Raw genomic sequence first — 49504 nt, forward strand, 5'->3', positions numbered from 1 at the left:
TCTTGTTCATCGGGCCCGCAGTTTCGATCCACGCTTCCTCCCCACGGTCGGTCGCCCTTCCGCAGTTGCGCTTCTCTTCGTTCGCCGTGACCAGCTTACGGTGGGACTTCCACCCACAAGAATGCGCCCATGCTGGGCGCACAAACAAAACGCCCACGACGAGCGCGGGCGTTCCAGTTTGTGTGTATCAATCAATCAGGCGGCGCGACGGCTGTAGGATGATGCGCCGTGGGATGCTGCCTGCAGGTTGAACTGGGCAAGGAGTTGCATCAGCTTTGCTGCTTCCTGCGCCAGCCCATGGCTCGCTGCCGTCTGCTCCTCGACCATTGCGGCGTTCTGCTGCGTGCCCTGGTCCATCGTGTTGACGGCCGTATTGATCTCGGCAAGCCCCGTCGACTGCTCACGGGTTGCCGTGACGATTGCGTCGACGTGACGGCTGATCTCCTGAACCTGACCGACGATTGCTTCCAACGCCTTGCCGGTGTCGCCGACGAGCGTGACGCCCGAGCGAACCTGTGAGTTCGAGGCGGTGATCAGGCTTTCGATTTCCTTCGCGGCATGGGCAGAACGCTGTGCCAGCTCGCGCACTTCCTGGGCGACGACAGCAAAGCCCTTGCCGGCTTCGCCTGCGCGTGCCGCCTCGACACCGGCATTCAGCGCCAGCAGGTTGGTCTGGAAGGCAATGTCGTCGATGACACTGATGATATTGGCAATCTTCTGCGACGACTGCTCGATCTCGGTCATTGCCGAGACCGCCTTGCGGACGATGTTGCCGGACTCTTCGGCGCCGTTGCGGGTTCGAGTGACCAGCGTGCCGGCTTCCTCGGCACGGCGCGCTGTGTCCTTGACGGTCGTCGTAATCTCTTCGAGCGCGGCTGCCGTTTCTTCGATGGAGGCAGCCTGCTGTTCAGTGCGGCGGGCAAGCCCGTCCGCGGCGGTGCGGATTTCTCCGGCGCCCGCGTCGATCGCATGAGCGTTGTCACCGACCTCCTGAAGAACAGCCCGCAACTTGGCCACGGAGGAATTGAAATCACTGCGCAGCCGGTCGAGGTGGTCGGCAAAAGGCGTCTCGATCGTCCGCGTGAGATCGCCTTCCGAGAGAGCGCCCAGCGCTTCGGCAAGCGCATCGACGGCATGTTGGATCTCGCTGGCTTCACGTGCCTTCGAGGCTTCGTTACGGGAACGCTCCTGCTGAGCCTGCTCGCGGGTGTGCTCGGCGCTCCGTTCGAGGTCGAGGCGTGCGAAAGAGTTGTCGCGGAAGATCGCTACGGCAGCCGCCATGTCGCCGATCTCATCCTTGCGCCCGGCGTAAGGGATGGCCGCGTCGAGATCCCCGTCCGCCAGACGGGCCATGCGGGTGGCGATCGTCGAGATCGACTGAGAAATGCGCGTCCAGGCAAGGAAGGCCGCAGCAACGGCGACGGCAAGCGCGACGACGAGGCCACCGACGATGGACGAGATGCCTGCGTTATAGTTACCGGTCGCGGCAGCGAGAGCGGCATCGGTCGACTGCCGATCCTTTGCCAACATTCCGTCGACGAGCGTCTGAATGTTGTTGGCGGACATGGAAAGTTCGCCGCGATAGAGGCTGTTGGCCTGGCTGCGCTTGTTGTCGAGCGCCAGCGCAATGATCTTGTCGGCAAGCGCAGCGTCGTTGGTGAGCGCCTTCTGCAGCCGGCCGAAATTCTGGCTCATGTAATCGCTCTTCGGCTGCTTGTCGAAGGCGCCAATGGCAGTGGCAAGGCGCTGGCGGCGGGCCTTGAGTGTCGTCTCCGCGTTGCGGAAGTCCGTCTTACCTGTTGCAAGGAGGTAGTCGGCGTAGCTGCGACGAACGTCGTTCAGCGTCGTGACGATCGCGTGGAGCCGTTCGGTGTTCGGAATGTTCTGCGCCCCGATCTGCCGGGTGTTGGCCTCCAGATTGATCAACGAGAAGGCCGCGATCGCACCCTGCACCAGGGCAATGACGACAAGGGACAGAAAAAGAAGCGGAAGAAGCGTCTTGATCTTCAATTTGGACATAGAGCGGCCTCAGTGCGGCTGAACGATGTGCTTCAGTCAATCTCCTGTTGATCGCCTGGGGGAACACTCGTTTTAATGGTGTGGGGAGAACGGTACGGACAGCGTCCATCCTGCATCATGCATTGCACGCCACTAAAGCCCAAGATCCGTAAGATTTGATTAAAAGTACTATTTTTTAATCACCGCTGGTCGCGCCCTCCAACGAGAACGCCCGCGACGAGCGCGAGCGTCCGGTCTTCGCAGGATTACATCAGGCCGCGCGACGGCTGACCGCAGCGTGGGATGCTGCTTGCAGGTTGAACTGGCTCAGCAACTGCATCAGCTTTGCCGCCTCCTGCGCCAGCCCATGGCTCGCTGCCGTCTGCTCCTCGACCATGGCGGCATTCTGCTGCGTGCCCTGGTCCATCGTGTTTACAGCAGTGTTAATCTCGGCAAGCCCCGTCGACTGTTCGCGGGTCGCCGTGACGATCGCATCGACATGACGGCTGATCTCCTGAACCTGACCGACAATCGCGTCCAACGCCTTGCCGGTGTCGCCGACGAGCGTGACGCCCGAGCGAACCTGACTATTCGAAGCAGTGATCAGGCTTTCGATTTCCTTCGCAGCCTGGGCCGAGCGCTGCGCCAGTTCACGCACTTCCTGGGCGACGACCGCAAAGCCCTTGCCGGCTTCGCCGGCGCGTGCCGCCTCGACGCCGGCATTCAGCGCCAGCAGGTTGGTCTGGAAGGCGATGTCGTCGATCACCCCGATGATGTTGGCGATCCTCTGCGAGGACTGCTCGATCTCGGTCATTGCCGAAACCGCCTTGCGCACGATGTTGCCGGACTCTTCGGCGCCGTTGCGGGTGCGCGAGACGAGATTGCCGGCCTCCTCAGCGCGACGTGCCGTGTCCTTGACCGTCGTGGTGATCTCCTCGAGCGCTGCAGCCGTTTCCTCGACCGAGGCTGCCTGCTGCTCGGTGCGGCGGGCAAGGCCGTCTGCGGCCGTGCGGATTTCGCTCGCACCGCCATCAATGGCGTGCGCGTTGTTGCCCACGGCATGCAGAGCACCGTGGAGCTTGGTGACGGCGTTGTTGAAGTCATTACGTAGGCGGTCGAGATGCGGGGCAAACGGCGCGTCGATGCGATGCGCAAGGTTGCCATCCGACAGCGCGCCGAGGGCACTGGCAAGCGCATCGACGGCATGACGGATTTCGGTTGCCTCGCGGTTTTTCTGCTGCTCGCGCTCATGACGCTCACGCTCGGTAAGGGCACGGCCGATTTCGGCTTCACCCTCAAGGCGCTCTCGATCAACCGCGTTCTTCTTGAAGACAGCCACAGCCTCGGCCATCGAGCCGATCTGGTCGCGGCGCTGCTCGCCAGGAATGGAGACCGACAGATCGCCGGCGGCAAGCTTTTGCATCGCGGCGGTCATATCGGTGACGGGACGGATCACCAGGCCATGCAGCAGCCAGGCCATGGCGCAGATCATCAGGCCGACGGCGAGGATCGTGGCAATGGTTGCGGCAATGCGGAATTCGTTCAGCGAAGCGAAGGCGGCGTCGCTGTCCACGACGAAGCCGAGGTACCATTCGACCGACGGCAAACCTGCAACCGGCATGAAGCTGACGAGGACATCCTTGCCGGCAAACTCAGTCGGAACGAGCCCGGCCTTGATCGCCGGTGTCTCAGCCGGGAAAGCGTCGGCAAGCGTCTTTGTCACCAGCTTTGCATCCGGGTGGATCAGGATCTGCCCGCTCTTGTTGACGAGGAAGGCCGTGCCTTTGCCGCCGAGATCGATCTCCTTGATCATGTCGACCATGGTCTTCAGCGAGAAGTCGCTGCCGGTCACGCCGGCCAGCTTGCCGCCGTGGCTGACGGGAACGGCCGAGCTGATGATGAGATCGCCGCTCGACGCATCGACATAGGGCTCGGTCATGACGCTGGCGTTGGCCTTGACGGCATCCTGATACCAGGGGCGCTTGCGCGGATCATAGCCGTCCGGCATCGGCAGCTTCGGCCACATGGTGAAGACACCCTGCTCGTCGCCAAAATAGGTGCTGACGAACTGGCTGGTCAGAACATCGTTCTGGAGCACGGCTTCGACGCCCTTCTGATCGGCGGCGCGGCCGATGGCGTTCGCGACCATGGCGGTCAGCGTCACACGACCATTCATCCAGTTGGCCAGGCTGCTTGCAGCCTGCTCACCGGACGAGCTGATGTTGGCTTCGATCGCGGCAGTCGCGGTGCTCCGTTCGACGGAATTGATGTAGTAGGAAAAGGCGGCAAAGGCCACAAGAACAACGGCAGACGCGGCAACGAGGATGCGCGTCATCAAATTCGTCTTCTTTTTCAAGGATTTTCCTTTCGTGAGTGGTCCGCGCCGTACTTGACGAAGCGCGGGCTACTCGATGCGCAGGCTATGGGCAAAACGGGACAAAGCGCCTCATGCGCCCGGACGACTGCGCCATCAGCGCGCCGTCATACCCCTAATATTAGAGGGGTATTTAAAACTGGCTTAAAATTTGACGAAACTCGACTATTCCCACGTCAGCGGCGCATGAAGGCTTCGAAGGCGGCTTTCGCTTCGGCGCTGTGTAGGCGGTCGAAGAAGTGACGCGCCTCGTCATCGATGCGCGCAATGACTTCTTCCCGATCGCCCCGGATCAGGTTGCGCGCGATCTTCAGCGCTTCTGGCGGCTTGGCGGCAAGCTTGGCAGCGGTTGCGAGCGTTGTCCTTTCGACCTCATCGGGCGCACAGACTTTCCAGACAAGTCCCGCCTCCCGTGCTTCCTCGCCGGAGAAGCCCTCACCGAGAGCCAACATCGCAAAGGCGCGCTGGTGTCCCATGATCCGCGGCGCAAGCAGGCTGGACGCCGCTTCCGGAACGAGGGCGAGGTCGACGAACGGCGTGCGGAACTGGCTGCGCGCTGAGGCGATTGTCAGGTCGCAATGCATGTGCATTGTGGTTCCGATCCCGATCGCCAGCCCGTCGACACCGGACACGATCGGCTTTTCGGAGCGAACCATGGCGTAGAGGAATTCGACGATCTCGCGAGGCATGGCACCGCCCATCGCCGCTGCGAGGAAATCTCCGAGGTCATTGCCCGCGGAAAAGCAACCTTCGGTGCCGAGAAAAGCCGTCGCCTTGATCGCCGCATCGCCATTGGCGGCAATCAACGCCTCCGCCATTTTCCGATACATGGCGCGGGTGATGGCATTCTTCTTTTCCGGCCTGTTGAAACGGATGATCTGGATGCCGGGGTGTGCCGCATCCTGCTCGACGATGACCTGCTCTGTCATGATGGTTCCTCAGGCGAGAACTATTTTGGCAGCCGCAAGGCTTGCGGCGCCGTTGATGACGCTGTCCTTCAGCGCCGTCACTTCCGAAAGAAGATTTTCCGCGGCAAAACGGCAGAGTGCGATGCGCCCTTCGGCACCTCCCGCCGGTGCCTGCGCGAGCCCGCCCTTGGCGAGATAGCAGCCGGTCAGGACAAGGCCGAAGAGCCGCTGATACGGTGTCGCGCCGGCCAGCGCCTCTGCCACCTTAGCATCGCGAACCTGCGCCAGCAGCCAGTCCGTCGCCTCGCCGAGGTCGGTTATTGCGGAATCGAGGCGATTTGAGGTCGCGCCGAAGCCGCCGAGGTTGGAATGGCGGACCTGGTCGGCGATCTGTTTCAGCTCGGCGATGAAACCGTGCACCTGGTCGCCGTCCGAAAGCGTCAATTTGCGGGTGACGAGATCGATCGCCTGGATACCGTTCGTGCCCTCATAGATCGGCGCAATGCGCGCATCACGCAGATAGCGCGCGGCTCCCGTCTCCTCGATGAAGCCCATGCCGCCATGCACCTGAATGCCTGATGAGGCGACGTCGACGCCGACATCGGTGGAAAAGGACTTGGCGATCGGCGTCAGCAGTGCTGCGCGCTCCTGCCAATGCTGCTTTCGATCCGCCGCGCGATGCGACATGTCGATGGCATGGGCACAGGTATAGGAAATTGCGCGGGCGCCTTGCGTCAACGCCTTCATCGTCAGGAGCGTGCGGGTAACATCCGGATGGTCGATGATCGGGCTCATGCCGCCACCCGCCCAGTTCGGCGCCTTGCCCTGAACCCGCTCTCTCGCATAGGCGACTGCCTTTTGCGTCGCCGCCTCGGCGATCGCGACGCCCTGCATGCCGACGGCAAGGCGGGCATTGTTCATCATCGTGAACATGCAGGCGAGGCCCTTGTTCTCCTCGCCGACCAGCCAGCCGATTGCCCCCTTCTCCTCGCCGAACTTGCCGTCGCCATAGATCATGGTGCAGGTCGGCGAGCCGTGGATACCGAGCTTGTGCTCCAGCGAGTGCGCGAAGAGATCGTTGCGGGCGCCAAGCGATCCGTCCGCATTGACGAGGAATTTCGGCACGAGGAACAGCGAGATGCCACGCGTTCCGGCCGGTGCGTCCGGGAGGCGAGCGAGGACCAGGTGAATGATGTTGTCGGCGGCGTCGTGTTCGCCCCAGGTGATGAAGATCTTCTGGCCGAAGATGCGGTAGGTGCCGTCGTCCCGGCGTTCGGCGCGGGTCTTGAGCACGCCGAGGTCGGAGCCGGCATGCGGCTCCGTCAGGTTCATCGTGCCGGTCCACTCACCCGAGACGAGCTTTGCGAGGTAGGTATTCTTGAGTTCGCCGGACGCATGGCTGTTGATCGCTTCGATCGCACCCATGGTCAGCGTCGGGCAGAGCGCGAACGCCATCGATCCGGAATTCCACATTTCCAGGGCGGCGACGTTCAGCATATGCGGCAGCGCCTGCCCACCGAAGTCTTCTGGTGCGGTCAGGCCATTCCAGCCGCCGGCGATCCAGTTCTTGTAGAGATCGCGCCAACCATCGGGCGTTACTACCCCGCCGTCGACGAGGCGCGAACCCTGACGGTCGCCAACCTCGGCGAGCGGCGCAACTTCATCCGTGGCGAATCGTCCCGCTTCATGAAGGATGGCGTCGACGAGATCATCACCAAGGTCACCGAGCAAACCAGCTTCGATTGCATCGCCCAGGCCGGCAACATGCTTCAGCGTAAACGCAATCTCTTCGACCGGCGCCTTGTACATCAGTGATCTCCTCGCATCGCTGGCCGCCGATTGAACAGCCCTCCAGCCTCTCCAAGGGCAGAGCTAATTGATTTTTACGTAAACGTCAATTTCAAACTTCCAGCGACAAGCTGCCACGGAGTTACACATGTCATGAATTATTACGCACTTGCACAAACAACCGTCATAGAGAATCTCTAAGGACACTCACCGCCATCGCAAGAGGACCGGCGCATCAATGGATACTTTGCCCGCCAACATCCACGGACTCGTGTGGGCCTACCGCTTTCCGCCGGAAGGCGGCAAGGCAATCCGTCTCCCAAACAGCGCGCCGCAGGCCGAGTTGACCGACGGCGGCGGCTTCTATTGGCTGCATCTCAATCTCGCCGATGCCAGGGTGCCCGGCCTGCTCGACAGTATCGTTGGCTTGAACGACGATGCCAAGGCAGCCTTGACCACCCGTGACACGCATGCCGCGATAACGGTCGACGAACAGCTGCTCTACGGCACGCTTGTTGATTGCCAGCGCGAATTCGATCGTGAAACCGCCGATCTTGGTTGGCTGCATTTTGCGATCTCCGACCGCTTTATCATTACCACGCGGCTGCAGCCGCTACGCAGCATCGAGCGCGCCCGCGCGCTAGTGGAGAAGAACCCGGCAAAATTCGAACGGCCCGTCGACCTGTTCGAGATCCTGGTGATCGAGTTCCAGCGGACACTGATCTCCATCGTCATGGAAATGACCGAGGAGCTCAACGTTATCGAGGATTTCGTCTACGACAACTCGCCACGCGACGAACGCCGGCGGCTGGCGCCGGTCCGACGTACGGTCGTCCGGCTGCACCGGCACCTGAGAACTGTGCTGGCCCTGATGCGTCGCGCTGCCGCCTCGCATGACGATGAAATGCCCTTCGGCTTCGATGATGTCGCGGGACGGCTGACGAGCCGCCTCGAAACCGTCGATCACGACATTTACGCGCTGCAGGACCGCGCGCGGCTGCTGCATGAAGAAATCGACTCGAAGGCGTCCTCGGAGACGAACCGGCACCTCTACATTCTGTCGATCATGACGGCCTTCCTGCTGCCGCCAACCCTGGTGACGGGCTTCTTCGGCATGAACACGGCCAATCTACCTTTTGCCGAAGGAAGCGGCGGCACGGAATATGCCGTGGCGATCATTATCGCCTCCATCGTGCTCGCATGGTGGCTGCTGAAGCGCGTCCGCATCCTCTGAACGCAAAAGGCCCGGCATTGCTGCCGAGCCCTGAAACCGAAAGCTTGCTTCACTCAGTAGTACGGCGAAACGCACTGCTGGCGCGGGCCGTTGTACGGCTGGAACGTGTTGTCGTAGACCCGATAGGAACGGTAACGCGCCTGGCACCAGGCCACGTGACCCGAGCCGAGCGAAGCAGCCGGCGGAGGAGCCACATAGGTCGGCTGCGATGCAATAGCACCACCAATTATCGCACCAGCGCCGAAGGCGGCCAGCGGGAACCAGTAGCCGTCATAGTAGCGGTAGCCACTGCGATAGTAGGGATAGCCGCGATAGCCACCGTACCAACCCGGGCGATAGGCTGGGCGATAAGCCGGGCGGTACCCCGGATAATAGCCAGGGAGATAGCCTGGATAGTAGCCCGGCCGGTATCCGGGACGAAAACCGGGGCGGCAATACGGGCCACGGCAATACTGGACGTTCTGGACGTCACCAGATTTTTCGACCTGCGGCAGAGCCGGCATCTGCGTCGCCTGCGAGGGCGCATAGCCACTTGCCAGCGTGACAAAGGAAACGGCGGCAATCGCTATCTTCTTAAAAAACCCAGTCATGGAAGCTCCATTTCCAGTTGGAATACGCGCGCACGAGAATGCCAAGGCACTGAAAACGTTCCAATGACCAGTTTTCATGCTGTCGGTGCGACTTTCTGTTTTTAAGCGATCGCGGATTAACTGGACATTAACCGCCTATCACCACGCTCATTCCATGAAGCAATCCTGGAGAAATCTTCTGCTTCGCTTGATGGTTCCGGCGCTTGTCGCGGGACCTCCGATTATGGCTGTGGCGGCTGACACCCTACCCTGGAACAACCCCAACAACGCGCTCGTCATCGACGCGTACGAACTCAATACGATCGATTGGGATTCCCTGCTTTCGGACAAGCGCATTGCCGCCTTCATTTCGAAAGCTTCCGACGGACTTCCAGAGAGCTTCTCCTGCACCGGCGATCATGCCGGGGACACGGTTGCGCATTGCAAGACCATGTGGCGCAAATATGCGGTGAGCCGCGAGCTCTTTCAGACGCGGCGATTGGTTGCCCGGGCGGCCGGCCTCCTCTGGGGCTCCTATCACCTCGCCCGTCCCGGCAACCCGGTCGACCAGGCCAACCATTTCCTCGAATACGCCGATCCCAAGGACGACGAGATGATGATCCTCGATCTCGAGGGCATCGATCCGCAGAAATTCATGTCGCTGGAGGACGCACAGATATTTGCAGGCCATATCAGGGCAAGGACCGGACGCTACCCGGTTCTCTATACCAATCACAACACCGCCCGATATATTGCCGCATATCGCAACGACTATCCGGTGCTGGCGCGGCTACCGATCTGGTATGCGCGATACAGGCCCGACGTGAAGGGCGTGTTCCCGATGGGAAACTGGGACAACTACCTGATGTGGCAGTTCTCGTCGGGACAGAACTGCAGCAAGCGCCGCTGCCCTTACCGCGTTCCAGGCACATTGACGGATATCGATGTCAACGTCGCGCCCATGAGCCGCGCCGAACTCGCAAAGGTGTGGGCGCGGGGCAACCTCTTGCCGGCGCGCGAACCGGACCCGCCGCTCATTCTTGCCAAGATCGAGATGGAGCCGCGCGGAATGCCTGCCCAAGGCCCGGCAACCGCACAGCTTCCGCCGGATCCTATCGTCACATCCTCGATACCGCAGAGCGACGTCGTGCGCGCGCGTCGAGACTTCTGAGAAACGTGCGCACAAAAAAGACCCCGTCTCGAAGAGACGAGGTCACTTGGGAGGGAGTCTTTTGGATTAGGCGACGACGGAGAGCTTCGCCTGATCGCCCTGCAGGCGGTTGACCATGAAGTTCGAGTACCATTCGAGGAACTGCATGACGCCGCCTTCATGCGCCATCGAATAAGGTCCAGGCTCGTAGGCCGGCGAGTGAATACCGAAGGCATTCTCTTCGACGATGCGACGGTCCTGATCGTTGGTTTCGGTCCACACATGCGTGAGCTCGGCCAGATCGTAGTCGACACCCTCGACGGCATCCTTGTGCACGAGCCACTTCGTCGTGACGGCCGTTTCATTGGCACTGAGCGGCAGCACGCGGAAAGAAATCGCATGGTCGCCGAGAATGTGGTTCCACGTCGTCGGGTAGTGGAACAGCAGCATCGTGCCGATGCGATCAAGCGTCACGTCGTCCGAAAGAGGCCTCTCGACGGCGCGCCTGCCGGACATGGTGTAGCTCTCTGCGTCCTCGATCAACGGCATGCGGGCGGTGCGGAACTGACCGTCGGGGGAAATCTGGAACTTGCTCGGCAAGCCAGCCGCCTCGCAGCGTGCCCAGTGACCCGCAATCTCGGGATCGTCGGCACCGCCGTCCGTGCCGGTGACGCTCGGCGCTTCCGGGTAGGTGCGGCAGAGTTCGGGGTGGTTGGCCGCGCAGTGATAGCATTCGCGGTTGTTTTCCCAGACGAGCTTCCAGTTGCCCTTCTCGATGATCGTGCTCTGGAAGGCGACCTTCGCCTCGCTCAAACGATGCGGCAGCATATAGGGCGCGACCATGTCGCGGATCGGCTGGAAATCCGGTGCATTCTGCGCGAGACAGATGAAGATGTAGCCGCCGAAGCTCTCGCAATGGACCGGCTTCAGGCCGTAACCGCTCTTGTCGAAATCATCGCCCATGTGGCGGGCAAAGGCGAGCTTGCCATCGAGGTCGTAGGTCCACTGATGATAGGGGCAGACGAGGCGAACCGAGGAGCCGTGCTCCTTGGTGCAGACGCGCGAGCCGCGATGGCGACAGCTGTTGTGGAAGGCGCGAATGACGTTGTCACGGCCACGGACGATGACAACGGGATAGTCGCCGATCTGGACCGTGAAATAAGCGCCCGGCTTCGGCAGCTCGCAATCATGGCCCATGAACAACCAGTCGCGATAATAGATCATCTCCATATCGAGCTTGAAATAATCCTCGTCGACATAGAAGGGCCGCTCGAGACTGAAGCCTTCCCTGCGGGTCTTGAGTTGCCGCAATACGTTGCTGCGAATATCCATCTGCATATCCTCGTATAATGGGCCGCCGCTTGATCGAAGGCGAGAGCCGCCGGAAGCTTCGCTCCCTCTCCGTCAGGAGACTTTCTTGATAGACATTTAAACACCGCTGGCGCGCGGCGTTTGGTTGTAAAGCGACATCGGCTTCGAAAATGACGACAGGCGGCAAAGGAGTGCGGAATCGAACGCGGTTCCAGCCTAAAAATGCTTCATTCTCGGCCAGCAAGGCCAATTACGACATTGCCGCAACCCAATTCACACTTGGGCTCTCGGCACAACCTTGCCACAGCTATCGTATTTGCGACATGGCGGCGGTGGCCAATATCCACCAACCCGCGCATGACGGCCGAATTTAATCTGCCATTAAGCATGATTGCCTATCCTTTCCACATCAATCATCCATGTGGATATCTCTCATGGCGAAGCTTCGCTATTTCGACGCCACTAACAGCAATTCCCGCAACGCGGTACCGGTCACCTCGCATTCTGAATTTCTGCGCACCGGAAAGATCACGCGCACCCGGGCCCACTGGCTCGCCGAGGAGCGGCGCTACCTCACACATGACGAAGTCGCAGAGAAGACGGGCCGCAAGCTGGAGACAGCCGGCGCCAAGACGCATCGACATATCAACGGATTTCACCGTTCGATCCAGCTTCCGAAGCTGCTCTTCCACCGCACGCTGCAGGACAGCCCGCATTTAGGCTATTGCCACGTGACTGCGTCGCGGACGAAATTCGCCCGCTTCGAAGAAGTCAGCTGGGCGTTCTACATCGCGAATTTCTACGCCGACATCGGCGACAACGACAATTTCTTCCACAAGATCGATCTGAAGTATTCGCGCATGTATTTCGCGGTGGCGATCAAGCCCGGCGAACATACGCCGGAGAAGATGACGATCGACCGCTCGGTCAGGGGCAACGGGGTGCTTTTCCGCACCGACGATCCGCAAATCGCCATCAAGAACGTATTGCTGCTCGGCGCGCGCAACGAGCAGCTGCGCGAGATCATTCGCCAGCTCTGATCGCGATCATTCGCCAGCTCTGATCGGCATCATCGGCCCGCTTCGATATTGATCCGATCGCCGGGAAGGCATAAGGACTGCCGGACAGCAATCCGGACAGCGCATGGCACGATCGATCGACATCACGAAGGACAGGCAGCAGGCTATCGAAGCCGGTTGCGCAGTGCTTGGCGAGGGCTTCCCGATCGCGATCCCGACGGAGACCGTCTATGGGCTCGCTGCCGATGCGACCAATCCGGTCGCAATTGCCCACATCTACGAGACCAAGGGCCGCCCCCGCTTCAACCCGCTTATCTGCCACATGGCCGACCTTGCCATGGCTGAGAAGCACGCGGAGTTCGACCCCGTTTCACGCGCGCTGGCCGAAGCATTCTGGCCGGGGCCCCTCACGCTCGTCCTGCCGTTGAAGCCAGAGAGTGCCATTCATTCGCTGGCGACCGCAGGGCTTGATACCGTTGGCATCCGCGTGCCGAAGGGTTTCGCGGGAGAGCTGATCCGCGCCTTTGGGCGGCCGCTCGCCGCGCCCAGCGCCAACACGTCAGGCAAGATCAGCGCGACGAGCGCTGCCCATGTCGACGCCGACCTCGGCGAGCGCATCAGACTGATCCTCGATGCCGGTGCAAGCACCGTTGGCGTCGAGTCCACGATCGTCAAGGTCGAGGATGGCAAGCTCAGGCTCTTGCGGCCGGGCGGGCTGCCTGCCTCGGAGATCGAGCGCGTGGCCGGTCAAAAGCTGGTGCGAGCCCGGAAGGCGTCCGCGGCCATCGAGGCTCCGGGGATGCTGGCATCCCACTACGCGCCCGGCGCAACCGTCCGGCTGGACGCAACGCATGTCGATTCCCACGAGGCGCTGATTGCCTTCGGCAAGACGGCCGTTGCCGGTGCCGATGACGCCAGGATCGTCCTCAATCTCAGCCGGGACGGCGATCTCGCGGAAGCCGCGGCGAACCTCTTCGACTATATGAAGAAAGCCGACGCCAGCGGCGCGCAGACGATCGCCTTTGCAGCCATTCCCGACGAGGGTCTCGGCGAGGCAATCAACGATCGGCTCCGCCGCGCAGCCGCGCCACGTGAGTAAGCAAGAAGGATCATGTTTCGATGAGCAGCGTTTCCCCCGAACTTCTCGACCGTTTCGCCGCCATCATCGGTGAGAAGCATGCGCTTAAGAGCGAAGCCGATCTCGCGCCGCATCTGATTGAAAACCGTGGCCTTTACCACGGCTCGTCCCCTCTTCTCCTGAAGCCCGGTTCGGTCGAAGAAGTGTCGTCGATCCTGAAGCTCGCAACCGAGACCGGAACCGCGGTCGTGCCGCAAACGGGCAACACGGGTCTCGTCGGTGGCCAGACGCCGCGCGAAGGCAAGTCCGACATCATCATCTCGCTCGAACGCATGAACAAGGTTCGTGATGTCGATCCCGTCGCCAATGTCCTCGTCGCCGATGGCGGGGCGATCCTCGCGGACGTGCAGAAGGCGGCAGAGGCATACGGCAGGCTGTTTCCTCTCTCGCTTGGCTCCGAAGGTTCGTGCCGCATCGGCGGCAATCTGTCGACGAATGCCGGTGGCACGGCGGTGCTTGCCTATGGGAACATGCGCCAGCTCTGCCTCGGCCTCGAGGTCGTGCTGCCGACCGGCGAAATCTGGAACGGCCTGCGCCGCCTGAAGAAGGATAACACCGGCTACGACCTTCGCGACCTCTTCATCGGCGCGGAAGGCACGCTCGGCATCATCACCGGCGCCGTGCTCAAGCTCTTTCCGCAGCCTCTCGGAAAGCAGGTCGCTTTTGCCGGCCTTAACTCGGTCGAGGATGCCCTTGCCTTTTTCAACCTTGCGTCCAGCCTTTGCGGCACCTCGCTTACCGGCTTCGAACTGATGCCGCGCTTCGGCGTCGAGATTACCGCACGCAACATCGAGGGGGTACGCGATCCACTGGAATCGGCGCATCCCTGGTATGTCCTTGTCGATATTTCCACGTCCGATTCAGCCGAAACCGCCGAGCGCATGATGACGGCGCTGCTTGAGCAGGGCTTCGAGGCGGGGTTGGTTCAAGACGCAACAATCGCCACTTCGGTCGCGCAACAGCAGGCGCTCTGGCACATGCGCGAGAGCATGTCGGACGCGCAAAAACCAGAAGGCGGATCGATCAAGCACGACGTTTCCGTGCCGGTTTCGGCAATCCCGGTCTTCATGCACGAGGCCAGCGATGCAGTCATGGCGGCCATGCCCGGCGCTCGCATCTGCGCCTTCGGCCATATGGGCGACGGCAATATTCATTACAACATTTCCCAGCCTGTTGGCGCCGACAAACAGGCCTTCCTGGCGCGTTGGCGTGAACTGAACCACATCGTCCATGGCTTCGTGCTGGCGCACGGAGGATCGATTTCCGCCGAGCACGGGATCGGTCAGCTGAAGCGCGACGAACTGGCCTCGATCCGCCCGTCGATTGAAATGGAGCTGATGCGCAGGATCAAGCACGCCTTCGACCCGGCCGGCATCATGAACCCCGGCAAGGTCGTCAACGTCGACTAAGGGGCGACGATTTAAAGAAGGCTGGTGCTGGTCGTGCCGCCATTGGTCAGGATGGTGAGCGCCGGGGATGTGCCAGAGTTGTTCTGCAGATCATACATTGCCGTAAAGCGCTTCATGAGCTTGTCGACCTTCTTGGAATCCTGGAGATCCTCGAGATTGACGAACTTCCCAAGCATGGAAACCTGTTTTTCGACATCCATGTTCGAGACACTGGTCGGCAGGCTGAAGGTGGTTGTAATCACCTGGAACAACGCCTTGTCGCCTAGAATCGTGTAGAGCGATGTGATGTCGGGTGCGCTGCGCGCGAAATACAGCGCGAGGCGTACGCCGTCGTTCGTTTCACCTTCCTGCGATTCCAGCGTCTGCTGAACGTACTTTTGCTCCGTCCGGTCTTCGGCGCCAACATTCTGGACTGTCCCGATCTTGGCCCGCGTCAGGTTACCGTCGGTATCGAAGTTGAAGTCCGAGACAATCTCCTTGAACTTCGACTCAGCCTTCGTGTTGAGGTAGCTCTTGGGATCGGACGGATCGGAGGTAAAGATCTTGCGCAGCGTCTCCTCGTCGTATTTCTTCGGGTCGAGGCCGTTTGCCGTCAAGACCAGGCTGGTCAACTTGTCGTTTGACAGGAAGTCGTCGAGAGACTTCACCTCCGCCATGCCTTTGGCGAATGCATCGACCGCTTTCGTCGCATCCTTGGAAGCCTTGTCCCTAAGCGGGCCGTCGCTCATGCCCATCAGCATGCGCGACTTATAGTTCGTCGCATATTTCGCCATCACGGCGGACGGCAGCGGCTGTATCTCCGCGGATATCTTGCCGTCAGCTCCAAAATTGAAGGCGCGGACCAGATTGGTGATCCGCTCGTCTTTTAACGAGGCGACGTAGCCGTCGAGATCGTAGGGGTCACTCTTCAGCAGCTTGCGGAACATGGAACGAGACACGTCCTGTTCCGTCAGTCCGTAGGCGCGAAGCGCCATATCGTAAAGTTCAGGTAGGTCGTCGTTCTTCTTGTCAAAGTCTGCGGCGGCGTTCGAGCGCAGCAGGTCGTCAACCTTCTTGATCTTATCGTCGGCCATTCGCGTCTTGTAGTTTGCCACGGCCTCGTCGATCGCCTCGTTCTGCGCGTCCGCATATCGCACGCCGTAGAACGTCGTCGTATCCATCAACTGAGCACTCGATTGCGGGCCGGATGCAGCGGCGGCCGAACCATCGGCCGCGAAGCTGAACGCGGCATTGAGCGCGCTGAGCCCCTGGCTAGCGGCGAAGCTGGCATCAGTCAGGATGCTTTTGATGTCTGCGTCGCTGACGCTCGTGGGGACGCCATAGGCCGACCGCAGAGTGTTCATCATTTGCCCGTCAGCGATCAGGTCATCGACATTGGAGATCGTCGGGATCACAGTCTGGAAGTAATCGAGATTGGCGCGGACCTGCGAACTCGTGGCCCGTGCCTGCGCGATTGTTTGCGCCCCGGCGCCAGTGGCAACGCTGCCGTCGGCCTGGAAGTTGAAGGCCGAGTGGACGTCGTCGTAACCCAGCAAGCTGGCGTAGCTCGCATCCGTCAAGACGCTGCGAAGGTCGGCATCGCTGACGCTCTGGGGAAGCGAATAGGCATCCCTGATGTACTGGGGCAGCTTGGTATCAGCGATCAGGTCATCGACATTGGTGATGCTGACGATCTTTGATTGATAATAGCCCGTGGTGTTTGCGGCCTGGTCGGACATCGCTTTCATCTGATCCGACGTCTGTGCCGCATAGGACGCCGCAGCGGAATTGATGGTACCGTCCGCGTTGAAATTGAAGCTCTGATTGACGTTGCTGAAATCCAGCAAGCTTGCATAGCTCGCATCGGTAAGAACCAACCGGAGTGCCGCGTTGCTGAAATCGTCGCCCATGCTGAAGGCCGTTTTGATATAGGACGTCAGCCGCTTGTCGGCGATGATGTCGTCGACATTGGTGACGGTCCCGATCTTGGACAGATAGTAGGCTTTGTTGTAGTCGGCAGCCGCCGAGGTCGTGATCGATGGGACAGTCAGATTGTACTGCTCCATGACGGCGTCTTTCTGGGTGGCCGTCTGCGCTGTGCCGTTAACGGTGCCATCTGCATTGAAGCTGAATTGTGCGGCAAGCGCCTTATACTTGTCGTTGCCGTTGAGATTGACAAAGCTATTGGGATCGTTGACGTCGCTCGTCAAAACCTGCGCCAGGAAATCCTTGGAAACATAAGTGGGATCGATGCCGTAGGCCTTGAGAACATAGGTGCGCACGCGGCTGTCGCCGACGAGATCGGAAACGTTCTGAACCGCGTCTATCGCGTTGCTGTAGTATTTCGTTTCGGCCGCGGCATTCTTGCCTTCGTCCGCGAAGGATTGCGTGTAGAGACCGATCAGGTCGTCTTCCTGCGCGTCGCTCTGGGCGTCCGCCGCGTGCGTGTGGAAATTGAACGCAGCAGCGAATTCCTTGTAGCGCGAATCGGAAAGCTTGTTGGCGAAGCTATTGGCGTCCGTCAGATCGCTTTCCAGCACCTTTTTCATGAAGGCCTTGGCGTAAGTCATGTCTTCGAGGCCATAGGCCTTCATCGCATAGCTGTAGAGCCGATAGTCGCCGAGGAAATCGTCGACGTCTTTGACGTTGTTGATGTTGTCCTTGTAATACTCGGCGTCGCGTTTGACCGTCGCCTGGGAGGCGACGCGATCCAGGCTCTGCTTCATGTTCCCGGACAACAAATTGTAGGCCATCGAAGCCGAGATCATAGTGCGTCCTTTTCCGGCAAAGTCTTCAAGCATGACAGATTGGTTCTGCGCCATTTTGCGATAAAAAGCTTACCCGAGACTTACCCATCCTGCGTTGCAATATGGCACAGCCGGCGTTCACCCTCCGGAAACCTTGCCGGCTTCGGTTTTGATAACCATCCAGGGAGGCAAAGTTTTCTTAACCGCGATTTTTAAGCTGTCTCGAACAGGCGGCGCCTATTGTCAGGCCATAGAGGGCGAAAAGCCCCGAGGAGAAGACCGCATATCGGCTCTCAGGTAAGACAAGGGTAGAATGAACATGAACAACACCGTTATGAAGCCCGTATGGGCTGGAACGACGCTGCGTCTCGATCCGTCTCGCTTTCCCCAGCAGGTCAGCTACGCCATCCATGACTCCTCAAGTGACGTGAACATAACGATCGACGAACGTGGCGCCATCCTGCGCAAGGTTCTCTCCTCCAGCGGCCTGCCGCTTTCGATCGCGCTGCCCAAGCGCGCCTTCAAGGGCGTTGCGGCCCGGGCCATCGACCATGGCAACGGCGAAGTCACTGTTACGCTGGAGCTTCACCACGAGGACCCCGAGCTCTGCATACCGCTGCTGGTCGCCCACGACCTCGCAGATATCGCAGCCGACTGGCGAAGCTGGTCCGAGGCCTTCCGCATTCCGATGCTGATGGTCGAGGCCGACGGCGTTGCCCGCCCGCTGGAAGAGCATCTTGGCGACCTGCGCACCAGCGCATTGAAGCCGCGCCGCCGGCATTCCTACTTCGCAAACCGGCGTCCGCGCTTCCTCGTGCGCCGAACGACGGGCAAGCTCGGCGTCGCCATGAAGATCGAAGGCAAGGAAATCATCGCCCGCAACTAAGCGGTGCGTCATTTCAGACCATCAATGCCCGGCCATTGTGCCGGGCATTTTCGTTTCCGCCTCAGGGCAGGACGAAGAGAAGCGACAGGAAGAGGCCGAGAAAGATGATCAGGCCGACGCGATTGTTCGACTTGAACAGCGCAAGGCACTGGTCGGCATCGTCGATATTGAGCGTCACGATCTGCCAGGCGAACATGCCGGCCGCGATGAGCAGGCCGAGATAGCCGAACGGGCCGACGCCTGCGGACAGGAAGGCGCAGAAGGCAAGCACGAGCGTCAGGCCATAGAGGCCGACCAGCCACTGTTTCGTCTTGTCGCCGAACAGCCGCGCGGTCGAGCGGACACCGATCAGCTCGTCGTCCTCTTTGTCCTGGTGGGCATAGATCGTGTCGTAACCGATCGTCCAGACCACCGAGGCGACGTAGAGGAGGATTGGCGCCAGTGAAAGGTCGCCGAAGATTGCCGCCCAGCCCATCAAAGCACCCCAGGAAAAGGCAAGGCCAAGGAAGAACTGTGGCCAGTCTGTAAAGCGCTTGGCAAAAGGATAAAGCGCCACGATAGCGAGCGAGAGGACGCCGAGAATGACGGCAAACCAGTTCAGCTGCAGCACGACCAGCAGCCCGACCAGCGCCTGCAGGACGATGAACGCCTTGGCCTGCGTGCGTGTCACCCGACCCGATGGCAGCGGCCGCGAGCGGGTGCGCGCCACTTCCATGTCGATCTTGTGGTCGACGAGATCGTTGTATGTGCACCCAGCCCCGCGCATCGCGACAGAGCCGATGAAATAGAGCACGAGATAGAAAATCAGCTGGCCGCCGGAAAACTGGCCAATATGAGCCGCCGCATTCGCTGCCATGGCAGCCGACCAGAAGCAGGGCCACATCAGCAATTGCCAGCCGATCGGCCGATCCCAGCGCGCAAGCTGCGCGTAGGGCCAGAGCCAGGGAGGCAGGACCCGGTAAACCCAGTTGTTCGAAGGCGCATCCGCAACGCGCCCGTTTATTCCGCCGATCTGTTGCATGACGCCATCTAGCGAGCCGTCGAGGCGCGGGTCAAGGTCAATTCACGGCCGCCGGGGCGACCTTTCAGCGCTGGTTCCACCGCCTGATCACCGGCTCCGTCAGGTCGTGCTCGTAGCCGAGAACGCTGATGCTTGCCGTGTCGAGGATGAAGCGCGCGCCATCGGTCGGCGGCAATCCGAGCCAGCGCGCGCCAAGGACGCGCAGGAAGTGCGAGCTGGAAAAGATCAGGATCGGGGCATTGGCCAGCCGCAACTCCGATATGATCCGATCTGCTCGCCCGCCGACATCGCCCGCCGCCTCGCCCTTGGGGCAGCCGTCGCGAAACAGCTGCCAACCGGGTCGACTCGCGTGGATTTCCTTGGTGGTGATACCCTCGTAGGCGCCGTAGTCCCATTCCGCCAAGTCATCCTTGACGATCGCGCCGGCGCCAAAGCCCGAGAGTTCGCAGGTGTCGCGCGCGCGCTGCGACGGGCTCGACCACACGGCCGCAAAACCTCTACCCGCAAGGCGCGAACCGACGTCACGTGCTGCGGCCTCGCCTTTTGCCGTGAGCGGAATGTCACTGCGACCGGTGTGCCGCCCAGACAAACTCCACTCGGTTTCGCCGTGACGCACGAGATGGATTTCCGGAAGGGTGCTTGCCATTGTCATCAAGCTCCGAATTTAAAGACGGCGCGGCCTTTGCCGCGCCTTTTGATCTGGATCAGAGAATGACTTTTTCGAGCGGCGTGCGCGTCGCCTCGAACTCTTTCAGCTTCGCCTCGTTCTCGGCAATGTAGTCGCGGTTATCGGGGGTGGAATACTGGTTCTTGGAAATCTGGATCTGCATGATGAAAAGTTCGTCCCAGCGGAAGCCCATTTCCGACCCCGCAAGGTAGAATTCCCACATGCGGAAGAACTGCTCGTCATAAAGCGCAACCGCCTCGGCCCTGCGCGCCACGAAGCGTTCACGCCAGTGACGCAGTGTGTAGGCATAGTGCAGCGGCAGAACTTCGACATCGCGGACGAGCAGTCCCGCCTTTTCGATAAAAGGTATGGTCTCACCGATCGATGGGATATAGCCCTGCGGGAAAATGTACTTCTCGATGAAGGCATTGGTCGCAAAGCTTGGCTTCGGACGTGCGATCGAGTGCAACACCATGACGCCGTCATCGTCTAGGAATTCATGCACTTTCTTGAAGAACTTGCCGAAATTGCCGATGCCGACATGCTCGAACATGCCGACCGATACGATGCGGTCAAATTTCCTGCCCGTCATCGTGCGGTAGTCCTGCAGTTCGAAGCGCGCGCGATCGCCAAGACCACGCTTCTGAGCTCGCTCCCGCGAGATCTTCAGCTGCTCCTTGCTGAGCGTGATGCCGGTGAGCTCCAGTCCCGGCGTGGATTCCACCAGGTACATGCCCATGCCGCCCCAGCCGGAGCCGATCTCCAGGACACGCTGGTTCGGTTCGAGCAGAAGCTTCGCGGCAATGTGCCGCTTCTTGGCGACCTGCGCCTCCTCCAGGCTGATGCCGGGTGGGTTGTAGTAGGCGCAGGAGTATTGCCAATCCTCGTCCAGGAAGAGTTCAAAGAGCTTTTCGGACAGGTCGTAGTGGTGGGCAACGTTTCGCCTGTTGCGGTTGATCGGCATGCGGCTCTTCAGCTGCTGCAGGGCGATGCGTCCGATCAGGAGAGCCGCCATCGGGATATCGAAGATCTCGTTGGTGGTGTTCTTCTTCACCATCGCCAGGAAATCGTAGATGTTGCCCTGTTCGAGAATGAACCGGCCTTCCATGTACATTTCGCCTAGCTTTAGGGTGGGATCGCGGCGGATCAGCTGTTCCGCCTCTTCATCGGCAACGCGGGCGACAACGAGTTCGCCTGTGCCATCACCGACCGCATGCGTCTCGCCATTGGCGAGAGTGAGTCTCAGATTACCCTTACGGATGATTTTTTGGACAATCGATAAGAAAGCCGACGCCATAAGTAAGGCCTCGCAATGTGACAGGATGATCCGATCAACTTAGTATCTCTCATCCGCCTTACAAGCGCCGTAATTCGCACCTCGGCAACATGGTCGCCGAAGTGTGACATTTTTGCAAATTTGGTTGCTAAGCGCTTATTTTCGCTTCATGGCCTCAGCCAGTGCAGCTCCAAACGCACCTTGGCTTTCCTGCTTTGGCGAAGCCGACCGCCGGTCATTCTGGCCGCGAACCGGCTGATTTCCACGTGGCTCGCCACGCGGAGCGGAGGTCTGCGAACCATCGTCCTTTCTCATCGACAGGCCGATGCGCTTACGCTTGGCATCGACCTCGACGACGCGAACTTTTACGACGTCGCCAGCTTTCACAACTTCGTGAGGATCTTTGACGAAGCGATCGGCGAGCTGCGAAACGTGCACCAAACCGTCCTGATGGACGCCAATGTCGACGAAAGCCCCGAAGGCCGCGACATTGGTCACGGTGCCTTCCAGCATCATGCCCGGCGTGAGGTCCGAGATCTCATGAACGCCTTCGGCGAAGGTTGCTGTCTTGAAGCTCGGGCGCGGGTCGCGGCCGGGCTTTTCCAACTCGGCCAGGATGTCCTTCACCGTCGGCAGGCCGAATTTCTCATCGATGAACTGACGCGGATCGACGGCCTTCAGCACGGCGGTGTCGCCCATCAGCGAACGCAGGTCGCGGCCGCAGGCGGAGACGATCTTCTTGGCGACGCCATAGGCTTCTGGGTGGACTGAGGAGGCATCGAGCGGCTCCTTGCCATCGCGAATGCGCAGGAAGCCGGCGCATTGCTCGAAGGTACGCTGGCCGAGGCGGGCGACCTTCAACAGGTCACGGCGGGTCTCGAAGCGACCTTCGCTGTCTCGATGCTTGACGATCGCGTCGGCAATCGAGGCGCCCAGGCCGGAGACACGGGAGAGCAGCGGCGCGGAAGCGGTGTTAAGATCGACGCCGACGGCATTCACCGCGTCTTCGACGACGGCATCGAGCGAGCGCGACAGCTTCTGCTGATCGACATCGTGCTGGTACTGCCCGACGCCGATCGACTTCGGCTCGATCTTGACGAGTTCGGCCAGCGGATCCTGCAGGCGGCGGGCGATGGAAACGGCGCCGCGCAGCGAGACGTCGAGGTTGGGGAACTCGAGGGCGGCGGTCTCCGAGGCGGAATAAACCGACGCGCCAGCTTCAGAGACGATCACCTTGGTCGGCTTCGGCGCCGGCAGATCGGCCAGCATGTCTGCCACCAGCTTTTCCGTCTCGCGGCTGCCGGTGCCGTTGCCGATCGAAATCAGTTCGACATTGTGCTTGCGGATCAGCGATGCCAGTTCGAGCTGCGCACCGCGCACGTCGTTCCGCGGCTGGAAGGGATAGACGGTCGAGGTCGCCACGACCTTACCGGTGGCGTCGGTGACGGCGACTTTGACACCGGTGCGGATGCCCGGATCAAGGCCCATGGTCGGGCGCGAACCGGCTGGCGCTGCCAGCAGCAGATCCTTGAGGTTGCGGGCGAAGACGTGGATCGCCTCTTCCTCGGCACGTTCGCGAAGTTCGCGCATCAGGTCGAGCGACAGCGACATGGAGAGCTTGACGCGCCAGGTCCAGCTTGCGACGTCCATCAGCCAGCGGTCGCCGGGACGGCTCGCGCCGATCTCGTAGGCGGCGGCGATCATGCGCTCGACCGGCTTGTTGGGAGAGACGGTCTCGGCATCGGCCTCGATGGTCAGCGTCAGCACTTCTTCGTTCCAGCCGCGAAGCATGGCTAGCGCGCGGTGACCGGGGGCGGTCGCCCAGCGCTCGGAATGGTCGAAGTAGTCGGAGAACTTCTCGCCAGCGGCCTGTTTGCCATCGACCACCTTGGCCTTCAGCAGGGCAGCGCTGCGCATATGGGCGCGCAACTTGCCAAGCAGATCGGCATTTTCGGCGATGCCTTCGGCGACGATGTCGCGCGCGCCTTCGAGTGCCGTCTTCACATCCGGCACATCGGCGGTGATGTAGCCCTCCGCCAGCGTCGCAGGCTCCTTCGAGCGATCAGCCAGGATCGCCTCCGCCAGAGGCCCGAGGCCACGCTCGCGGGCGATCTCGGCGCGGGTGCGACGCTTCGGCTTGTAGGGGAGATAGAGATCTTCAAGCTCGGCCTTGGTGGCGGCACCGGCGATCTTGCCAAGCAGTTCGTCGGTCATCTTTCCCTGGCCGTTGATGGACTCGACGATCGTATCGCGCCGCGCTTCCAGTTCGCGCAGGTAGACCAGTCGCTCCGCAAGGTTGCGCAGCTGCGTATCGTCCAGCCCGCCCGTTACTTCCTTGCGGTAGCGGGCGATGAAGGGCACGGTCGCCCCCTCGTCCAGCAGCTCGATCGCCGCCTTGGCCTGGTCCGGCCGGGCGTTGATTTCGGAGGAGATGACAGCGGCGAGCGAGCGGAGGTCAGCGGCCATGAGAATTCCTGCGTTTTCACAAAAGTTGCGGGACCATAGCGGCGAAAAACGGCAAGGCAATGCCCGACGTCCCTATCCACAGCAACATAGCACGGCCAGCGGCCGTTTTTGCGGTTGTGCAGATGCGGCATTCTTTGCTAGCAGAGGCGACCGTTTTTAGCCCCGCCTTTGTGGCGCCTTCCCCAGAGAAGGCAAGGAAAGTGACATGCCAGATCTGCTCCTAGAACTCCGCTCCGAAGAGATCCCGGCCCGCCTGCAGCGCAAGGCTGCCGGCGACCTGAAGAAGCTCGTGACCGATGCGCTTGTCGAAGCAGGACTTTCCTACGAGGGTGCGCGCGAATACTGGACCCCACGCCGGCTGACGCTCGATATCCGCGGCCTGACGGCGCGCTCCGCCGATGTGCGCGAAGAGAAGAAGGGTCCCCGCACCGACGCCAACGAGAAGGCGATCGAAGGCTTCCTGCGCGGCGCCGGTCTGTCTTCCGTTTCCGAGGCGCAGATCCAGAGCGACCCGAAGAAGGGCGACTTCTACATCGCCATCATCTCCAAGCCCGGTCGCACCGCTGAAGAGATCATCAGCGATGTCATGCCCGGCATCATTCGCGATTTCCCCTGGCCGAAGCCGATGCGCTGGGGCGCGGCTTCCGCTCAGCCGGGCTCGCTGCGCTGGGTCCGGCCGTTGCAATCGATCGTCTGCACGTTCGGCACCGAGCATGAAGAGACCGTCGTCATTCCGTTCTCGATCGACGGCATCGTCGCCTCCAACGTGACCTACGGCCATCGTTTCCATGCGCCCGGCGCCATCACCGTCAAGCGTTTCGGCGATTACATCGCGAACCTCGAAAAGGCCAAGGTGATCCTCGATGGCGAACGCCGCAAGGACATCATCCTGCATGATGCCCGCGATGTCGCCTTTGCAAACGGACTGGAACTGGTCGAGGACGAAGGCCTGCTCGAAGAGGTCTCGGGCCTCGTCGAATTGCCGCAGGTCCTGTTGGGCAGCTTCGAGGAAGACTACCTCTCGATTCCGGCGGAGATCATCCGCCTGACGATCAAGACGAACCAGAAGTGTTTCGTGACGCGCCCTGTTGGCGGCGACACGCTGTCGAACAAGTTCATCCTCGTCTCGAACATCGAAGCCAGGGACGGCGGCAAGGAAATCATCCACGGCAACGGCAAGGTCGTGCGCGCGCGCCTGTCCGACGCGCTGCACTTCTGGAAGCGCGACCAGGGCGATCTGCCTGATCTGGAGACACTGGAGGCTTCGGCAAAGAAATTCGACCTCGACCTCAAGAAGCCGCTCGACCAGCGCATGGCGAAGCTCGATGCGCTTGATGTGACGTTCCACGCCAAGCTGGGTACACAGGGTGAGCGCGTGGAGCGCATCCGCGCCATGGCCGCAAAGGTCGCTTTCCCGGTCGGTGCCGATTACAAGCTGGTCGACAGGGCCGTGGTGCTTGCCAAGGCCGATCTGCGCACCGAGGCTGTCGGCGAGTTTCCGGAACTGCAGGGCGTCATGGGGCGCAAGTATGCCGCCCTTCAGGGCGAGGATGCCGTTGTCGCGACCGCGATCGAGGAGCACTACAAGCCGCAAGGCCCGTCCGACCAGCTGCCACAGGACAAGGTCGCGATCACAGTGGCGCTTGCCGACAAACTCGACACGCTGATCGGCTTCTGGGCTGTGGACGAAAAGCCGACCGGTTCGAAGGATCCGTTTGCACTGCGCCGGGCTGCCCTTGGCGTCATCCGCATCCTTCTCGAGCGGAGTGTGCGCCTGACGCTGCTGCCGCGCATCACCAGCCACATGGGCCGCATCGATACGGATATAGGCAAGACTGTTGACGACAACGACCTGTCACGCCAGTTCGACCTCCTCTCCTTCTTCCATGACCGCCTGAAGGTCTATCTGCGCGATCAGGGCGCGCGCTACGATCTCATCGATTCCGTGCTGACGCCGGAGGCCGACGACCTCTTGATGATCGCCCGCCGTGTCGAGGCACTAACGGCCTTCATCACGTCCGAGGATGGCAAGAACCTCCTGGTCGGCACCAAGCGTGCCACGCAGATCCTGGCTGCCGAGGAAAAGAAGGGCACGGTGATCGCCGACGGCGTCTCCGAAAATCTCTTCCGACTCGACGCCGAGAAGCAGCTCTTTGCCGCCATCACCACCGCTTCCGCAGAAGCCTCTGCGGCCGTCGACAAGGAAGACTTCCGCTCGGCGATGGAAGCGCTCTCCAGGCTGCGTGCTCCGGTCGACCGCTTCTTCGACGACGTGTTGGTCAATGACGAAGACGCTGCAATCCGCGCCAATCGCCTTTCCCTGCTTCGCCTGATCCGCGAGGCAACCGGCACGGTCGCCGACTTCTCGAAGATCTCGGGTTAAGCGCATCAGATGCGGCGTGCGGATGACGCCTTAACATCCGACATTTGCTGCAGATTTCCATCCTTGCTCAGATTTTGATTCAAGGATGGAAATCTCTGATTTCCGTCAGCCAGCAACTCCGATTGTAGCCGCCGAGAGAACCGCATAACGCGCGGCCTTGGCAATGGTCACAAGCAGCAGGAACATCGGAAGCGGTTCGCGCAGCACACCGGCGACGATGGTGATGGGATCGCCGATAACAGGCATCCAGCTCAGAAGCAGCGACCACTTGCCATAGCGCCGATACCAGCTTTGCGCCTTGTCGAGCGCAGGCTGGCGGACGGGAAACCAGTGCTTGTCGCGAAATCGTTCAATGCCGACGCCGAGCAGCCAGTTGACGGCCGAGCCAATGACGTTGCCTATTGTCGCCACCGCGATCAGCGCAACGACCGGATGCTGCTTCGCCAGGATGAGCGCGACGAGGCCGGCTTCCGACTGCATCGGGAATATCGTGGCAGCCGCAAAAGCCGCCAGGAACAGCGCGGCATAAACCGCAAGATCGGTCATGGCTTGTCCGCGCCAATGCTTAGCTGCACCCTGCATCCCTTCATCAAGTCTTACGGCGGACTGGAACTATCACGTCCTTGGCGTTATGCCAAAGTCATGAACAAGATCCTCGTCAGCGCCTGTCTCATGGGCCATGCCGTCCGTTATGACGGCCAGTCGAAGCCGCTCGCCCATCCCGCGATCGCGCGCTGGATCGAGGAAGGCCGGCTGGTGACAGTCTGTCCCGAGATGTCCGCCGGAATGCCGGTGCCGCGTCCGCCCGCCGAAATTGAAGGCGCAGCCACGGGCGAGGATGTCCTCTCCGGCCGTGCGCGCGTCGTCGAGGTCAGCGGCGGCGATGTGACGGGCGAGTTCAAGCGGGCTGCCGAGAATGCACTGGCGCTCGCGATCGAAACAGGCTGCCGTTATGCGCTGCTGATCGATGGCAGCCCCTCCTGCGGCTCGGGCTTTGTCTATGACGGCACGTTTTCCGGGCAGAAGCTCGCAGCAAATGGCGTGACGGCCGCGCTTCTGAAGCAGGCTGGCATTGCCGTCTACTCCGATCGCGAAATTGAGGAACTTGTCGCAGGGCTTACTGCCGACGAGGCCGCGACGGCCGACTCCCCTTAATTCAAAACGGCCGTCGGAACGCCCGACGACCGTTTTCTTGCTTGGCGCCCGAACCTCAGGCGGCCCGGCGAACCTGCGCGCTGTAATCCTGGCTGTCACCAACGCGGAAACCGCGGATGAGGTTCAGAAGCTCGTCGGTGTCGCTTGCCAGCGACTCGGCCGACGCAGTGGTTTCCTCGGCCATCGCGGCGTTCTGCTGCGTCGCAGCGTCGAGCTGGTTCATCGAGGACGAGATCGACCGCAGCGTGGTATCCTGCTCGGAGGCGCTGTGGGCGAACTTCGCAACGATCTCGTTGGCGGCCTTGATCTGGTCAGAGATACGCTTCAGCGCCTCGCCGGCTTCGCCGACCAGACGGACGCCCTGATCGACCTGGCCGGACGAGCAGGCGATCTGATCCTTGATCTCCTTGGCAGCCGCAGCCGAGCGCTGTGCCAGCTCGCGCACTTCCTGAGCGACGACCGCGAAGCCCTTGCCGGATTCGCCGGCACGGGCGGCTTCGACGCCGGCGTTCAGAGCCAGCAGGTTCGTCTGGAAAGCAATGTAGTCGATGACGCCGATGATCTTGCCGATCTCGGCAGACGACTTCTCGATACCGCTCATCGCTTCGATCGCTTCGGAGACGACGGCATCGCTACGGCTCGCCTCGCCGCTGACGGCCTCGACACGCTTGCTGGCTTCATGGGCGCCTTCGGCGGTCTGGCGGACGGCGACGGTCAGTTCATCGAGCGCTGCGGAGGTTTCTTCGAGGCTCGCGGCCTGACGCTCTGTGCGCTGCAACAGATCGTTTGAGGCGCGACGGATCTCTTCCTTGCTGACGGCAATGTCGCCGCCCTTGGCGCTGACCTTGGCCATGGCAGCTTCGAGATGCGCAAGCGCATCGTTGAAGTTGTCGCGAAGAGCTGCGTACTTCTGGCCTAGATCGGCGCAACGGACCGTCAGGTCACCTCGGGCGATCAGCTCCAGCGCCTGGCCGATGGTCGAGACAACATGGTTCTGAGCGACCGTTTCCTCGCGCTGCAGGCGCTGGCTGCAATCCCGGATCGATGAACTCCCGACCTCTGCGTTGACCACGCGTGGCGACGACAATCATGCGTCTTCCGGCTTTGGTTGTTAGAGTTAGAGTGAATGAATTAACAATTGCCAAGTGCGGGCGCTCAAAGGATTATCAAATATAATCAGTGCAATCTTGCAGTGTGCGGCAAGTTTGATTCATCTGCGCGCCCTTAAGTTGAAGTGGTGTCGCAAGGCACGCCGTACAGTTTTCCGACTCTGGCGGTTGCGCTATACTTGCTGCATGGCTGAGGCTTCGCATGCCTTCGGTGAATTCGTTCTCGATCCCGGCTGCGGCTTGCTGCGGAATGGGCGGGCGGTCGCGCTTGGCCAACGCGGCGCGGCTCTTCTTGAAGTGTTACTTGAAGCCCGCGGCAATGTTGTTTCCAAGGATGCGCTGATGGAGCGCGTTTGGCCCGGAACCGCAGTCGAGGAAAGCAACCTGACTGTCCAGGTGGCGGCGCTTCGCAAAGTGCTCGGTCTTACACCCGATGGGCAGGAATGGATTGCGACGGTGCCGCGTGTCGGTTACCGCTTCATCCGCGCGAACATTGAAACGAAAGCCGCTGCTCCAGCCCCGGAGTTGAAGCCGACCCTAGCTGTCCTCCCCTTCAGCAATCTTAGCGGCGATCCAAACCAGGACTACTTTGCCGATGGGATCGTCGACGACATTATTGCAGCCCTCAGCCGGTTCCGAAGCTTTGCCGTCGTCGGCCGGGACTGCTCCTTTGCCTACAAGGGCAGCGGGATGGATGTGCGCAAGATCGCGGCGGAACTCGGTGTCAGCTACGTGCTTGAAGGCAGCATCCGGCAGCAGGGCAACCGCTTGCGCATTGTCGCCGAACTCGTCGAGGGTCAAGGCGGCACGCATATGTGGGCGCAGACCTTCGACGGGACGCTGGACGAGATATTCGACTTTCAGGATCGCATCACCGAGCGCGTCGCAACGCTGATCGAACCGCTGATCCAGACGGCCGAGATCGAGCGGTCACGACGTGAAAGGCCCGGAAGCGTAGCCACCTACGACATCTACCTGCAGGCGCTGGCCAAGATCTCGACCGAAATCGAAAGCGATAACGCTGCCGCCTATGCGCTTCTCATGCAAGGGCTGGCCGTCGAGCCTGACAATGCGCAGTTGCTTGCCCATGCGGCATGGGCGCTCGAGCATCGCTACACGATGGGTTGGCCGTCGCTCACCGAGGACGACGTGCAAACCTGCGGCGCACTGGCGCGGCGGGCGCTGGAGCACTGCGCCGGCGACGCCATGGTCATGGCTCATTGCGGCGTCGCCCTGATGCAGACGGTGAAGGACTACGATTGGGGTCCTGCAGTTCTGCAGGCGGCCGCCGAATCCAATCCCAACAACCCGATGGTCGTTGTCAGGGCCGGCATCGGGCATCTTCATTGCGGCAACGTCAACGACGCACTCAGCCACTTCCACAGGGCCAACCGCTTGACCCCAGGTGACCGCGGCGCGCATTTCTCGCATTGCGGCATCGCGCATACCCACGTGATCCTCGAAGAATACGAGCAGGCGGTGGCCTGGGCTTCGAGAGCGCTGGCCAGCAATCCGAATTTCGAGCCAACGCTATGGTTGCTCATTGCTGCGAGTGCGCATCTCGGCCGCATGGAGGAAGCCCATCGCCACCTAGCGGCGTTGAGACGACTGACGCCTGATATAACCGTCGAGCGCATCCGCGTCGGCCAACCCGGCAAATATCCGGATCGCATTGCTGCCCTCCTCGACGGGTTGAGGTTGGCAGGTGTCCCTGAGCGCTAGTTTCGGATCGTTTCGGAACTTTTCCTTGGGCCTTTCAGGACCGGAAGGCCGCAACCGGCAGAGACTGCTTCCCACAGCAAAACCGCAAGTGGGAGACGGCCATGATTACGACGCTGACCATCCTTTCCCTCGATCAGGGACGCATCTACTCCCCTCCGCCGGAGCCGGTTCCCGAGCTGACGGCTGCTGAAGCTGCCGCTGCCGTTGCTGATAGCCAAGGCACCAAACACCATTTGCGTTGGCTGGATGTTTCGACTGGATTGCACGCACTTGCGCGCCTGCTTGCGCCGAACTTTGGCAACTCCCCGTTCGGCAAAGCTCACTAGAAATAAAAAAATGCGTCCCTGCTTCTCTCAGGGACGCATTTTATCCACCGCGGGGTGGACCCCGGACGACCGAAACTTTGGTCAGGCTGGGGCAGGGAACTGGAAATCAGGGTCGAAGTTCAAAGTTGAAAACGTCGAGCGGCGCCTTTTGTTCCTTCGGCACGCCTGTCACGCCTGCCGCGACCGGCTTGACGTCGCCACCGATGACTGCAGCCGTCGTCGAGGCGCGGTCGATGTTGTCGGCCGGCTGCGTGGCGGCTGTCATTGGTTCGGCTGGCGCCTTGGTTACAAAAACGACGGGCGAGCCGCCCATCCAGCCTTCGGTACGATAGAGCTTCATCTCACCGTTGACGTCGCGAACTTCCGAGGATTGCAGCGCGCCAGGTGCCAGCGTCGGTACGGTGTAGTCCTTCCTGCGCTCGACCTTTTCAAGCGGCGGGCAGGTTTGGCAGCTTTCCTGGCTGATGCTCCCGCCATTGGTGCGCGCGTCCTTGCCCACGACCTCAATCGAGGAGGCACAGGCAGACCCTGCCGTAAACACAGCTATCGCACCCAAGATGACCTGACGCATGGAACACTCCGTCTCACGTTGAGAAGAGACTAGCGTGGCTTTGTTTCCATCCCGTCAGGGGAAAGGGTAAAAATTTAGAGAACTGACCCGATTTCGGGTTTGCTCACGCTTTTTCGCGGTCGATCGCGCGCCAACCGATGTCGCGGCGGCAGAAGCCATTGTCCCAATCGACCTTGTCGAGGAGCGCATAGGCACGCGTCTGCGCCTCGCCAACCGTCTTCCCTGTGGCGGTGACGTTCAGCACGCGGCCACCCGTTGCGACCAGCGCTCCGTCCTTGAGCGCTGTGCCGGCATGAAACACCTTGGCGCCCTCGCCCGCTTCCGGGATATGGCGGATCGGCGTGTCCTTGTCGTAGGAGCCCGGATAGCCCTCCGATGCCATGACGACCGTCAGGGCCGGATCATCCGTCCATTCGGCGGACACCTGATCGAGCGTCCCGGTGGCGGTGGCGTGGAGAAGCGGCAGAAGATCGCTCTTCAGACGCATCATCAGCACCTGGCACTCGGGATCGCCAAAGCGGACATTGTACTCGATAAGCTCGGGGCCCTTGGCGGTGATCATCAGGCCGGCGAAGAAGACGCCGGAGAAGGGATAGCCGCTTTCGGCCATGCCGCGCATGGTCGGCTCGATGATTTCCTTCATCGTGCGCTCGACCATCTCGGCGGTCATGACGGGAGCAGGCGAATAGGCGCCCATACCGCCGGTGTTCGGGCCGGTGTCGCCCTCGCCCACCCGCTTGTGGTCCTGGGCGGTTGCGAGCGGCAGGACATGCTTGCCGTCGCAAAGGCAGAAGAAGCTCGCTTCCTCGCCATCGAGATAGGCTTCGATAACGACCTCGGCGCCAGCGGCACCGAAGGCACCCTCGAAGCAATCGTCGACGGCAGCAAGCGCCTCATCAACGGTCATGGCAACAGTCACACCCTTGCCGGCAGCAAGGCCATCCGCCTTGACGACGATCGGGGCGCCCTGCTGGCGAATATAGGCCTTCGCCTTCGGCGGGTTGTTGAAGCGCTGATAGGCGCCGGTCGGAATGTCGTAGCGGGCGCAGATATCCTTGGTGAAGCCCTTCGAACCCTCGAGCTGGGCTGCCGCTGCCGATGGGCCGAAGACTGCAAAGCCTACGGCGCGCAGCTTGTCAGCAATGCCGGCGACGAGCGGCGCTTCCGGGCCAACCACGACGAAGTCGATCGCCTTGTCCTTGCAGAAGGCAAGGATGGCATCATGATCGTCGACATTGACGGCAACCAGGGTCGCGTGGTCGGCAATGCCGGGATTGCCGGGCGCGGCGTAGAATTCCGTCATGAGAGGCGATTGCGCCAGCTTCCAGGCCAATGCGTGCTCGCGTCCGCCCGATCCGATCAACAGAACCTTCATGCCCGTCCCTTTCACGTTTCCGTCTGGCGGTTAAGGGGAGAGCGCCGAAAGGTCAAGCAGGAATGCTTGCCCCGGGGTCAAGCAGGAATACTTGCTACGTCAAGCACAGTCGCTTGCCGGGGGCTCAAGCAGGAATGATTGAGCAGGACGCCTTACCAGCCGCCGCCGCCGCCACCACCACCGCCGCCGCCGGAAAAGCCGGAGGACGAGCCGCCGGAAAAGCCGGAGGACGAACTTGATGGCGGTGCCGGAATGGTGGAGGCGATCGTCGAGGCCATCGACGAAGAAAAGCCGCCGATGCGATCGGAGAAATTGCCGCTGCCAAAATTACCCGAATACCAGGAGGGAGCATAGGCCGCTGCAGCGGCACCCGCCGCCGCAGCAGCAAGCCATGTTTCAAACGCGCGCGACCAGGGCTTTTCGACGCCAAGCGCCACGGCATAGGGCAAGAGCTTCTCGAAATGCTGGGGCGACATCTCAGGCGCCCCAGCCATGTTCATGCGGTCCTTCTCGGCCAGCGTCATGTACTGGCGGAGACCGTCGATGCCATCCATCAGCTTGGCACCGAGCGGGGTCGGCGCACCCATGATGAAGACGTAGAGCAGGTTCAGGAGAATGATGCCGCCGATCGCAAACAGCATCGGCGTCTCATGCAACTCGACCAGCGACGAGAACAGCGCCAAAGCCAGCGACGAAACGATGCTGAAGCCGATGAAGACAGCAATGGCGATCGCGATCACCGACATGATCTTCGCGCCGAGCGATCTGCCGGGGCGGAACGACTTGGCGAAGCCAGCGACGAACACCGAGATGAAGACGACGACGCCAATCGGAATGATCATCAGGGCGATCGCATCGGGTTCAAGCGTTCCGAAGACGAAGAGGGCCACCAATGAAGCCGCGCTGAGCGCTATGCCGCCGGTCGTGTAGCCAGCATTCGCGTTGTAGTACTTGCCGCGGTGCTCGCGCTCGATAGCTGCGCGGAAGCTGTCGCCGACCGATTTCACCTTCGTTCCGTTCGCTTCATCGATCGTCAGCGAGCCCTTGGCTCCGACTGCGTTAAGCAGGCTGGCTTCCCCTGCTTCCAGCTTCTCCTTGCCGACCGGCTTGTCGGTGCGGCGGATGACGATCGCGTTCTTGAGGTCCTCCAGCACGACAAAGCCGCGCACCGCGAGATTGAGGGCCGTTGCCGACAGCGCCGTCCAGCCCTGCCCGGAGAAGCCGCGATTGTCGATGTAGTTCACCAGCGCCGGCGAGATTCCATCAGGCGGATCCCAGCGCGGCACCAGCACGCCACGCGCCGGGTCACGGCCGACCTTCAGCCAGGAGCGCGTGTAATAGAGGAAGACCAGAATGAGACCGCCAAAGCCGAGGAAGTAATCGCGGTTGTCGCTGAGCCACCAGCGCCGCTCATCGTCAGCGCTCGGCGGATTGATCGAGCCCTTCGGCATCTTGACTGCGATCGTCAGCCCTTCGCCTGCGTTCAGCGCCCGGGTCGTCGAAAACAACAGTCGACTTCCGCCGCCTGAAATCTTTGCATTCCTGTCCGTCGCGCCCTGCGGGCCGGTGAAGAAAGCAGTATCGATCGAGCTGACGCCATCTGGAAGGTTCACCGTCGCCGTCGCCATCAGGATCGGGAAGATCCAACCATTGCCGGTTACGTTCCAGTAGAGTTCGTCGTGATCGTCGAAGTAGCGGATCTGGCGATTGGTGCGGTAGGTGAAGACATACTCGTGCCGGCCATAGCTCACGGTAACGTCTTCCGAGCCGGCATAGATGCGGATGCCGCCGCCGATGGATTCGGTGTGCCAGGGCTCGTCGCGGCCATCGCGCTTGACCGCGATGACGTCGAAATCGACTCGGCGGAGGCGGCCCTTTTCATCCTGATAAGTCAGCGGAAAATCGCGGAAGATGCCACGCCGAATGCGGTTGCCTTCGGCGGTAACTGATATCGTCTCCGTCACGGTCATCGCGCCGCTCTTCTCCAGCGCAATGTTTGACGCGAAGGCGTTGATCACCTCCGCAGCGATGGCGCCACGCGCCGCAAGCATCAGAAACAGAACGAAGCAAAGGCCGGAAAGCCGTCGGATCATCATACCCCTCGCCTGCGGCGTCCTGGCCGCGTCAGATAATGTCAGCTCTCATCGGCATAAGTCACGCCAAGCCCGGCCAGTGTCCGCCAATAGGCCGGGAAGGTCTTGCCGACGCAGTCCGGATCAAGGATCGTTATGCCCGCGATCTTCAGACCGGCGAGCGCAAAGCTCATGGCGATGCGGTGGTCGGCGAAGGTATCGATCTTGGCAGGCAGACGCTGTCCGGCGAGCGAGGGATCGGACTGGACAATCAGATCGTCGCCTTCCTCGTAAGCGAGACCCGGGCGGATCTGCGTCAGGCCGGTCGAGACGGCGCGGATGCGATCGCATTCCTTGACGCGCAGATTGGCGATGCCGACGAAGCGGACCGGCGTCTCATTGAAGGCGGCGAGCACAGCAAGGGTCGGAACCGCATCCTGCATCTGCGAGCCGTCGATAACCGCGGGAAGATGCGGGAACTGGGCGATCAGGTCATAGGCCTTCGCGTCCGGCTGCGTGAACGCGCCGTTTGCAACGCCGAGGTCGATCTTGCCTGATGTCAGCACCTCCGCAGCCCAGAGGTAGGTCGCGGCAGAGGCGTCGGGCTCGACCACGAAATCAGCTGCCGCGTAGCCGGTCGGCTCGACGCGCCAGGTCACCGCGCTCGTCTTCTCGACCTTGGCGCCGAAGGTGCGCATCGCCGCTGTGGTCAGATCGATGTAGCCGAGCGCGCCGATGTCCTCGCCTAGCAGTTCGATCGTCACCGCCCTGTCGCCGCCAGCAGCCATCATCAGCAGCGCCGAGACATATTGGCTCGACAGGCCGCCATCGATCTGGATGCGGCTCGCCTCAAAACGGCCAGTGCCCTTGACGGTGACCGGCGGGCAGCCGGTTTCGGTCGACGCGTCGATGCCGAGCGAACGCAGTGCATCGACCAGCGGACCGATCGGGCGCTTGCGCATGTGCTGGTCGCCGTCGATGACGACGGTGCCATCCACCAGGGCGGCAGCGGCCGTGAGGAAGCGCGTCGCCGTTCCGGCGTTGCCGAGGAAAAGCGGCACCTGCGGCGGCAGCAGCTTGCCGCTGCCCGTGACGACAAAGCTCGTATCATCCGGCTCTTCGATGATGACACCCATGGCGCGGAGAGCGTCGGCCATATAGCGCGTGTCGTCGCTCTTCAAAGCGCCGGTCAGGCGGCTCGTGCCCTTCGCGAGACCTGCCAGGAGCAGCGCGCGGTTGGTGATCGATTTCGAGCCGGGCGGGACGGCGCGACCTGTCAGCGGCTTGTCCGGCGGGATGATGGTGAGCTTGTCTTTACTCATTGCCTGTCTTTTCCGTCTTTGCGCGAGGGCCACATCAGGCCACGATCATGCCCTGCTCATAGCAGTTTTTACGCAAAGGCAAATGGCGGATATCAGAACTTTACGGTCGGAACGGCGCGATCCGCTTCGTTGGTGATCTCGAAATAGTCCCGCTTCTGGAACCCGAACTGGCCAGCGACAAGGTTGGAGGGGAAGCTTTCGACCTTGACATTCAGATCACGGGCGGCGCCATTGTAATAACGGCGGGCCATCTGGATTTCGCTTTCCATCGTCTCCAGCGAGGTCTGCAACTCGCGGAAATTCTCGTTTGCCTTCAGGTCGGGATAGGCTTCGGCGAGTGCCAGCAGACGTCCAAGCGCCTGGCCGAGCAGGCCTTCTGCCTGAGCGCGACCGGCGACGTCGCCCGTCGGAACCGATTGCGCCTTATTGCGGAGGGCAACGACCTCTTCGAGTGTCGTCTTCTCGTGGGCGGCATAGCCCTTGACCGTCTCGATCAGGTTCGGGATCAGGTCGGCGCGGCGCTTCAGCTGCACATCGATACCGGACCAGGCTTCCTCGGCCATCTGCCGCGCGCGAACAAGGCCGTTGTAGACAAAGACGGCATAGAGCGCGACCAGAACAATAAGGCCAAGAATTACATACATTCGCGAATCCCCCGCAACGACCGAAAGTATGCCCGGAGACTATGCGGGTTACCGCAGATTGTCATCCCGCTTTCCGGCCCTCTTTCGGGGCAATCACTGGACGGGGGGTAGTGAAAAATCACGATACCGTCGCACCGGCCGAAGCCTTATTTTCACTCTGCACGTTGAACTAGCGTGCATACGCAAACTGCGGCAAGGATCATTCAGACCATGAGCGCGTTTATTTTCCTGCTCAACATACTGGCCATCGCAACGTACTTTTTTCGTCCAGCAAGGCTCGTCCGGTGGAACGCCGCGTCGAGATCAGAAGCGACGAGCGCCGCTGACTGCCGCTCTTCAAGCGGCGGTTTTCGCCAAGTTCACCCCACCCGCATCCGTCTGCAGGAAGGCCTCACCGCAGGCCTTCGCCAGCGTCCGCACACGCAGGATGTAGCTCTGACGCTCGGTAACCGAGATGACGCCGCGCGCATCCAGCAGATTGAAAACGTGTGACGCCTTGATGCACTGATCGTAAGCTGGGAAGACGCACTTGTGCAGCTTCTGATTATCGCTGTCGCCAGGAGCGCCGGCGGCGAGAAGCGCCTGGCATTCCTTTTCGGCATCGATGAAGTGGCGATGCAGCATTTCCGTATTGGCGTATTCGAAATTGTGGCGTGAATATTCCTGTTCGGCCTGTAGGAAGACATCGCCGTAGCTGATCTTCTCGTCGCCTTCGCGGCCGTTGAAGTTCAGGTCGTACACGTTGTCGACGCCCTGCACATACATCGCCAGACGCTCGAGACCATAGGTCAACTCGCCCGAGACGGGCGAGCATTCGATACCGCAGACCTGCTGGAAATAAGTAAACTGCGACACTTCCATGCCATCGCACCAGCATTCCCAGCCGAGACCCCAGGCACCGAGCGTCGGGCTTTCCCAGTCGTCCTCGACAAAACGGATGTCGTGCAGCAGCGGATCGAGGCCGATCGCAGCCAGCGAGCCGAGATAGAGCTCCTGCAGGTTCGACGGATTCGGCTTCAGGATGACCTGGTACTGATAATAGTGCTGCAGACGGTTCGGGTTCTCGCCGTAGCGGCCGTCCGACGGGCGGCGCGACGGCTGCACATAGGCGGCCTTCCACGGCTTGGGGCCGAGCGCGCGCAGCGTCGTTGCCGGGTGGAACGTGCCGGCACCGACCTCCATGTCGTAAGGCTGCAGCACCGCACAACCCTTGTCCGCCCAATAGTTATGGAGCGTGAGGATCAGCGCCTGGAACGAGCGCTTCGGGTTCATGTGGTCGGGAATTGCTGCAGACATGGAACGGCTTCCGAATTCGTACAAAAAGTGCGCGGAGAGGTGCCACGCCGCGCCAGACGGGTCAAGGCTTTTGCGGCCCTACTCGTCCTCGTCCTTCTTCAGATGATATTCGCCGGTGACCGGATCCTTGACCAGCGTGCCGATGGCGCCCGTCTGGCGCTCCTTCTCGGCACGCCGGGATCGCTCGGCGAGCCGCTGTGCATCGGCAACGAAGCGGCGGTAGAGAAGCCAGGCTCCGACCACCAGCACGATGATGATTATCAGTTGCGGCATAATGCCAGCCTTTTATCCTCAGAGCCCGTAGCGGCTCCACAATGCCTTCTCCTCGGCGGCCTCGACAAGTCCGGTCGCAAGGCCAGCTCCGGCGCCTTCCAAGTTGGCTGACGATATACCCGGAATGCGCCTTCCGAAAAGGCCGCGCGCGGGCATCACCAGCTCGAGCTTGGTCTTCGCCCCATAGCGACGCTTCAGCTCCTGCCGCATGTCGCCGAGCCCGTCGATGAGGCCGAGTTCGAGACCACGCGTGCCGGTCCAGAAAAGTCCGGAGAAGACCACTTCGTCGCTCTTCAGCTTTCCGGCGCGGCGTTCACGAACCATGGAGATGAAGACCTGATGAATCTCCAGCTGCAGCGTCTTCAGGTATTCGATGTCCTTTTCCTTCTCGGGCTGGAACGGATCAAGGATTACCTTGTTTTCCCCCGCCGTGTAGACGCGACGCTCTACGCCGATCTTCTTTAAGAGTTCGGGAAAGCCGAAGCCGCCGGAGACGACACCGATCGAGCCGACGATGGAGGTGGGGTCGGCAATAATTTCGTCGCCAGCAAGAGCGATCATGTAACCGCCGGATGCCGCAACATCCTCGACGAAGACGAGAACCTTCTTCTGCTTTTCACGCGCAAGATCGCGAATGCGCGCGAAGACGAGCCGCGACTGGACCGGGGAGCCGCCGGGTGAATTAAGCGAGATGGCGACCGCCGGCGCATCCTTGAAGCTGAAAGCCTTTTCCAGGACCTGTGAAGTTGCGGCGAGATTGAGGGTCGGCCGGAACTGGCTTCCGCCGCTCATGATCGGACCGTGAAGTCGAACGACGGGAATGACCACGCCTTCCTTGCGGAACCGCTTCGGCAGCAACCTCTTCAAAAATCCGGCCATTTTCCATCCTTTGCGACAAGATCAGCGAACGTCTTCCATGTATGCAACGGCGCGACAAACGCAATGGCCGGCGCAGAAAACATCTGCCAGTTCAGAATTCTTGTTGCGAATGACTTGCATTATCATTCTAATCGGACATACTGGCCGCATTGATAGTAGGCGGACACTGCATGGACATCGTAAATCCGAACGCAAAGACCGGCTGGCGACACGAGCGCGAAGAGGCATCGCTTTCCGATGTCTACCGTTCCGTCCAGACGCACAAGCATGGCACACGTTGGCGACGGATCGCTGCGTTCCTCGGACCCGGCTACATGGTGGCCGTCGGCTATATGGACCCCGGCAACTGGGCAACCTCGCTCGCCGGTGGATCGAAGTTCGGCTATGCGCTGCTGACCGTTGCTCTGCTGTCCAACCTGATGGCGATCGTTTTGCAGTCGCTCTGTGCGCGCCTTGCCATCGGTTCCGGTCGCGACCTCGCCCAGGCCTGCCGCGACGCCTTCCCGAAATATGTTTCCGTGCCGCTTTGGGCCTTTGCCGAAGTCGCCATCATCGCCACCGACATTGCCGAAGTGATCGGCACGGCGATCGGCCTCAATCTGCTTTTCGGAATCCCACTCGAGCTCGGTGTGCTTATCACGTCGCTCGACGTATTCCTCATTCTCTATCTGCAGAAGATCGGCTTCCGCTGGGTGGAAGCCTTCGTGATCGCTCTGCTCGGTATCATTGCGGTGTGCTTCGGGGTGCAAATCTTCCTTGCCGATCCGGAATGGGGCGCCGTGATCCGGGGCTTCTTCCCGACGACCGAGATCGTCTCCAACCCCGAGATGCTCTACCTCGCGCTCGGCATTCTCGGCGCCACGGTGATGCCGCACAATCTCTATCTGCATTCCGGCATCGTCCAGACCCGCGCTTACGGCCATTCGGTGCCGGAGAAGCGCGAGGCGCTGACCTACGCCACGATCGACTCGACCATAGCGTTGTGCTTTGCGCTGCTGATCAACGCATCGATCCTGATCCTTGCAGCAGCCGCCTTCCACGCCAACGGCAAGACGGACGTCGTGGAACTGGGCGAAGCATCTGCGCTACTCTCGCCGCTGCTCGGCCTGGCAATCGCGCCAACGCTCTTCGGCATCGCCTTGCTCTGCTGCGGCCTGAATTCGACGGTGACAGCAACCCTTGCCGGCCAGATCGTCATGGAAGGCTTCTTGAAGATCCGGCTTCAGCCATGGGTTCGCCGCCTCATCACCCGCGCGATCGCCATCATTCCGGCCGCCTTCGTCACGATCTGGTATGGCGACCAAGGGACGGCGGAACTGCTGATCCTGACGCAGGTCGTGCTCAGCCTCCAGCTCTCCTTCGCCGTCTTCCCGCTGGTGATGTTTACCGCCAGCAAGGCGAAGATGGGTGCGCTGGTCGCCCCGCGCTGGCTGAGCGCCATCGCCTATGTGATCGCGATCCTGATTGCCGGCCTGAACGTCAAGCTGCTGATTGACTTCGTGACCGGCTAGCGCCTGGCATAGGCCGCCCGGCCATTGTTGAGATCGTCCACGAAGGGGGAGAATTTATGCGTCCCCTCCTCGTGCATGATGAGTGGCGCGCGCAGCGAAAGCCGCGCGCGCGATCCTTTTATCGCCGTGACGAGGATGCGCACGGCGTTCTCGCCTTCGCGCGGATGGATTGCGGTCACCTCGATGCCGCCGAAACGGCGTCCGCAGGCATCGATGATTTCGGCGATCGATTCCGGCTTCGCAATCAAGGACAATTGTCCGCCGGGGATCATGATCGCCCCGGCCGTCCGCACCCAGCTTGCGAACAGTCCGTCCGTCATCGCATGCGCCTCCGCCTTCAAGGCATCGGGCGTCCGGCGATCGCCTGCATCGTTGAACGGCGGGTTCATGATGACATGATGGAAGCTCTCATCGACAAGACCGGCTTCGTTTCGCGCCTTCGCCCTTAGCGTCACATCCGCCTCGACGACTGAAACGCGGCCGGCCACATGCACATTGTCAGGCAGGAGGATGCTGCGGCGCGCATAGTCAGCCATCTCGCCCGAGCGCTCGAAGAGCACGACTTCCGCGGCCGGCAGCCGTGACGCGACGGCCAAGCCTGCAGCACCCGCGCCGGCACCGAGATCGGCAACCTTGATCGGACGATCGTCGGCAACGAGCGCTGCGAGCAGCATTGCATCCATGCCCGAGCGATGCCCCCTGCCCTTCGGCTGCACCACATGGAACAGCCCCCGGTGAAAGGCATCTATGGTCTCGGCAACATCTTCCGTCATCAAAAGCTCACTTCGGCATCCGCAGTTCGTCGCCGAGCCCGGCATCCACGAGAATGCGGCGCGCCCGATCCGCCTCGTCATCATCGACGAGAAGCCGGCGCGGCAGCATGCCGAGTGACCCTTCCAGAATGCTCATGCCCTGATCGGCGATGAAGCAGTGAATCCCCGCATCCTTCAGCAGACTCTCCGCAAAGGAGAGCAGTACGGGATCATTGGCGCGAATAAGTTCATGCATTTGCGGGAAAATCCCTTTCAAATTTGCGCGACGCGACAATTCACCCCTTGCCGCGCCAATCGCCCCTTTCTATTGTCGAACCCAATAATTTAACAGGAGTCCGGGTCGTTGGGCGTGGTCATACCGCTTGAAGAAAGCAAAAACAAACTGGCATCCGTCAAGCCGCTGGTCGATTTGACCAAGGCGGACATGCAACGGGTCAACCAGCTTATTCTCTCCAAGGCCGGTTCCGACGTCCAGATGATTCCTGAGGTGGCCAACCATCTCATCTCGTCCGGCGGCAAGCGTCTGCGCCCGATGCTGACTTTGGCCTCGGCTGCGCTGTTCGGCTACAAGGGCGAAAACCACATCAAGCTTGCGACATCGGTTGAGTTCATGCACACCGCGACGCTGCTGCATGACGATGTGGTCGACGAGAGCGACCTTCGCCGCGGCAAGTCCACGGCTCGCATGATCTGGGGCAACCAGGCCAGCGTGCTCGTCGGAGACTTCCTGCTCGGCCAGGCGTTTCGCATGATGGTCGAGGTCGGCTCGCTCGAAGCGCTCGACGTGCTCTCCTCGGCTGCCTGCGTGATCGCGGAAGGCGAAGTGCTGCAGCTCTCCGTCGCCAAGAACATGGAAACAACTGAGGACGACTACCTCGCCGTCATCCGCGCGAAGACGGCGGCATTGTTTGCCGCGGCTGCCGAAGTCGGCCCGATCGTCGCCGATGCCGGCAAATCCGGCCGCAACGCGCTGAAGTCCTACGGCATGAACCTCGGGCTGGCCTTCCAACTGGTCGACGACGCGCTGGATTACGGCGGAAAGGCAGCCGATCTCGGCAAGAATGTCGGCGACGACTTCCGCGAGGGCAAGATCACGCTGCCTGTGATCCTGGCCTATCGCCGCGGCACCGAGGAAGAACGCGCCTTCTGGCGTCAGGCCATTGAAGGCGGCGAAAGCAGCGACCAGCATCTCGAAAAGGCACTTGGCCTGATTACCAAGTACGGCACGCTGAACGATACCATCGCCCGGGCGGTTCACTACGGCACGATCGCACGCGATGCGCTTGCGCCCCTTCCCGACACGGCATGGAAATCGGCCCTGATGGAAGTCATCGACTTTTGCATCGAGCGCGTCAATTAATCGACGGTCACTGATCGCGGGCTGATTTTATTGCAGGACCGCTTCAAAAAAGCCATCCTGTTGTGAGTCAGTCATTTCAACTGATTTGCAGTCGGACGAGGCCGGCTGCCACAAGAGAGGTTTTCTAATGCGGCAAAAACTTGCCATCCGTCTTCTTTCGAGCGCAGCCATGGCAGCGGTCATATCGCTGGCAGCGCTCGGCGGCGTGAATGCCGAAGAGACGGCCAAGAAGGACGATGCCGCGACAGTGATCTTCGATCCGGATAGCGTCACGAGCTTCTCCGGTGCGTTTTTGGCTGCCCGGACCGCCGATGTCGATCACGATTACGAGACGGCGATCGAACTCTACAAGAAGGCGCTGCAGATCGAGCCGGGAAATCCGGAAATCCGCCAGCGCCTGATGATCTCGCTGCTTTTGAACGGCGACATCCAGGACGGCGTGAAATACGCCAACGACCTGAAGGGTGATCCGACCGTCGAGCGCATCACGACCATCGTGCGCAGCATGGATGCCATTCGCCGTGGCGAATACAAGACGGCTGAATCCCTTCTGAAATATACCGGACCGAACGATCTCGACCGGATGATGAACGATCTGCTCGCCGCTTGGGCCCGCGTCGGCGCCGGCCGTGGCAAGGAAGCCCTCACCACGATCCAGAAGATGAAGGGACCGGATTGGGTCGGCATCTTCAAGTCATACAATGCCGGCGCGATCGCGATCGTGAACGGCGACATCAGGGCCGCTCGCCAGAACCTCAACGACGCCGTGCTCGACAAGGACGGCGGCGCGACCGCTCCTGATACCTTCATGCGCGCCGTCATCGCTCTTGCCCGGCTCGAAGCCTCACAGGGCAACAAGCAGAAGGCGCTCGACGCAATTTCCGTCGGCGACAACCTGCTGCCCAACTACGCGCCGCTCAAAGCGCTGCGCCAGAGCATCGAAAAGGGCGAGAAGCAGGAGCAGCAGATCCAGACGGCCAAGCAGGGTGCTGCCGGCGTGCTCTTCTCCATCGGTGGCGCGCTGAACCGCGACGGCGCCGAGGATATTGTTTCGCTCTACCTGCAGACCGCCAAGACGCTGGATCCCGATAGCGCCGATACGCTCGTCATGCTCGGTGGCATTGCCGAGAAACAGGAGCAGATGGACCGCGCCATCGCACTCTACCAGCAGGTACCCGAGAACTCGCCGATGCGCCGCATCTCCGAGCTTCAGCTCGGCCTTGCACTTGCACAGGGCGGTAAGGTGGATGAGGCACGCAAGCACCTTCAGAACCTGATTGCCTCCGATCCGAACGACGTTCGCAGCTACCTCGCCTATGGCAGCGTGCTGTCGGACGTGAAGGATTACGCCGCGATGGCCGAAAACTACGACAAGGCTGTCGAAGTTATCGGCCCACTGCCGGGCAAGGGCGCGTGGACTGTCTTCTTCCAGCGTGGCATTGCCTATGAGCGCCTGAAGAAATGGGACCAGGCCGAGCCGAATTTCCGCAAGGCGCTGGAGCTCAACCCGGATCAGCCGCAGGTTCTAAACTACCTTGGCTACTCGTGGATCGACATGAACCGGAACCTCGACGAGGGGCTGGCGATGATCAAGAAGGCGGTCGACCTGCGTCCCGACGATGGCTACATCATCGACTCTCTCGGCTGGGCCTATTTCCGGCTGAACCGCTTCGCCGAAGCGGTTGAGGAGTTGGAGAAGGCTGCGCAGATCAAGGCCGGCGACGCGACGATTAACGACCATCTGGGCGATGCCTATTGGCGCGTCGGACGCAAGCTCGAAGCCGTCTACCAGTGGAACCGCGCGCTCGGCTCCGACCCTGAGGCATCCGAGATCCCGAAGATCAAGGACAAGATCGCCAACGGCCTGCCGCAGGATACAGACAACTCCAAGGCTGCGGACAAGAAACAGCCTGACCCGGCGCCGATCCAACCGAAGCCTACCGATAAGAAGTCCTGATCGGCGATGCCAGAGGCGAGTATGGGCGATGACGTGACGCTCATCGAGGACGCTCCGGCAAAAATCAATCTGGCCCTGCATGTGACGGGCCAGAGATCCGATGGCTACCATCGGCTCGACATGCTCGTGACCTTCACCAAACATGGTGACCGGCTGGGCTTTGCGCTGGCGGATAAAGATGAATTCGTGATCTCCGGGCGTTTTGCCGAGGCGCTTGACGACAGCCGCGACGACAACCTCGTCCTGAAGGCTCGGGACTTTATGCGCGAGGCGATCGCTCGCGAGGGCGGCTCCGCTCCCGCCGTCCGCATCCATCTCCAAAAGAACCTGCCGATTGCCTCCGGTATCGGCGGCGGCTCGGCCGACGCGGCGGCTACGCTTCGCGGTCTGATGCGGCTCTGGAATGTCTCGCTTCTGAACGCGACCATCGAGGCAATCGCCATTCGACTTGGCGCCGACGTGCCTATGTGCCTGGCGAGCAGACCGCTGATCGCCAGGGGCATTGGCGAGCAAATCGTGCCTGTCGACGACATGCCGGCCTTTGCCATGGTGCTGGCAAACCCGTTGAAAGGCGTATCAACGCCCGAGGTTTTCCGAAGGCTGACGAACAAGGCCAATCCGCCGCTCGACATGACGCCGCGTTTCAACTGGGTCGAGGCGATACGCGCTACGCGCAATGACCTTGAGCCGGTCGCTCGCGACCTGCTGCCCGAAATTGCCGAGATCTCGACGATGCTCAAGAAGCAGGGCGCATCTTTCGTTCGCATGTCTGGTTCCGGTGCGACCTGCTACGGTATCTTCCCTACGCTTGCGGCGGCGGAAGACGCCGCCGCCGCGCTTCACAGCGAACGGCCGGACTGGTATTTCGAAGCCACGGAAACGACTGCGGGAGGTCATGATGCCGGGTTTGGATGAAACGCGTCCCTTCATTCCTGTCGGCATTGCCGTGCTGACGGTCTCGGATACACGCACGCTTGCCGATGACCGCTCCGGCGATACGCTGGCCGCCAGAATCAAGGAGGCGGGGCACCGGCTGGTCGACCGCGCGATCGTCCCCGATGATCGGCAGGCGATCGCTTCCCGCGTGAAGGCGTGGACCGAACGCGACGATATCGACGTCGTCATCACCACGGGGGGAACCGGCTTTACCGGCCGCGACGTCACCCCGGAAGCTCTGGAGCCGCTCTTCGAGAAGAGGATGGATGGCTTTTCGGAAGTGTTCCACCGTATCTCCTACGACAAGATCGGCACCTCGACGATCCAGTCCCGCGCCACGGCGGGCGTTGCCAACGCGACCTTCATCTTCGCGCTGCCGGGCTCGCCTGGCGCCTGCAAGGACGCCTGGGACGGCATATTGAAATCCCAGTTCGACTACCGCCACATGCCCTGCAATTTCGTGGAGATCATGCCGCGCCTCGATGAGCACCTGAAGCGCGGCGCCGGCAAGTAACGGACTGCTTCGGCAGGCGACCGTCTGCCGCTCTATGCCCCTATGCCCGGCAGAGCAGGCATCGTATCCCAGCTATCACCCGACAGCAGGATGCAGCTTACGCCGTGGACATCCGTGATGAGCAGCGTCCACGTGCCGCTCTGCGCGGCGTAGACCTCAAGCATGGCGTTCTGGTTGATCAGCCCGACCGCCGTCAGTCTCTCGGCAAAATTCTTGTCGAGGAAATTGACGACCTCGGATCGGCCTGCGCAACTGCGCATCATCTGCGATGCTGCCGAATGCGGATGCGCGATCATCGATGTCGTCAATATGACGGCCGCTATCAGGCCGCGGATCATATTGCGTTTCATGACGCACCTCCTTTTGCCGGAAACCGGCAGAAGAGGAGACTTCCGCTGACCTGTTCTGCCGCCTGCCGGCATTCCATGGTCGACCGTCACGAAGCGAGGCGCTCGGGCGGCGCCATGATGGAATTATAGCGCAAAATTGTATCGGGCGCCAATTATCGGATGGGCGGCACGTGCAGCAGCGCCCTACCCTACTATCGCGCCGCGCGCGCGACCCAGGATGGAATCAGCTCGCTGCTGAGCTTGCGCAGCTTTTGCCCCTTCGCGAATTCCGCGAGACGCATTCCGCTTCTTGCGGCAGTGATCGCCTGCGTCTTCGAAAGGAGAAGCCCAAGCTCCAGCGGCGACGAAGCACGACCGATACGCTGCAGGAAAGGCCGCCGGTATCCACGCGACGCGGTGAACCGCGCCGGCAGCTTGTTGAGGGCCATATACTCAGCAATCTCATCGATCCAGCCGGTCTGCGGTCGCGCCCCCGGTTCCACGAAAAGGAGCCAATCGCCTCGCGCCGAATGCACTATATCCTTGATATCCCATTGTGAATGAAAGCGGCAGCCGGCGGCGTCGGCCACCCTCGACGTTCCATCCCGCGAGTCGTGGTCCAGCACCACGACGTCGCTGACGAGCCCCTCCACTGCGCCTGCAACCAACACCGATAACGTCTGCGCCAGTTCCGGTTCCTGATCCTGGCATTCCAGTACAACTGTCAACATTGCCTATTCATAGAGCGCCGCACAAAACTTTGCCAGCGACACTTTCGTCATTTTGTTCTTGCATTGTTCTCTTTTTGCCGATAGGAATTTAATCATCAAAACGGATGGAAGCAAAGCTTCCGCCAGCGGAGAATCCGATGAATGAGCAGTCCCTTGCAGGGCAGGCCGCATTCGCGCCTGCCCATACGGCAGATATTGCCGATACGATGATCGTATCTGCCGGCCTACGGATCGATGTCGACCGCCGCCGTGGGCGTGCGGCCGGGCTTAATCCGAGCGGGCGCTTTGAGCCTCTGCGTAGGGAAGCGTTCGACGATGGCTGGCAGAACCTTGAGGATCTGCCGCCGTTCAAGACCGACGTGCAGATCGAGAAGCCGCGAACGGTCATCACCCGCAACGAGTCGCCGGACATTCCCTTCGACCGCTCGATCAATCCCTATCGCGGCTGCGAGCATGGCTGCATTTACTGCTTCGCGCGGCAGACGCATGCCTATATGGGCCTTTCGGCCGGTCTGGACTTCGAAGCCAAGCTGTTTGCCAAGCCGGATGCGGCGAAACTCCTGGAGCGAGAATTGGCGAAGCCTGGTTACAAGCCGCGGGTGATCGCGATCGGCACCAACACCGATCCCTACCAGCCGATCGAAAAGGAATGGCGCATTATGCGGCAGATCCTTGAGGTGCTCGAAAAGGCGAACCATCCGGTTTCGATCGTAACCAAGTCGGCAATGATCCTGCGAGACCTCGACATTCTCTCGGCGATGGCGGAGAGAAACATTGTCCGCGTTTCACTGTCGGTGACGACGCTCGACCGAAAGCTGGCGCGGACTATGGAGCCCCGCGCCTCGACGCCGACGCGCCGGCTGGAGGCCATCCGCGCACTCTCCGACGCAGGCATCCAGACATCGGTCCTGGCTGCCCCGATGATTCCGGCGCTCAACGACCATGAGCTTGAGCGAATTCTGGATGCGGCGCACGCGGCGGGTGCCACCGAGGCGGGTTATGTCATCCTGCGTCTCCCGCTCGAGGTGTCGCCGCTGTTTCGCGACTGGCTGCTGCAGAACTATCCCGACCGCTATCGTCACGTCATGTCGCTGGTCCGCTCGATGCGCGGCGGAAAGGATTACGATGCTGAGTTCGGCAAGCGAATGAAGGGCGCCGGACCCTATGCCTGGCAGATTGCGCGCCGTTTCGAAATGGCGACGAAACGGCTGGGCATGACCCGGCGCAGCATGCGACTGCGGGACGACCTGTTCGTTCCGCCCGATGGCAGCGGCGTCCAGCTCTCGCTGCTCTGACATTTCAGCTTCGCGGATGGTCGCCCTGCCCTTCCGCGCTGGAGTCCCCGGCCCGCCGCCCTGATCCGGGGACTTGCAGGAAATCGGGTTGGCGTGCGAGGGTCAGCTGCATGAGCCGTCGCACGTCACCCGATTCTCCCATGCTTTTCGAAGATGTCCCCCTCGTGCCGGATTTCCGGCTGGAGCTGAAGGCGCGCAAGGCCGGTCACTGGCCGGTTGCAGGTGCCGATGAGGCCGGACGGGGGCCGCTGGCCGGTCCCGTCGTGGCGGCAGCCGTCATTCTCGATCCGAAACGCATTCCTGAAGGCCTGAACGATTCCAAGCAGCTCTCGGCCCTGAGGCGCGAAGAGCTTTTCGTTCAGATTCTCGCAACCGCGACCGTCTCGATCGCCTCTTCAAGTTCGACGCGCATCGATGAGACCGATATCCGCAAGGCCAGTCTGGATGCCATGCGCCGCGCCATCTGCGGCCTGTCGATACCAGCTAGCTTTGTCCTGACCGATGGGCTTGACGTTCCGCCTGGGCTCGCCTGCCCCGGCCAGGCAGTCGTGAAGGGTGATGCGCGCTCCGTCTCGATCGCCGCCGCATCGATCGTCGCCAAGGTGACGCGCGACCGGATGATGGCGCGCGCCGACAGCACCTTTCCGGCTTACGGCTTTGCCGCGCATGCCGGCTATGGCACCGCGCAACATAGGGCCGGTATCGAGAAGCACGGTCCCTGCTCGCTGCACAGGATGACCTTCAGCCCGCTGAAGAAGGTGCAGTGTATCGAGCTCGACAGCGATTGATCCCGTCCGCGACTTACCATTACAGCTCCAAATCGGCATAGGGGGCGATCGATGTGATCGCACCCCTGCCACACCACCCGGCATGCGGGTCCGCACCGGGCGGTTCGAGAGATTGAGGTTAGACGAGCCTGGGCATTCCAAGTTGGTCAGCCCATCTAATGGTGAGGGTGGCGTTAAGGAGCTTGCCGCTGTTGCGCCACCAGCGACCGGCATTTGCTGCCACTTGCTGGGCCACCCCAGGTT

Annotated in this window: 41 protein-coding genes and 1 pseudogene; 17 read left to right on the plus strand and 25 right to left on the minus strand. The window is 61.3% G+C overall.

The window, feature by feature from the left end:
- Window positions 1-195: 195 nt before the first annotated feature.
- The 4 genes from AC1DPR_RS24680 to AC1DPR_RS24695 all read right to left on the minus strand — a co-directional run bounded on the left by AC1DPR_RS24680 (window position 196) and on the right by AC1DPR_RS24695 (window position 7089).
- A complete protein-coding gene (locus AC1DPR_RS24680; protein WP_113472047.1) occupies window positions 196-2019 on the minus strand; it encodes a HAMP domain-containing methyl-accepting chemotaxis protein in 1824 nt (607 codons plus the stop codon).
- A gap of 250 nt (window positions 2020-2269) precedes the next feature.
- Entirely contained in the window at window positions 2270-4354 is a 2085-nt protein-coding gene (gene mcpU / locus AC1DPR_RS24685) for a methyl-accepting chemotaxis protein McpU (protein ID WP_113472046.1), read from the minus strand.
- Between the two features lie 194 nt (window positions 4355-4548).
- Window positions 4549-5301, minus strand: a complete 753-nt coding sequence (locus tag AC1DPR_RS24690) for a crotonase/enoyl-CoA hydratase family protein (protein ID WP_113160806.1) — start codon at window positions 5299-5301, stop codon at window positions 4549-4551.
- Window positions 5302-5310: 9 nt separating this feature from the next.
- Window positions 5311-7089, minus strand: coding sequence for an acyl-CoA dehydrogenase family protein (locus AC1DPR_RS24695; protein WP_113472045.1), 1779 nt, complete (start codon window positions 7087-7089; stop codon window positions 5311-5313).
- 217 nt (window positions 7090-7306) lie between these two features.
- Here AC1DPR_RS24695 and AC1DPR_RS24700 point away from each other — a divergent pair, with 217 nt between their 5' ends.
- Window positions 7307-8302, plus strand: a complete 996-nt coding sequence (locus AC1DPR_RS24700) for a transporter (protein ID WP_018859355.1) — start codon at window positions 7307-7309, stop codon at window positions 8300-8302.
- Window positions 8303-8355: 53 nt separating this feature from the next.
- Here AC1DPR_RS24700 and AC1DPR_RS24705 read toward each other — a convergent pair whose 3' ends face one another.
- Entirely contained in the window at window positions 8356-8892 is a 537-nt protein-coding gene (locus AC1DPR_RS24705) for a BA14K family protein (RefSeq protein WP_477817351.1), read from the minus strand.
- Window positions 8893-9082: 190 nt separating this feature from the next.
- Here AC1DPR_RS24705 and AC1DPR_RS24710 point away from each other — a divergent pair, with 190 nt between their 5' ends.
- On the plus strand, window positions 9083-10042 hold the full coding sequence (locus AC1DPR_RS24710; protein WP_113472044.1) for a GH25 family lysozyme: 960 nt from the start codon (window positions 9083-9085) through the stop codon (window positions 10040-10042).
- A 66-nt stretch (window positions 10043-10108) separates the two neighbouring features.
- On the opposite strand, the gene AC1DPR_RS24715 is transcribed toward AC1DPR_RS24710, so the two are convergent.
- Complete coding sequence (locus AC1DPR_RS24715; RefSeq protein ID WP_113472043.1) at window positions 10109-11353, minus strand: aromatic ring-hydroxylating oxygenase subunit alpha; 1245 nt, start codon at window positions 11351-11353, stop codon at window positions 10109-10111.
- Between the two features lie 413 nt (window positions 11354-11766).
- Here AC1DPR_RS24715 and AC1DPR_RS24720 point away from each other — a divergent pair, with 413 nt between their 5' ends.
- The 3 genes from AC1DPR_RS24720 (at window position 11767) to AC1DPR_RS24730 (ending at window position 14898) form a co-directional block, all read left to right on the plus strand.
- The gene (locus AC1DPR_RS24720; protein WP_113472042.1) at window positions 11767-12372 is read left to right on the plus strand and encodes a DUF6656 family protein; all 606 of its coding nucleotides are present in this window, start codon (window positions 11767-11769) and stop codon (window positions 12370-12372) included.
- Window positions 12373-12475: 103 nt separating this feature from the next.
- Window positions 12476-13450: an L-threonylcarbamoyladenylate synthase gene (locus AC1DPR_RS24725; protein WP_113472041.1), complete on the plus strand. Its 975-nt coding sequence runs from the start codon at window positions 12476-12478 to the stop codon at window positions 13448-13450.
- 20 nt (window positions 13451-13470) lie between these two features.
- The gene (locus tag AC1DPR_RS24730) at window positions 13471-14898 is read left to right on the plus strand and encodes an FAD-binding oxidoreductase (protein ID WP_113472040.1); all 1428 of its coding nucleotides are present in this window, start codon (window positions 13471-13473) and stop codon (window positions 14896-14898) included.
- An 11-nt stretch (window positions 14899-14909) separates the two neighbouring features.
- On the opposite strand, the gene AC1DPR_RS24735 is transcribed toward AC1DPR_RS24730, so the two are convergent.
- A complete protein-coding gene (locus AC1DPR_RS24735; protein ID WP_113472039.1) occupies window positions 14910-17645 on the minus strand; it encodes a DUF1217 domain-containing protein in 2736 nt (911 codons plus the stop codon).
- Between the two features lie 298 nt (window positions 17646-17943).
- Here AC1DPR_RS24735 and AC1DPR_RS24740 point away from each other — a divergent pair, with 298 nt between their 5' ends.
- Window positions 17944-18510, plus strand: coding sequence for a DUF6101 family protein (locus tag AC1DPR_RS24740; RefSeq protein ID WP_025661901.1), 567 nt, complete (start codon window positions 17944-17946; stop codon window positions 18508-18510).
- 61 nt (window positions 18511-18571) lie between these two features.
- On the opposite strand, the gene ubiA is transcribed toward AC1DPR_RS24740, so the two are convergent.
- The 4 genes from ubiA to AC1DPR_RS24760 form a co-directional block, all read right to left on the minus strand.
- Complete coding sequence (ubiA, locus tag AC1DPR_RS24745; protein WP_113472038.1) at window positions 18572-19531, minus strand: 4-hydroxybenzoate octaprenyltransferase; 960 nt, start codon at window positions 19529-19531, stop codon at window positions 18572-18574.
- Between the two features lie 64 nt (window positions 19532-19595).
- Window positions 19596-20177: a histidine phosphatase family protein gene (locus AC1DPR_RS24750; protein WP_018859346.1), complete on the minus strand. Its 582-nt coding sequence runs from the start codon at window positions 20175-20177 to the stop codon at window positions 19596-19598.
- Window positions 20178-20235: 58 nt separating this feature from the next.
- Window positions 20236-21495: an SAM-dependent methyltransferase gene (locus tag AC1DPR_RS24755; RefSeq protein WP_018859345.1), complete on the minus strand. Its 1260-nt coding sequence runs from the start codon at window positions 21493-21495 to the stop codon at window positions 20236-20238.
- Between the two features lie 135 nt (window positions 21496-21630).
- A complete protein-coding gene (locus AC1DPR_RS24760) occupies window positions 21631-23940 on the minus strand; it encodes a Tex family protein (RefSeq protein ID WP_113472037.1) in 2310 nt (769 codons plus the stop codon).
- Between the two features lie 205 nt (window positions 23941-24145).
- Between AC1DPR_RS24760 and glyS the strand changes: the two genes are divergently transcribed.
- A complete protein-coding gene (glyS, locus tag AC1DPR_RS24765) occupies window positions 24146-26323 on the plus strand; it encodes a glycine--tRNA ligase subunit beta (protein ID WP_113472036.1) in 2178 nt (725 codons plus the stop codon).
- 105 nt (window positions 26324-26428) lie between these two features.
- Here the strand turns inward: glyS and AC1DPR_RS24770 are convergent, their stop codons facing one another.
- A complete protein-coding gene (locus AC1DPR_RS24770; RefSeq protein WP_113472035.1) occupies window positions 26429-26869 on the minus strand; it encodes a YqaA family protein in 441 nt (146 codons plus the stop codon).
- Window positions 26870-26965: 96 nt separating this feature from the next.
- Here AC1DPR_RS24770 and AC1DPR_RS24775 point away from each other — a divergent pair, with 96 nt between their 5' ends.
- Entirely contained in the window at window positions 26966-27478 is a 513-nt protein-coding gene (locus AC1DPR_RS24775; RefSeq protein WP_113472034.1) for a 2-thiouracil desulfurase family protein, read from the plus strand.
- A gap of 55 nt (window positions 27479-27533) precedes the next feature.
- Here the strand turns inward: AC1DPR_RS24775 and AC1DPR_RS24780 are convergent.
- Window positions 27534-28475 (minus strand): annotated as a pseudogene (locus tag AC1DPR_RS24780) (methyl-accepting chemotaxis protein); the annotation flags it as partial.
- A gap of 298 nt (window positions 28476-28773) precedes the next feature.
- Between AC1DPR_RS24780 and AC1DPR_RS24785 the strand changes: the two are divergent.
- The gene (locus AC1DPR_RS24785; RefSeq protein ID WP_113472033.1) at window positions 28774-30309 is read left to right on the plus strand and encodes a winged helix-turn-helix domain-containing protein; all 1536 of its coding nucleotides are present in this window, start codon (window positions 28774-28776) and stop codon (window positions 30307-30309) included.
- Window positions 30310-30410: 101 nt separating this feature from the next.
- Window positions 30411-30635: a hypothetical protein gene (locus AC1DPR_RS24790; RefSeq protein WP_018859338.1), complete on the plus strand. Its 225-nt coding sequence runs from the start codon at window positions 30411-30413 to the stop codon at window positions 30633-30635.
- A 106-nt stretch (window positions 30636-30741) separates the two neighbouring features.
- Here the strand turns inward: AC1DPR_RS24790 and AC1DPR_RS24795 are convergent, their stop codons facing one another.
- The 8 genes from AC1DPR_RS24795 to AC1DPR_RS24830 form a co-directional block, all read right to left on the minus strand.
- On the minus strand, window positions 30742-31206 hold the full coding sequence (locus tag AC1DPR_RS24795; RefSeq protein ID WP_113472032.1) for a plant virulence effector HPE1-like domain-containing protein: 465 nt from the start codon (window positions 31204-31206) through the stop codon (window positions 30742-30744).
- A 103-nt stretch (window positions 31207-31309) separates the two neighbouring features.
- Window positions 31310-32581: a phosphoribosylamine--glycine ligase gene (purD, locus tag AC1DPR_RS24800; protein ID WP_113472031.1), complete on the minus strand. Its 1272-nt coding sequence runs from the start codon at window positions 32579-32581 to the stop codon at window positions 31310-31312.
- 152 nt (window positions 32582-32733) lie between these two features.
- A complete protein-coding gene (locus AC1DPR_RS24805; RefSeq protein WP_477817352.1) occupies window positions 32734-34674 on the minus strand; it encodes a DUF2207 domain-containing protein in 1941 nt (646 codons plus the stop codon).
- Window positions 34675-34715: 41 nt separating this feature from the next.
- A complete protein-coding gene (aroA, locus tag AC1DPR_RS24810) occupies window positions 34716-35975 on the minus strand; it encodes a 3-phosphoshikimate 1-carboxyvinyltransferase (protein WP_113472003.1) in 1260 nt (419 codons plus the stop codon).
- Window positions 35976-36067: 92 nt separating this feature from the next.
- The gene (locus AC1DPR_RS24815; protein ID WP_113472002.1) at window positions 36068-36619 is read right to left on the minus strand and encodes a LemA family protein; all 552 of its coding nucleotides are present in this window, start codon (window positions 36617-36619) and stop codon (window positions 36068-36070) included.
- Between the two features lie 336 nt (window positions 36620-36955).
- Window positions 36956-37915: a glycine--tRNA ligase subunit alpha gene (locus tag AC1DPR_RS24820; protein WP_018859332.1), complete on the minus strand. Its 960-nt coding sequence runs from the start codon at window positions 37913-37915 to the stop codon at window positions 36956-36958.
- Window positions 37916-37993: 78 nt separating this feature from the next.
- The gene (locus AC1DPR_RS24825; protein ID WP_018116661.1) at window positions 37994-38188 is read right to left on the minus strand and encodes a membrane protein; all 195 of its coding nucleotides are present in this window, start codon (window positions 38186-38188) and stop codon (window positions 37994-37996) included.
- Between the two features lie 18 nt (window positions 38189-38206).
- A complete protein-coding gene (locus AC1DPR_RS24830) occupies window positions 38207-39067 on the minus strand; it encodes a S49 family peptidase (protein ID WP_113472001.1) in 861 nt (286 codons plus the stop codon).
- Window positions 39068-39237: 170 nt separating this feature from the next.
- Here AC1DPR_RS24830 and AC1DPR_RS24835 point away from each other — a divergent pair, with 170 nt between their 5' ends.
- Window positions 39238-40578 (plus strand): Nramp family divalent metal transporter, encoded by a 1341-nt coding sequence (locus AC1DPR_RS24835; RefSeq protein WP_113472000.1) that lies wholly within the window; start codon window positions 39238-39240, stop codon window positions 40576-40578.
- On the opposite strand, the gene AC1DPR_RS24840 is transcribed toward AC1DPR_RS24835, so the two are convergent.
- Window positions 40575-41351: a methyltransferase gene (locus tag AC1DPR_RS24840; RefSeq protein ID WP_113471999.1), complete on the minus strand. Its 777-nt coding sequence runs from the start codon at window positions 41349-41351 to the stop codon at window positions 40575-40577. The two genes, AC1DPR_RS24835 and AC1DPR_RS24840, sit on opposite strands and share 4 nt — an antisense overlap.
- A 7-nt stretch (window positions 41352-41358) precedes the next feature.
- Window positions 41359-41586, minus strand: coding sequence for a putative signal transducing protein (locus AC1DPR_RS24845; protein ID WP_018859327.1), 228 nt, complete (start codon window positions 41584-41586; stop codon window positions 41359-41361).
- A 108-nt stretch (window positions 41587-41694) separates the two neighbouring features.
- Here AC1DPR_RS24845 and AC1DPR_RS24850 point away from each other — a divergent pair, with 108 nt between their 5' ends.
- The 4 genes from AC1DPR_RS24850 (at window position 41695) to moaB (ending at window position 46118) form a co-directional block, all read left to right on the plus strand.
- Window positions 41695-42711, plus strand: a complete 1017-nt coding sequence (locus AC1DPR_RS24850; RefSeq protein ID WP_025661920.1) for a polyprenyl synthetase family protein — start codon at window positions 41695-41697, stop codon at window positions 42709-42711.
- Window positions 42712-42838: 127 nt separating this feature from the next.
- Window positions 42839-44668: a tetratricopeptide repeat protein gene (locus AC1DPR_RS24855; RefSeq protein WP_018859325.1), complete on the plus strand. Its 1830-nt coding sequence runs from the start codon at window positions 42839-42841 to the stop codon at window positions 44666-44668.
- 6 nt (window positions 44669-44674) lie between these two features.
- A complete protein-coding gene (locus AC1DPR_RS24860; RefSeq protein ID WP_113471998.1) occupies window positions 44675-45583 on the plus strand; it encodes a 4-(cytidine 5'-diphospho)-2-C-methyl-D-erythritol kinase in 909 nt (302 codons plus the stop codon).
- Entirely contained in the window at window positions 45567-46118 is a 552-nt protein-coding gene (gene moaB, locus AC1DPR_RS24865) for a molybdenum cofactor biosynthesis protein B (RefSeq protein ID WP_025661923.1), read from the plus strand. The genes AC1DPR_RS24860 and moaB overlap by 17 nt, the downstream gene beginning before the upstream one ends.
- 32 nt (window positions 46119-46150) lie before the next feature.
- On the opposite strand, the gene AC1DPR_RS24870 is transcribed toward moaB, so the two are convergent.
- Entirely contained in the window at window positions 46151-46468 is a 318-nt protein-coding gene (locus tag AC1DPR_RS24870; protein ID WP_018859322.1) for a hypothetical protein, read from the minus strand.
- A gap of 191 nt (window positions 46469-46659) precedes the next feature.
- Window positions 46660-47178: a glycosyltransferase family 2 protein gene (locus AC1DPR_RS24875; RefSeq protein WP_018859321.1), complete on the minus strand. Its 519-nt coding sequence runs from the start codon at window positions 47176-47178 to the stop codon at window positions 46660-46662.
- A gap of 137 nt (window positions 47179-47315) precedes the next feature.
- On the opposite strand from AC1DPR_RS24875, the gene AC1DPR_RS24880 reads away from it, so the two are divergent.
- Together AC1DPR_RS24880 and AC1DPR_RS24885 are read left to right on the plus strand one after the other, a co-directional pair.
- Window positions 47316-48473 (plus strand): PA0069 family radical SAM protein, encoded by a 1158-nt coding sequence (locus AC1DPR_RS24880; RefSeq protein WP_113472004.1) that lies wholly within the window; start codon window positions 47316-47318, stop codon window positions 48471-48473.
- Between the two features lie 110 nt (window positions 48474-48583).
- Window positions 48584-49261, plus strand: coding sequence for a ribonuclease HII (locus tag AC1DPR_RS24885; protein WP_113471997.1), 678 nt, complete (start codon window positions 48584-48586; stop codon window positions 49259-49261).
- The last annotated feature ends 243 nt before the right edge of the window (window positions 49262-49504 follow it).

This window comes from Rhizobium sp. 01T417, from assembly GCF_056398905.1.

Bases quoted from the DNA above. Each gene is read 5' to 3' on its own strand.
- AC1DPR_RS24680 (WP_113472047.1), bottom strand. From the start codon at position 2,019: ATGTCCAAATTGAAGATCAAGACGCTTCTTCCGCTTCTTTTTCTGTCC.
- AC1DPR_RS24690 (WP_113160806.1), bottom strand. From the start codon at position 5,301: ATGACAGAGCAGGTCATCGTCGAGCAGGATGCGGCACACCCCGGCATC.
- AC1DPR_RS24695 (WP_113472045.1), bottom strand. From the start codon at position 7,089: ATGTACAAGGCGCCGGTCGAAGAGATTGCGTTTACGCTGAAGCATGTT.
- AC1DPR_RS24700 (WP_018859355.1), top strand. From the start codon at position 7,307: ATGGATACTTTGCCCGCCAACATCCACGGACTCGTGTGGGCCTACCGC.
- AC1DPR_RS24705 (WP_477817351.1), bottom strand. From the start codon at position 8,892: ATGACTGGGTTTTTTAAGAAGATAGCGATTGCCGCCGTTTCCTTTGTC.
- AC1DPR_RS24710 (WP_113472044.1), top strand. From the start codon at position 9,083: ATGGTTCCGGCGCTTGTCGCGGGACCTCCGATTATGGCTGTGGCGGCT.
- AC1DPR_RS24715 (WP_113472043.1), bottom strand. From the start codon at position 11,353: ATGGATATTCGCAGCAACGTATTGCGGCAACTCAAGACCCGCAGGGAA.
- AC1DPR_RS24720 (WP_113472042.1), top strand. From the start codon at position 11,767: ATGGCGAAGCTTCGCTATTTCGACGCCACTAACAGCAATTCCCGCAAC.
- AC1DPR_RS24725 (WP_113472041.1), top strand. From the start codon at position 12,476: ATGGCACGATCGATCGACATCACGAAGGACAGGCAGCAGGCTATCGAA.
- AC1DPR_RS24730 (WP_113472040.1), top strand. From the start codon at position 13,471: ATGAGCAGCGTTTCCCCCGAACTTCTCGACCGTTTCGCCGCCATCATC.
- AC1DPR_RS24735 (WP_113472039.1), bottom strand. From the start codon at position 17,645: ATGATCTCGGCTTCGATGGCCTACAATTTGTTGTCCGGGAACATGAAG.
- AC1DPR_RS24740 (WP_025661901.1), top strand. From the start codon at position 17,944: ATGAACAACACCGTTATGAAGCCCGTATGGGCTGGAACGACGCTGCGT.
- ubiA (WP_113472038.1), bottom strand. From the start codon at position 19,531: ATGCAACAGATCGGCGGAATAAACGGGCGCGTTGCGGATGCGCCTTCG.
- AC1DPR_RS24750 (WP_018859346.1), bottom strand. From the start codon at position 20,177: ATGGCAAGCACCCTTCCGGAAATCCATCTCGTGCGTCACGGCGAAACC.
- AC1DPR_RS24755 (WP_018859345.1), bottom strand. From the start codon at position 21,495: ATGGCGTCGGCTTTCTTATCGATTGTCCAAAAAATCATCCGTAAGGGT.
- AC1DPR_RS24760 (WP_113472037.1), bottom strand. From the start codon at position 23,940: ATGGCCGCTGACCTCCGCTCGCTCGCCGCTGTCATCTCCTCCGAAATC.
- glyS (WP_113472036.1), top strand. From the start codon at position 24,146: ATGCCAGATCTGCTCCTAGAACTCCGCTCCGAAGAGATCCCGGCCCGC.
- AC1DPR_RS24770 (WP_113472035.1), bottom strand. From the start codon at position 26,869: ATGACCGATCTTGCGGTTTATGCCGCGCTGTTCCTGGCGGCTTTTGCG.
- AC1DPR_RS24775 (WP_113472034.1), top strand. From the start codon at position 26,966: ATGAACAAGATCCTCGTCAGCGCCTGTCTCATGGGCCATGCCGTCCGT.
- AC1DPR_RS24785 (WP_113472033.1), top strand. From the start codon at position 28,774: ATGGCTGAGGCTTCGCATGCCTTCGGTGAATTCGTTCTCGATCCCGGC.
- AC1DPR_RS24790 (WP_018859338.1), top strand. From the start codon at position 30,411: ATGATTACGACGCTGACCATCCTTTCCCTCGATCAGGGACGCATCTAC.
- AC1DPR_RS24795 (WP_113472032.1), bottom strand. From the start codon at position 31,206: ATGCGTCAGGTCATCTTGGGTGCGATAGCTGTGTTTACGGCAGGGTCT.
- purD (WP_113472031.1), bottom strand. From the start codon at position 32,581: ATGAAGGTTCTGTTGATCGGATCGGGCGGACGCGAGCACGCATTGGCC.
- AC1DPR_RS24805 (WP_477817352.1), bottom strand. From the start codon at position 34,674: ATGATCCGACGGCTTTCCGGCCTTTGCTTCGTTCTGTTTCTGATGCTT.
- aroA (WP_113472003.1), bottom strand. From the start codon at position 35,975: ATGAGTAAAGACAAGCTCACCATCATCCCGCCGGACAAGCCGCTGACA.
- AC1DPR_RS24815 (WP_113472002.1), bottom strand. From the start codon at position 36,619: ATGTATGTAATTCTTGGCCTTATTGTTCTGGTCGCGCTCTATGCCGTC.
- AC1DPR_RS24820 (WP_018859332.1), bottom strand. From the start codon at position 37,915: ATGTCTGCAGCAATTCCCGACCACATGAACCCGAAGCGCTCGTTCCAG.
- AC1DPR_RS24825 (WP_018116661.1), bottom strand. From the start codon at position 38,188: ATGCCGCAACTGATAATCATCATCGTGCTGGTGGTCGGAGCCTGGCTT.
- AC1DPR_RS24830 (WP_113472001.1), bottom strand. From the start codon at position 39,067: ATGGCCGGATTTTTGAAGAGGTTGCTGCCGAAGCGGTTCCGCAAGGAA.
- AC1DPR_RS24835 (WP_113472000.1), top strand. From the start codon at position 39,238: ATGGACATCGTAAATCCGAACGCAAAGACCGGCTGGCGACACGAGCGC.
- AC1DPR_RS24840 (WP_113471999.1), bottom strand. From the start codon at position 41,351: ATGACGGAAGATGTTGCCGAGACCATAGATGCCTTTCACCGGGGGCTG.
- AC1DPR_RS24845 (WP_018859327.1), bottom strand. From the start codon at position 41,586: ATGCATGAACTTATTCGCGCCAATGATCCCGTACTGCTCTCCTTTGCG.
- AC1DPR_RS24855 (WP_018859325.1), top strand. From the start codon at position 42,839: ATGCGGCAAAAACTTGCCATCCGTCTTCTTTCGAGCGCAGCCATGGCA.
- AC1DPR_RS24860 (WP_113471998.1), top strand. From the start codon at position 44,675: ATGCCAGAGGCGAGTATGGGCGATGACGTGACGCTCATCGAGGACGCT.
- moaB (WP_025661923.1), top strand. From the start codon at position 45,567: ATGCCGGGTTTGGATGAAACGCGTCCCTTCATTCCTGTCGGCATTGCC.
- AC1DPR_RS24870 (WP_018859322.1), bottom strand. From the start codon at position 46,468: ATGAAACGCAATATGATCCGCGGCCTGATAGCGGCCGTCATATTGACG.
- AC1DPR_RS24875 (WP_018859321.1), bottom strand. From the start codon at position 47,178: ATGTTGACAGTTGTACTGGAATGCCAGGATCAGGAACCGGAACTGGCG.
- AC1DPR_RS24880 (WP_113472004.1), top strand. From the start codon at position 47,316: ATGAATGAGCAGTCCCTTGCAGGGCAGGCCGCATTCGCGCCTGCCCAT.
- AC1DPR_RS24885 (WP_113471997.1), top strand. From the start codon at position 48,584: ATGAGCCGTCGCACGTCACCCGATTCTCCCATGCTTTTCGAAGATGTC.